The sequence below is a fragment of the Jiella sp. M17.18 genome (assembly GCF_041027365.1).
In the GTDB taxonomy this organism is placed as follows: domain Bacteria; phylum Pseudomonadota; class Alphaproteobacteria; order Rhizobiales; family Rhizobiaceae; genus VKMB-3413.
Genome location: NZ_JBFTEH010000002.1, coordinates 1 through 54,816 on the forward strand (window position 1 = coordinate 1; position 54,816 = coordinate 54,816).

Below are 54,816 nucleotides of genomic sequence, written 5' to 3' on the forward strand. Positions count from 1 at the left end.
CGACGCGGTGACGAGGACCAGCGCCGCCAGCACCAGGCCGGCAGCGGCGACCCTGCCGCCCCGCCCGAGCCGCGGCGGCGCGACGTCGCTCTCCACCCGGCCCTCGAGCGCGCGGCGCTGCGTCGCCCACAGCGCCGCGAAGGTCGCGGCGACCGCGACGAGCGACGGCAGGGCGAAGCGCGCCAGCCAGTCGGCGAGGCCCGGCATCGCGCCGCCGAAGATCACAAGGTTCGCCGGGTTGGAGATCGGCAGGACGAAGGAGGCCGCATTCGCGACGAAGGCGCAGACGAGGAGATAGGGCACGGCGTCCTTCGCCTTGGCGGCCCGCGCCACCGCGGCGACCGCCGGCGTCAGCACGACGGCGGTCGCGTCGTTCGACAGGAACACGGTGACGAGCACGCCGACGCCATAGGTCAGCGCGAAGAGCCGCGTCGGCGAGCCCCGGGCGTGGCGCGCGGCAAAGCTCGCGAGATAGTCGAACAGGCCCTCGCGGCGGGCGATCTCGGCGAGCAGCATCATGCCGGCGAGGAAGAGGTAGACGTCGGCCCCCGACGCGACGCCTTCGGCCGCCAGCTGGAGCGGCAGCAGGCCGAGCGCGACGAGGGCGAGCGCGCCGCCGGCCGCGAAGATCCATTCCGGCACCGCGAAGGGGCGCAGGATCACGCCGGCGACGGACAGGCCGGAAATCACCCAGACCGGCACGAAACCCTGCATCTCACTCAACGCGCTCCGCCCGCCACCCCTGCAGGCTTCTTGCGGAACAGCGCGCCGGTGGCAAGCCAGAGGACGAGCGCCGGAATCGGAAAGGCGCCGAGGACGAGGAAGGCCGCCTCGAAACCGTATCTGGCCGCGACGAAGCCGCCGATCGCCGGCGACAGCGAGGCGCCGATACCTTGCACCGTCATGACCGCGCCAAGGCTGACATTGACGCGGCCGGACCCGCGCATGATCTCCGCAACGAGGCCGGGAACGGCGAAGCCGAGAACGCCCGCGCCGACGCCGTCGAGCATCTGGACGGGGACGAAAGCGTAAGGGTTGGACCAGAGCCCGGCGAGCGCGCCGCGGATCGGCAGCGCGACCAGCGCGGCGAGGAGGACGTAGTAGTAGCCGCGACGGCCGGCGACCCTGGCCGAGAGAAGCGCGACCGGGATCATCGTCAGCTGCGCGATCACGACCGTGGCTGCGGTGTAGGCGGCGGGATCGAACAGATGGTCGGAGGCGTCGCGCTGGCCGAGCAGCGGCAGCATGGCGCCGTTGCCGAAGTTGAAGAGCATGGTCGTCGCCGCAAGGATCAGCAGCCGGCGGTTCTTCAGCAGGGTACGGAAGCCGGACGGCTTTTCCGCCTCACCACTCTTCGCATGCTCCAGGCCGCGCGCCGTCGCATGGTCGATCTCCTCCGGCCGGATGAACAGGAGCGCGGTGAGCGAGCCGGCGGCGAGGACCGTCATCAGCACGAAGACAGCGACGAGGCCGTATTCATAGCCGAAGAAGCCGGACAGGGCCGCCGCGACGCCGTTGCCGCCGTGGTTCCAGGCTTCGTTGCGGCCGAGCTGGTGGGCGAGTCCCGCCTGCCCGACGAGGCCGAGGGTGAGGCCGGCGATCGCCGGACCGATCGCTGCGCCGGCAATGCCGGTGCCGATCTGCGACGCGGCGACGACGGGGAAGTTCGGAAAGAACAGGATCCCGAGCGAGGCGGCGATGACGAGCACGGCGCAGACCGCGACCATCATGCGCTTCGCCCGCGTCGCGTCGGCGAGCGCTCCGAGCGGTGTCGTCGCCAGCATGCCCGCGATGCCGCCGATGGTCATGACATAGCCGATGGTGTCCGTGCCCCAGCCCCTGCCGATCAGGAAGATGCCGAGGAAGGGCCCGAGCCCGTCGCGCACGTCGGCGAGCAGGAAGTTGAGGCCGCAGAGCGCGGCGAGCGAGCGGCTGGACGGACGCGCTTGCGCTGCGCGCGGGGCGGTGGCCGTAAGAGACGTCATCGGGAATCCGCGAACTGCGATCGCCCACCGCGACCCGGCGCATGAGAACGCGGGTGCGGCAAAAACGTTGCGCGGCTACGGAATCCGGACGGCCTCGGCCGATTCGCCGACGCCTGGCCGCGGCGACCAGACTTGCTGGCGGCAATGCGCGAACGCAGGGACGCGGCGACGCGCGCCGCCGGATGGGCGGCCGTGCGACTGCTGCCGCGCGCGCTGGAGCCCCCGCCGCGCGAAAATCCGACGCCACCACCTAGTGACAAATGCCGGCGGACGGTATATGTCGGCCCCGATTTCCTCAGAATAACCTGACCGTCACGGCGGCCATGTCGGGTTTCCTCGAGACGCTCGGCATGAAACGAATTGAGGCTATGCCATGAACATCATCTCGGAACTCGAGGCCGCCGAGGCCGCCCGAATCGAAGCCATCCGCACCGTCCCGCAGTTTTCCGCCGGCGACACCGTCCGCGTAAACGTGCGCGTCACCGAAGGCACGCGTACCCGCGTCCAGGCCTATGAGGGCGTCTGCATCGCCCGCTCCGGCTCGGGCCTGCAGGAGAACTTCACCGTCCGCAAGATCTCCTACGGCGAGGGCGTCGAGCGCGTCTTCCCGGTCTACTCGCCGATGGTGGAATCGGTCGAGGTGGTGCGCCGCGGCAAGGTCCGCCGCGCCAAGCTCTATTACCTGCGCGATCGCCGCGGCAAGTCGGCCCGCATCGTCGAGAACACCAATGTCCGTTCGCGCAAGCTGAACGACGAGGCCCGCGAAGTCGCCGCCCAGGAGCGCGACCGCGCCAAGGCCGAGAAGGAAGCCGCCAAGACCGCCGCCGAGTAAGTCTCGGCGCAGCAGTCCAAGGTTTCAGAAAAGGCGGCTTCGGCCGCCTTTTTTGCGTTTGGCTGCCTTCTTGCGTTCGGCGCCTCGCAGCCGGCGTCGAGGACGCAATAGCTGTCGCTCAAGGCGGAACTGCCGAATCGGCTTCAGGTCCGAGGCCAATTGCCATCGACGGCTCTCGCCCCATCCCGGTATTTTGCCGCTCTTCTGCTTCCGATCACGGATGTTCAGCCGAATGTCTTGACGCCTCATTATACGGAACATAAACGTTTCATATATAACAACAGGAGGCGATATGGGGCTCGTCAAGATCGATGACGACCTGCACGAGCAGGTCAGGCGTGCGAGCACGGTGATGTGCCGCTCGATCAATGCGCAGGCTGAGTTCTGGATGAAGATCGGAATGCTCGCCGAAGCCCATCCCACGATGACGTTCAATGACATCGTCAAGGCGCAGTTGAAGACGGCGGAAGTCGATCTTTCGTCGGCCGCTGCGGCCTGACGGATATGGCACTGCGAATGACGGAAAGGACGGTCGTGACCATTCAGGACGAGATCTCGGCCTTCTTCGCCGAATATGTCGATGCGTTCGCCCGTGGCGATGCCGACGCCATCAGCCAGCTCTGGGAGTCGATCGCGCTCTTCCCGTCTCCGAGCGGCAACTTTGCCATGCCGCGGGACGCGTTTCGCGACCACTGCGCGTCATTGTTGGACTTTTATCGCGAGCAAGGCATCGTGCGTCCCGAGGGCCAGCTGCTGTCGGCGTGCGAGCTGTTTCCGGACGTGGCGGAGGCCCGCATGGCCTACCGGATGAAAGGCGACGGAGACGAACTGATCGCGGGATGGGAACACGTCTACATCCTGCGGCGCAGTGACCGTTGGCGCGTCTCGCTCACGATCGCCGATGGCGAAATGGCGGCTTGGGCTGCGCGGGGCGCGCAACTCTGACCCGCTGACTGCCGGCTCGCTCGCCTTCCAAATGCATTCAGAATACTCGGTACTAGGCGACGCGCCACGCGCTGCTGGAAGCGGTGCGCGGAGGAGAAGCCGAGGGCGCACGGGCTTGACCCTATCGTGCTGCCTGATCCCCGAGACGCTGCTTCAGTTTCACGGCGCGCCATGCCATCCTCCGGTACCATCACCGGAGCGCCCGCCATGCAGACCTTCTTCGACGCCAACCGGCTGAACTGGGACGAGCGCGCCGAGCTGCATTCGACCGACACGACCGGCTCCTACCGGATCGCCAAGGTGCTCGCCGGCGGCTCCAGCCTGCATGCGATCGAGGCCGAGGAGGTCGGCGACGTCGCCGGGCTCGACGTCGTCCACCTGCAGTGCCACATCGGCCTCGACACGCTGTCCTTGAAGCATCTCGGCGCTGCGAGCGTCACCGGGCTCGACTTTTCGCCGCGCTCGATCGCCGCCGCGCGGCGCTTCGCCGAACAGGCCGGCACCGAGGCGCGATTCGTCGAGGCCTCCGTCTACGACGCGCCGGCGGCGCTCGGGCAGACCTATGACCTCGCCTTCGTCACCTGGGGCGCGATCAACTGGCTGCCGGACCTCGGCGCCTGGGCGAAGGTCGTCGCCGAGGTGCTGCGGCCGGGCGGCCGGCTCTACCTGCTCGAGGGACATCCGGTGATGAACCAGATGGAGTGGGAGGACGGCCGCTTCGTCGCCGCCTACGACCGGGCGACACCGGCCGCGGACCCGCTCGTGGTCGACAACCCGGTCACCTATACGGGCGACAGCCGGACGCTCCGGAACAGCCGGAACTACGAATGGCTGCATCCGGTCGGCGAGATCGTCTCCGCCGTCCTCGCCGCGGGGCTGCGGCTCGACTTCCTGCACGAGCACGACAAGCTCGCCTGGCGTGCCTTCCCCGACATGGTGGAGGTCGGCGAAGACCTCTTCTCCGTTCCCGAGGGCGCGGTGACGATCCCCCTCGCCGTCTCGCTCGGCGCAACCAAGGCCTGAGCCGAGCCTGGGCTCAGCGGCGCGGCATCCCGTCTTCGAGCCGCCGGGCCGCGTCGGCCGGCCCCGTCCAGCCCCAGCTGATCCGCGCTCACACCCGTTCGTGCGGCAGAGAGCTGACGAAGCCGAGCGCGGTGGCGGCGAGCCCGCCCCCGGAGGACATCGATCGGCTCAGTCAGTACCGGGACTTCGACGCAAATTCCGCCACTCGTCCGCGTGACTTTGCGCTATCATTCCCACTCCGGTCCGCGATGGGAGGCTGCAAATGGCCCGCATGATCGTTGTCTATAAGGAGCCGCAGGACGTAGAGGCCTTCAACCGCCACTACTTCGAAACGCACGTACCTCTCGCCAAGCGCTTACCCGGCCTGCGGAGATATGAGGTGAGCCGCGGACCGATCATGTCGCCGTTCGGGCCTTCGAATGCGTTCATGATCGCCACGCTGCACTTCGACGACATGGCGGCGATCAAAGAGGCGTTCGCCAGCGACGTGGGAAAAGCCTGTTCCGCCGACCGCCAGACGCTTGCTCCCGACCTATCGCGGTTTGAAACATAACTGTTCGACGACCAGGAAGTCTGAGGCATGCGAGGATCCGGCATCTCGCTCTCGTGAGGGGCCTCTCCGGGGCCGACTGCCTGCACACGCGCGGCCTTGCGACGGCGCGGGATTGGGACGGCCTTGAGCCTGAATAGCCCCTCGCCGTCTCGCTCGGCGCGACCAGGGCCTGAGCGGGGCTTCGGCTCAGCGGCGCGGCATCCCGCCTTCGAGCCGCCGGGCCGCGTCGGCCGAATACGTCCAGCCCCAGCTGATCCGTGCCCACACCCGTTCGTGCAGGAGGTAGCTGACGAAGCCGAGCGCGGTGGCGGTGGCGGCCAGCGCGCCGCCGGAGGACATCGAGCCGGTGAAGAGATAGCCGAGCACCGACATCACGAGGAAGCCGAGGATCTGCCAGGAAACGGCCTTGGCAAGGCTCCGGGTGCGGGTTTCCATCGTGGCTCCTTCTCTCGCTTCGGTGCTTGCTCCGGCGCAGCGGCACGTTGCGGCTTCATCCGCGGCGGCACTCCGCTACCGCTCTACGAGCAGCACCTCTCGATGACGATCGCGGCCATCACTACGCCGGCCCATCCATCACGGCGATTCCGAAAATCATCTTGATTCGCGTCATGAGCGTAGAAGACTGTCCCGTGCCGTGATAATTGTCACCTCATGGACAAGCGTGACCGATCGAGACTCTTCCGCGACCGGCTGACGGCCGCCATGCAGGCCGCCGGCATGTCGAAAAGCGGCCTTGCCCGCGCGACCGGCGCCGACCGCTCCACCGTGTCCCTGACGCTGTCATCCGACGACGGCCGGCTGCCCAACGCCCAGTTCGCCGCAGAATGCGCCAGCGCCCTCGGCGTCTCGGCCGACTGGCTGCTCGGCCTCACCGACCGGCGCGAGCGCAGCGCCGACATGCTGCAGGCGGCGATGCGCATCGAGGAGGCGGCCCGGGCGCCCTCCGACGAGCTGATCTTCCGCTGGCATGAGGAAGCGCGCGGCTACAAGATCCGCCATGTGCCGGCGACGCTGCCCGACATGCTGAAGTCGGAAGCCGTGCTGCGCTTCGAGTATGGCGACTTCGTCGGGCGCACCTCGGACCAGGCGATCGCCGACATGCGCGACCGGCTCGCCTATCTCCGGGCGCCCGACACCGACTACGAGATCGCCATGCCGCTCGACGCGCTGGAGGCCTTCGCCGCGGGCGAAGGCTACTGGCGCGGCCTGCCTGCGGAGGAGCGGCAGGCGCAGCTCGATCGCATGCGCCGGCTTACCGAGGAGCTCTACCCCTCGCTGCGGCTCTATCTCTTCGACCGCAAGAAGGTGTTCTCCGCCCCGGTGACGATCTTCGGGCCGCTGCAGGCCTCCGTCTATGTCGGCCGCTTCTACCTGATCTTCCGCGAGCGCCGGCAGGTGCTCGAACTCACGCGACATTTCGACGGCCTGGTGCGGGAGGCCGACTTCGAGGCCAAGCACACGCCGCGCTTCATCGAAGGGCTGGCGGTCACGGCGACGTAGGCGGACGAAAGCGGCCGGCGGATCGCTCCGCCGGCCGCACGCGTAAGGTCACCTCGTCGTCGGTGTCCGCTGCTACTTCTTCAGCGCTTCGGCCTTCTTGGTCACCGCGTCGGTATAGGCACCCTCCGGCTTGGCCTTGATGATGTTCTGCGCCGTCAGGATGTCGACCGTCTGCTGATAGGCCTTCGGGTCGAGTGTCCCCATGCCGGAGCCCTTGGTCAGCTTGTTGATCTCGTCCATCATGTGGGTCTCGTGCTCTTCCGAGATCGCACCGGTGGTGTCGTTGTCCATGACGATCTGGACCGCCTCGTCCGGATGCTGCTCGGCATAGTGCCAGCCCGCCATCGAGGCCTTCACGAAGCGCGCCATCTTGTCGACGAAGGCGGGGTCCTTCAGCTTCGGCTCCAGCGTGTAGAGCCCGTCCTCCAGCATCGAGGCGCCCTCGTCGGAATACTTGAACACGACGAGGTCGGACGGCTTCATGCCGGCCTCGATGAGCTGCCAGTATTCGTTGTAGCTCATGGTCGAGATGCAGTCGGCCTGCTTCTGGAGGAGCGGATCGACGTTGAAGGCCTGCTTCAGGACGGTGACGTCGCCGCCCTCCTTGGCATTGAGGCCGAGCTTCGACATGTAGGCGAAGAACGGGTACTCGTTGCCGTAGTACCAGACGCCGAGGGTCTTGCCCTTGAGGTCCTGCGGCTTGGAGATCCCGGTGTCCTTGCGGCAGGTGAGTTCCAGCCCGCCCTGCTTGAACGGCTGGGCGATGTTGACCAGCGGCACGCCCTTCTCGCGCGCGACGAGCGCGGCGGCCATCCAGTCGACGATGACGTCGGCGCCGCCGCCGGCGATCACCTGCTCCGGCGCGATGTCCGGGCCGCCCGGCTTGATCGTGACGTCGAGGTTCTCGTCCTTGTAGAAGCCCTTGTCCTTGGCGACGTAGTAGCCGGCGAACTGGGCGTCGGCGACCCATTTGAGCTGCAGCGTCACCGGATCGGCGGCGAAGGCCGGGCTCGCGAGAGCCGACGCGGCCAGCGCGGCCATGGCCAGAGCACGTATGGTCATTCCCAGTTCTCCTCTTGGGTTGGGGGCCGTCTCACCCCTTGCGATAGGACGGATGCCAGAAGGTCGCGACGCGCTCGACCAGGGAGAGAAGGCCATAGGAGATCGAGCCGGCAAGCGCCGCCACGGTGATCTCCGCCCAGACCATGTCGGTGTTCATCCGGCCGATCTCGACCGAGATGCGAAACCCCATGCCGACGATCGGCGTGCCGAAGAATTCCGCGACGATCGCGCCGATCAGCGCCAACGTCGAGTTGATCTTCAGCGCGTTGAAGATGAAGGGCAGCGCCGCCGGCAGCCGCAGCTTCATCAGCGTCTGTCCGTGGCTCGCGGCATAGGTGCGCATCAGGTCGCGCTCCATGCGGCCGGCAGCGTTGAGGCCGGCGACGGTGTTCACCAGCATCGGGAAGAACGTCATCACCACGACGACCGCCGCCTTGGACGGCCAGTCGAAGCCGAACCACATGACCATGACCGGTGCGATGCCGACGACGGGCAGCGCCGAGACGAGGTTGCCGACCGGCATGACGCCGCGCTTCCAGAACGGCGAGCGATCGACGAGGATGGCGACGAGGAAGCCGGCGCCGCAGCCGATGGCGTAGCCGGCGAGGACGGCCTTCAGATAGGTCTGGACGAAGTCGGCCCAGAGCGTCGGCAGCGAGCCGGCGAACTTCGCCGCGATCGCCGAGGGCGGCGGCAGCAGGATCACCGGCACCTGCAGGCCGCGCACGAGGAATTCCCAGAGGAGCAGCAGCGTGCCGCCGAAGAGGACCGGGATCAGGACGCTCAGCGCCAGACGCGCCGGCCGGCCTGCGGGCTCTAGCGCGGAGAGGAGCGCGGTGAGGCGCCAGGCCGAGAGCCAGAACAGAAGGACGAGTGCGACCAGCGCCGCGCCGCGGCTGCCGTCGTCCAGAAGCTGCAGCGCGCCATAGGCCGACGCGGTGCCAAGCACCGCCACCAGCAGGATCGCGCCGGGGCCATGGCCGCGGGCGAGATCGCCGAGGCCGCTGCGATGGGCCGCGGTGCTCGTCGCGCTCATGGCCGCGCCCCCTGCCGCTTCAGCACGATCCGCTCGGCAAGGCCGACCAGGCCGACGAGCAGGCCCGCCATGACCGAGGCCATGACCAGCGCCGCCCAGATGATCACCGTCTGGCCGTAGTAGGAGCCGGCGAGGAGACGGGCGCCGAGCCCGGCGACGGCACCCGTCGGCAGTTCGCCGACGATCGCGCCGACCAGCGAGGCCGCGACCGCCACCTTCATCGAGGTGAAGAGGAAGGGCAGCGAGGCCGGCAGGCGGAGCTTCGCCAGGATCTGCGTCCGACTGGCGGAATAGGTGCGCATCAGGTCGAGATGCATGGCATCCGGCGAGCGCAGACCTTTGACCATGCCCACCGTCACCGGAAAGAAGGACAGATAGGTGGAAATGATCGCCTTGGGGAAGATCCCGGTGATCTGGAGGTTGCCGAGGACGACGATCACCATCGGCGCGATCGCCAGGATGGGGATCGTCTGCGAGGTGATCACCCAGGGCATGAGACTCTTGTCCAGCGTCTTCGAATGGACGATGCCGATCGACAGGAGGATGCCGAGCGCCGTGCCGATGACGAAGCCGAGCAGCGTCGAGGAGAGCGTCACCCAGGCATGGTAGAACAGCGAGCGGCGCGAGAGCGGGCTGACGGTCGCGGTGGTCTTCCAGATCTCCGCAGCGATCTGGTGCGGCGCCGGCAGCACGGGGCGCTGGGCGTTCCAGGTCGCGACGAGGTGCTGACCGAAGGGGATGGGACCATCACTCATCCGCGCCAGCCGGTCGCCCTCCGTCTGCCAGTTGAGGAAGACCGCGCCGACATACCAGAGGAGAAGGATCAGCAGGCAGACGGTGAGGACGGGGACCGTGCGCCCCCCCGCCATCCGCCGCCCGAGGCGCTGGAGCGGCCCGGCATAGCCGACGGCGGCGCCGGGATCCGCGATGGGGGTAGCGGTCGTCGAGGTGCCGATCATGGCTGTGTGCCCGGCGCCGTCGGAAGAGGCACTCCCCCTCTCCCGCCTGCGGGAGAGGGTGCCGAGCGCCGCGAGGCGGGTGAGGGCCTGCCGGGCGCGAATCGCAGCCCATGCGACCATCCGCCGCCATCGCAGCGCTTGCCGATACGGCCGTCCAGAACCGCGAGGATCGTCTCACAGACTGCCGCGCGTTCCCGCAGCACCTCCGCGTTCCAGAAGCGCAAGACTGACCAACCGCGATCGTTGAGGGATGCGGTCCGCCCCGGATCCGATCGGTCGTCCGCATGCTGGAAGCCGTCGACTTCCACGACGAGGCGATGGGAGCGGCAGGCGAAGTCGACGATGTATGGCTTGATCGGAAGCTGCCGGACGAACCTGTAGCCGTTCAAGCGGCTGCCGCGAAGATCCGACCATAGACGCGCCTCGGCATCCGTCGGATCGTAACGCATGCCCCTAGCCCGCGCGGTCAAATATGCAGGCGCCGCGCGAGACGCCCTCATCCGCCCCTTCGGGGCACCTTCTCCCGTTTCGGGAGAAGGGGACGCAGTGTCCGCGTCGGCGCCTGGTTCGGCATACACGTGATCGGTCATGCGCCCTCCCCGCGCCTCACCCCTTCGCCGCCGGCCAGAGCATCAGCACGAAGCCGACGAGCCCCAGGCCCATGCCGATCAGCTGCGTCACCGGCGGGCGTTCCTGGAAGACGGCGAAGGCGATGACGTTGATGAGGATCAGCTGCGCCACCGAGGAGGCGGAGATCGCGACGCCGAGGCCGCTCTCGCGCATCAGCTTCACCATCATCAGATTGCCGACGCAGTAGAGCATCAACGATCCCGCCAGCACCCAGGGGATGCCGTTGGAGACGTAGGAGCGCGTCGCCGAGGCCGCGGCGAGAAACACCGGAACCGCCCCCGCCAGCCACAGAATCGCAGCCGCATTCATCGATGTGCCCTTCCCCCGGAATGATGCGCTGAGCGTACACCGGCATCAGTCCTCATAGCCATGCCCGGCCCGCAACCCCTCGCGGACCCGGTGCGCGATCATCAGGAACTCCGGCGTCTCGCGGATCTCCAGCGGCCGGTCCGGCCCGAGATCGCAGTCGATCACCTCGTGGATGCGGCCCGGCCGCGGGCTCATCACCACGATCCGCGTCGACAGGAACACCGCCTCGGGAATCGAGTGCGTGACGAAGACGATGGTCTTGTCGGTCTTCGCCCAGAGCTTCAGGAGTTCGGCGTTGAGGTGATCGCGGACGATCTCGTCGAGCGCGCCGAAGGGCTCGTCCATCAAAAGGAGGTCCGGATCGAAGGCGAGCGCCCGGGCGATCGAGGCGCGCTGCTGCATGCCGCCGGAGAGCTGCCAGGGAAACTTGCTCCCGAAGCCTGTGAGGCCGACGAGGTCGAGCCCGGCGGCGACGCGGCTCTCCCGCTCGGCCCTGGCGAACCCCATGATCTCCAGCGGCAGGGCGATGTTCTTCTCGATCGTGCGCCAGGGATAGAGCGCCGCCGCCTGGAAGACGTAGCCATAGGCCCGCGCCCGCCGCGCCTCGTCCGGGGTCATGCCGTTGACGGTGATCGTGCCGGAGGTCGGCCGCTCCAGATCGGCGATGACGCGCAGCAGCGTGGTCTTGCCGCAGCCGGAGGGGCCGATGAAGGAGACGAACTCGCCGCGGCGGACGGAGAGGTCGATGTCCTTCAGCGCGTGGACCGGCGCGTCGGCGGTCTGGAAGACGAGGTTGAGGTCTCGCGCCTCGATCACCGGAGCGGCGGCACGGGCCTCGGCCATGTCTTCGGGGGATGCCAACGCCGCCTCAGACATGGGCATCTCCAGCGTTTGCCGAGCCGCGTCCCTTCAGGAATCCGGTATGCGGCGAAGCTCCGCCGGCAGTATGATGAGCGCCGAAAAAGCCGCTCCATTGCGGGGCCGGCGGATGAGGAGGTGAAAAGGTCATGAGCGAGACGAAACCTCGGGAATGTCGGCTGATCCGGCCGGACGAGACATATGACGGCAAGCAGGGCTTCCGGTACCTCGCCGGAATCTCCGCGGAGACGGTCGGCTCAAGCGGCATCTGCATGCATCTTCTGACGATCCCGCCCGGCGGCCGTGCCAAGGCGCATCTGCACGAAAGTCACGAGACCGCGATCTACGTGATCAGCGGCACCTCCGGCACCTGGTACGGCGATCGGCTGGAGCATCACGCGGTCGTTGCGGCCGGCGATCTCTTCTACATTCCGGCCGGCGTGCCCCACCTGCCCTACAATCCGGGAACCGAACCCTGCGTCGCCATCATCGCCCGGACCGATCCGAACGAGCAGGAGAGCGTCGTGCTGCGGCCGGATCTGGAGGCGATGGTGCCGGCGTGAGGACGCATCCGGACAGAAAGGCCAGCGCGGGGTGCGAACGGCGGTCAAGCCTCACACCCCGCTCATCGGGATGCCCGATCGCTCGACCTTGCGCGGTGCGGTGAGTTCCTTCCAGGTCGACAGCGCCTGGCTGACGGGAGCGTTGGCCGGCCGCTCGACGAAGCGGCCGTCGCCCTTCTCGGCCCGCACGTCGCCCTCCTTGAAGACGAGCTTGCCGCGGGAGAACGTCATCACCGGCAGGCCGGCGACCTCGATCCCCTCGAAGACGTTGTAGTCGATCGCCGACTTCTGGGTCTTGGCCGAGATCGTCTTCGTCGCCTTCGGGTCGAAGACGATCAAATCCGCGTCGGCCCCGATGAGGATCGCGCCCTTGCGGGGATAGATGTTGAGGATCTTGGCGATGTTGGTCGAGGTGACGGCGACGAATTCGTTCATCGTCAGGCGGCCGGTGACGACGCCCTTCGTCCAGAGCACCGCGAGCCGATCCTCCAGGCCGCCGGTGCCGTTCGGGATCTTGGTGAAGTCGCCGAGGCCCATGCGCTTCTGCTCGGTGGTGAAGGCGCAGTGGTCGGTGGCGACGACCTGCAGCGAGCCGGCCGCAAGGCCCGCCCAGAGCGAGTCCTGGTGGCTCTTGTTGCGGAAGGGCGGGGACATCACGCGGCGGGCGGAATGGTCCCAGTCGGCATTGAAATATTCGCTCTCGTCGAGGACGAGGTGCTGGATCAGCGGCTCGCCATAGACGCGCATGCCCTTCTGCCGCGCCCGGCGGATCGCCTCGTGCGCCTGTTCGCAGGAGGTGTGGACGACGTAGAGAGGCACGCCGGCCTGGTCGGCGATCATGATCGCCCGGTTCACCGCCTCGCCCTCGACCTCGGGCGGCCGCGAATAGGCGTGGCCCTCCGGCCCGTTGTTGCCTTCGGCCATCAGCTTCTGCTGCAGGAAGGCGACGACGTCGCCGTTCTCGGCGTGGACGAGCGGCATTGCGCCGATCTCGGCGCAGCGGGTGAAGGACGCGAACATCTCGTCGTCGTTCACCATCAAGGCGCCCTTGTAGGCCATGAAGTGCTTGAAGGTGTTGATGCCGGCCTCGACCACCTTCGGCATCTCGTCGAAGAACTTCTGGCCCCACCAGGTGACGCCCATGTGGAAGGAATAGTCGGTGCGCGCCGGACCCGCCTTCTGGAACCACTCCTGCAGCGCGTCCATCGGCCCCTGGTCCGGCGCCGGCAGGCAGAAGTCGACGGTCATGGTCGTGCCGCCGGCGAGCGCCGCCGCCGTGCCGGTGTCGAAGTCGTCGGCCGAGAACGTGCCCATGAAGGGCATTTCCATATGGGTGTGCGGGTCGATGCCGCCCGGCATGACATAGGCGCCGGACGCGTCGATCGTCTCGTCGCCGGCAAGGTCCGGCCCGATCTGCGCGATCTTGCCGCCGTCGATCAGGATGTCAGCCTTGTAGGTGAGATCGGCGGTGACGATCGTGCCGCCCTTGATGACTGTGGTCATGGTGTCTCCTTCTGCCGGCTAGGGGCCGTCATTGACGCGAAGCGGGTCGAGGCCGAGCAACATCAACAATGCACGGTCGACGTCGAGCCATGGTCTTGTCATCGAGATGACCGATCGCGTCGTGCATGCGGTGCCGCGGGAGGGAATACAGCTTGTCGACCATGATGCGAGACGGCTTCGCCAAGCCATTCTCCTGCGTCGGCATCACGGCGATGCGTAAGACTCGGGCGCCTTCGTCGAACGTCGTCAGGAGGGCGATGACGACGCTGTCCAGTACGCCTTCGATACGATCGTCCTGGAGAACCACGGCCGGTCTCGCCTTGCCGTAGTCACCCGGAAGCGCAACGATGACGACGTCACCACGCTTCATACGGTCTTCTCTTCCATTTCATCGATGAGGCGCAACGTCTCCCGCAGGGCGTCCTCTGTCCAAAGATCGACGTCGGCGCGTTCTTCAGACGCAGAGATGAGGCGGCAATCCTGCTCCACCTGCGACCAGATCTCGTCCGACCAGATGTCCGGCAGCCAGACCTCCACGGGTCGATAGCCCTGCGCCAACAGGTCGGCACGCTGCTTCTCAGTCAATTCCTTTGGCCGTCCCATGCGCGCCTCCTCGACGATCCCGCCGGCCGATCCTACTCCACCACCCCCGCCGTCTCCACGACCGCATGCATCAGGACGTTCGCCCCCGCCGTCGCCCACTCCTTGGTAATCTCCTCCGCCTCGTTGTGGCTGAGCCCGTCGACGCAGGGGCACATGACCATGGCCGTGGGGGCGATGCGGTTGATCCAGCAGGCGTCGTGGCCGGCGCCGGAGACGATGTTGGTATGGCTGTAGCCGAGCCGCTCGGCGGCATCGCGCACGGCCTTCACGCACCCCGGGTCGAAGGTCACCGGGTCGAAATGGCCGACCTCGTCGACCGAGGCCTCGATGTCGAGCGCTTCCGCGATGAGGTCGATCCCGTCCTCGATCCGCTCGCGCATTTCGTCCAGCGTCTTCTTCGAGGGCGAGCGGATGTCGATGGTGAAGACCGCGCGGCCGGGGATGATGTTGCGCGAATTGGGATAGACGTCGATGTGGCCGATCGCGCCGACGGCCGACGGCTGGTAGTCCATCGCCACCTCGTGGACGAGTTCGGTGACGCGCGCGAGGCCGAGGCCGGCATTGCGGCGCTTCGGCATCGGCGTGGAGCCGGTGTGGCTCTCCTTGCCGGTCAGCGTCACCTCCAGCCAATAGAGCCCCTGACCGTGGGTGACGACGCCGATGTCGATCCCCTCGTCCTCGAGGATCGGCCCCTGTTCGATGTGCAGCTCGAAGAAGGCCTTCATCTTGCGGGCGCCGACCGGCTCGTCGCCCTCCCAGCCGATGCGCTTCAACTCGTCGCCGAACCGCTTGCCCTTGGCGTCCACCTTGTCCTTCGCCCAGGCCTCCTCGTGGACGCCGGCGAAGACGCCGGAAGCGAGCATGGCCGGTGCGAAGCGGGTGCCCTCCTCGTTCGTCCAGTTGACGACGACGATCGGGTGCTTGGTCCTGATGTTCAGGTCGTTCAGCGTGCGCACCAGCTCCAGCGCGCCGAGGACGCCGAGCACGCCGTCATACTTGCCGCCGGTCGGCTGGGTGTCGAGATGGCTGCCGACATAGACCGGCAGCGCCTCGGGGTCCGCGCCCTCGCGCGTGAAGAACATGTTGCCCATGGTGTCGACGCCCATGGTCATGCCGGCGGCCTCCGCCCAGGACTGGAACAGCTTCCGGCCCTCGCCGTCCTCGTCGGTCAGGGTCTGGCGATTGTTGCCGCCGGCAACGCCCGGGCCGATCTTCGCCATCTCCATGAGCGAGTCCCAGAGCCGGTCGCCGTCGATCTGGAGATTGGAGAGAAGGCTCATCGGACACCTCGGACTTGCTGGGAATGAACGGCTGGGCGGCGGTCAGTCGAGGCTTCGGAGAATCTTGCGCAGCGTCTCGACGATCTCGGAGATCTGATCCTCGCTCACGATCAGCGGCGGCGACAGGGCGATGATGTCACCCGTCGTGCGGATCAGAAGGCCCGCCTCGAAGGCGCGCACGAAGGCGGTGAAGGCGCGCTTGGTCGGCTCGCCCTTCATCGGCTCCAGCTCGATCGCGCCGATCAGGCCGATGGTGCGGATGTCGATGACGTGCGGCTCGCCCTTCAGCGAGTGGATCGCCTCCGCCCAGACGGGCTCCAGCGCCCTGGCGCGCTCGAACAGACCCTCTTCCTTGTAGGTCTCGAGCGTCGCAAGGCCCGCAGCGGCCGCGATCGGATTGCCGGAATAGGTGTAGCCGTGGGCGAATTCGATGAGATGCTCCGGGCCGTTCATGAAGGCGTCGTAGATCTCGTCGCGGACATAGACCGCGCCCATCGGAATGACGCCGTTGGTCAGCCCCTTGGCAGTGACCATGATATCCGGCGTCACGCCGAAATAGTCGGCGGCGAACGCCGTGCCCATGCGCCCGTAGCCGGTGATCACCTCGTCGAAGATGAGCAGGATTCCGTGCTGGTCGCAGATCTCGCGCAGCCGCTTCAGATATCCCTTCGGCGGCGGCAGAACGCCGGTCGAGCCGGCCACCGGCTCGACGATGACCGCGGCGATCGTCGAGGGATCGTGCAGCGTCGCGATGCGCACCAGATCCTCGGCGAGTTCCACGCCATGCTCGGTCGCGCCCTTCGAATAGCCGTTGCGGGCGGGGTCGTGGGTGTGGCGCATGTGGTCGACGCCGGTCAGCAGCGTGCCGAACATCTTGCGATTGCCGACGATGCCGCCGACCGAGATGCCGCCGAAGTTGACGCCGTGATAGCCGCGCTCGCGCCCGATCAGGCGGAAGCGCGAGCCCTCGCCCCGAACGCGCTGATAGGCCAGCGCGATCTTCAGCGCGGTCTCGACCGATTCCGAGCCGGAGTTCGTGAAGAAGACGTGGTCGAGCCCTTCCGGCGCGATCGTCGCCAGCCGCGAGGCCAGTTCGAAGGCCTTGGGATGCCCCATCTGGAAGGCCGGCGCATAGTCGAGCTCACCGGCCTGCTGACGGATCGCCTCGGTGATCTTCGGCCGGCAGTGGCCGGCATTGACGCACCAGAGCCCGGCAGTGCCGTCCAGCACCTGCCGCCCGTCGGAGGTGACGTAATGCATGTCCTTCGCGCCGACGAACATGCGGGGCGCCTGCTTGAACTGCCGGTTCGCGGAGAACGGCATCCAGAAGGCTTCGAGATTGTTGGGAACGTTCCGCGGCTGTTCGGTCATGGGCGCCTTCGGCTCCGGTCCGCCCGCGCCAGACGAGGGAGAGCGTCCGAGAATTCTTGACTAAATGGTCAAATTGGAGGCTAGAAGGTCGCCGGGCACCGGTCAAGCGGCTTTGCCGCAAGCTTGCGCAGCCCGCCGCCCTGCGGACGAGACGAGCAGAAAAGGTGCCTCCTCCTTGGATGCGAAGGTCGACACGGCAGGGGACGGCGAGGATCGGCGGGAGACCCGCATCCAGGCGATCAACCGCGAGATCATCCTCGAAGCGGCGCTGGAGGTCTTCTCCGTGAACGGCTTCCGCGGCTCGACGGTCGACCAGATCGCGGCGCGCGCGGCGATGTCGAAGCCGAACCTGCTCTACTATTTCCGCCGCAAGCAGGACATCTACCGTGCCGTGCTTGAGCGCACGCTTGCCGACTGGCTGGCGCCGCTGGAAGCGATGGATGCGAGCGGCGACCCCGTCGAGGAGCTTCGGCGCTACATCACCGAGAAGCTGCGCATGTCGGCGGAAAAGCCCGCGGCCTCGCGCCTCTTCGCCAACGAGATCCTCGCCGGCGCACCGGTCGTCCGGCCGTTTCTCGAGACGCGGTTGAAGGCGCTCGTCACCGAGAAGGCGGCGATCATCCGCGACTGGGTGAGCGAGGGCCGACTGGCGCCGGTCGATCCCTATCACCTGATCTTCGCGATCTGGGCGACGACACAGCATTACGCCGACTTCGACGTCCAGATCCGCGCGATCCTCGGCTCCCAGGTGGACAGGCCGGGATTTCGCGATCAGACGGCCCAGGCGGTGCTCTCGATCGTCCTCGGCGGCGTCAGGCCCAGAGGCTGAGCGGGTCGCGGGGCGGCCCGGCCATCTCTGCCGGACAGACGCTGGTCCGAGCCGACGTGCTCAGGTCGATCAGGCGGCGTTCGCGCCGCGCCGACGCTCGCGCTTGAAGGCGGAGAACTCGCCGTCCCAGCGGTTCGCGATCTCGGACAACATCAGCGGCAGGTCGCCGGCGGGGCGCGGGCGCGAGAAGAAATAGCCCTGCATCTCGCGGCATCCCTCGTCGTAGAGCACCTGCATCTGCTCGGCGGTCTCGATACCCTCGGCGATCACCTTCATCCCCAGCGCCCGCGACAGACCGATGACCGAGCGCACGATCGCGATGTTCTCCGGCCGCGCCATGTCGCGCACGAAGGACTGGTCGATCTTGATCTTGTCGAAGGGGAAGCGGCTGAGATAGCCGAGCGAGGAATAGCCGGTGCCGAAATCGTCCATCGAAATCGTCAGGCCGCGGCGGCGGAACTCGGACAGGATCGACAGCACGCGGTCGCTCTCGTCGAGGAACAGCGATTCGGTGACCTCGATCTGCAGCCGGGAGGGAGCGAGCCCGGATGTCGAGAGCACCCGCGCGACGTCGGTGAGAAGCGTCGGGCTCTTGAACTGGACGGCCGACAGATTGACGGACACCGCCATGTCGGTCGGCCAGCCGGCCGCCTGCCGGCAGGCGGTCTCCAGGCCCCAGACACCGAGCTTCTCGATCAGCCCGGTCTCTTCCGCCAGCGGGATGAACAGCGAGGGCGAGATCATGCCCTTTTCCGGATGCCGCCAGCGCAGGAGCGCCTCGAATCCGCTCACGCGGCCTTCCTCGGCATCGACGAAGGGCTGGTAAAACAGCTCGAACTGGCCCTTGTCGAGGGCGACCTGCAGATCGAGTTCCATTTCGCGCCGCTGCTTCAGCTTCTGGCGCATCGACGGCTGGAAGATCCTATAGGCGCCGCGCCGATCCTCCTTCGCCTTGTAGAGTGCCAGATCGCAGTTCTGCAGGATGATGTCGGCGCTGATTTCCCCGGCGACCCCCTTGGCCGGCGACGTGTGGACAAGGCCGATGCTGGCGCTCGCGAAGATCCGGCGCTCCTCGACCTCGAAGGGCGCTTCGAAGTCGGCGAGGATCTTCTCGCCCAGCGCGAGCGAATCCTCCGGCGAGCGCGCCGCGGGCGCGATGATGGCGAACTCGTCGCCGCCGAGGCGCGCGACGGTCGCCCGCGGCCCCGCCAGTTCGACGAGGCGCCGGCCGCACTCCTTCAGCAGCGCGTCGCCGATCGGATGGCCATAGGTGTCGTTGATCGACTTGAAGTTCCGGATATCCAGGACAGCCACGGTGAACGGTCCGCGGGACTTCAGCAGCAGTTCGTCGAGGTCCTCGCCGAAGCAGCGCCGGTTCGGCAGGTCCGTCAGGCCGTCGTGGCCGGCGAGGTGCTCCAGCCGCTTGGCGATCTGCTGCTTCTCGGTGATATCCTCGAAGGTGATCAGCAGCCCCTTCTCGGGCATGCCGCGGCGCTTCACCTCCATCACCGCGCCGCTTTCCATCTCGTGCAGGTGCACCGCCGTCTCGTGCTCCTGCAACGGCGCGGTCAAACGCGGATCGTCGAAGATCTTGCGACCTGGCGTGCCGGCGGCGTGATTGCCGAAATACTCGCCGAAGACCTCATTGCAGACGACGAGCCGCTTCTGCCCGTCCAGCATGCAGAGCGCCTGCGTCATGTTGTTCAGCGCCGCGGCGAGCTGATCCTGCTGGACGGCGAGCTGTCCCGACAGGAGATCGGTCTTCTCCGCCAGCGTCGTCTCGAGAAACTCGCAGCGGTCCTGCATCTCGACCAGTGCGGCGAGCACGTTTCGCACCTCCCGAGGTCCGGTCGGAACGATCGGCATGTCGAGCTGTCCGGCGGCGAGCGCCCGGGCGGTGTCGACGAGCCGGCGCAGCGCGCCGCCGACGGATCGCGACAGGAAAACGAAGAAGGCGGACAGCGCGAGGATCACCGAGGCGATGGCGATCCCGTTCAGGATCATCGCGCCGTGGATCGAGTCGTCGGCATCGCTCTTCATGCCGACCATGTCGTTGTGCACGATCTGCACCGCCTCGCCGATCCCCAGCGACACCTGCTTGAGCTCCCTCAGCACCGTCTGGTCGGACAGATGGCCCTGTGCCGTGGAGATCAGGCTCAAGGGGTAGAGCACCGAGCGCAGCATCTTGCGTGCCGGCTCGGACAGGTCCGCCGACAGGACGCCTCCGATCTCGGCGTTCAGCGCAGAAACGTTCACCAGCAGGTCCTCCAGCTGGGGCCCTTCGGCCACGAAACGCTGGCTGCTGTCCTTCTTCTCGATGCCGGACTCGAACCGGGCCCGCAACGTGTCGACGTTGCTCTTGGCCTGCTGCAGCCGGCTCAAGGGATCCATCCCGTTGGAATACAGCTGACGGATCAGCTCGAGCGAGGAGACCTGCGAGTTGTAGGAGAAGAACCCGAACGTGGCCGTCAGAAGCGCGAACACGATGCTGCCGACAAAAAGTCTGAGCCTGATCGACATCACGCGTCTTTCATGTCCCGCACACGTCTCGCGGCGATCCCAAAGGACACCGCATGGAGTGCCCATGATGCAGACGACGGGTTACTTCACCGTTACGTTGATTGACGAATATGGTTCGCGGGGTCTGCCGCAGGAGAGCGCAGCGAACCGGCCGATCCCTCCGGGCAGCCGGAAACGGCGAGGGCCGCAATCCGCCTTCACCGCCCGCAAATGAAAAGGGCCGCCCAGAAGGACGGCCCCAACCTGTTTCGCAGACGGGCCGCCCGCGTCCTACCGGTCTGCGCCAGCGCGCGCCGATGCCCCCGCGGGAAAGCGCCGCGCCGCCGGGAGACCGGAAGAGACGAGCGATGCCGCGGCACTCCGACGCCGCCAGCCGGCCACAGCCGGGCGGGTTGCTGCCGTCTCGCGGCCGAACAGTTCTGCGGAAAACGGTTCCGGCGTCCATAAGGCCCGGCGCAGAGCCTCGATCTCCTGCCGCTCGGCTTCGCGCCTGTCCCAGAGAGGCCCCTCCTCCACCGAGGCTGCGACCTGCTTCGGCTGACGGCTGGCGTGGACCCGGTTCGCCTCGGCCCAATGTTCGTGTTCGCGCCCGCTGGGGCAGCCCTCCCGCTCCCAGATCTCGTAGGCCAGCTTGCGGATGGCCTCCGCATCATCGATTTTGACCATGATCCCGTCCCGCATTTCGGACCGCGCAACGCGCGCCGATCCGTCCCGATCACACAGAACGACGAAGTGGCCGTTCGGTTGCACGACGGAGGCAGCAAATTGTTGAGAAAATTGCACAATCGGCGGCGCCGAGTCTGCGCGCCATGACACTGCCGGTGTCAACTTGCCGGCGCTGTCGTTTCACGGCGCGCGGGGCGGCAGGAGGGGAAGACGGTTCACGGCACCGCCAAGCCGCCCGAGCCGCCGGCATCGGGGGTTGGCGGGCGCGATCGCCCGGAACGCCGTCAGGTCTGAAAGAACAGAGCGGTGGCCAGGATGCCCAGCCAGATCGCGATCGTCAGGATCAGTATCTTGGTCTCGGCGTGCCGGTAGATCATCGCGAGCCCTTTCGTCCGCGCTCGCCGGAGCGCGAATTCGGAGCCGCATCCACACCGTCAACTAGACGGCGTGCCGGGAATGTCGAAGACAGATGGTCGCGGCCGACCGCGAACCGAACGGCGTGGGCGTCGACCGCAGCGTCATCGTCGGCCTCCCCGAGCCCGTCGAGGACGAGGCGCTTGCGACATCCGGTGCGGTGCCGTCAGCGCGGCGGCATCTCGCGGCGCATCGCGCGAAGGATCGCCGGCACGGCGTCGAGCCGGTCCGCCAGAGCGCTCGCGCCGAGGGCGTCCGGCGCAATCCGCGTATAGCCGCCCCGCACGGCGATCACCGCCATGTCGGCGGCCTTCGCCGCCTCGACATCGTTCTCGCTGTCGCCGATGAAGACGATGTCGTCAACGGCGAGGCCGAGCGTCTCGCAGGCGAACAGCAGAAGGCCGGGTTCCGGCTTCTTCGGCGGGCCGGCGTCGCCGCCGACCACGATGTCGAGAAGGTCGAGAAGGCCAAAATGCTCCAGGATCGCGCGCGTGGCAGCCGCCGGCTTGTTGGTGACGACACCGAGCCGCACCCCCGCTTCGCGCAGATCCCGCGTCACCTCGCTGGCACCCGCGCAAAGCGTCGTCAGCTCGGTCGCGCGCGGCTCGTAGATCGACAGGAAGCGCGCGACGATCTTGTCGCGGCTCGCCGGATCGAGTTCCTTGTCGAGTGCGGCATAGGCGCGTTCGATCAGCTTCGGCACCCCGCCGCCAACCATGCGCGTCACCGCATCCAGCGTGAACGGCGGCTCGCCGTAGCTCGCCAGCGTCTCGTTCAGCGCCGCATGGATGTCCGGCGCGGAGTCGATCAGCGTGCCGTCGAGATCGAACAGGACCGCCTTCGGCCAGAGAGCCGCGGCGCTCACGCGGCGTCCTTCCACTTGATCGAGCAGCCGATCGAGGCGACCTGCTCGCGCGGCCCCTCGCCCGTTTCCGCGACCAGCTTCATCGCCTCGTAGAGGTCCCGGCGCGTCCCCTCCGGCGCCGCCTCCTTGCGCGAGGCGTCGATACGGCCGCGATATTGCAGGCCGAGATCGCGGTTGAAGCCGAAGAAGTCCGGCGTGCAGACCGCGCCATAGGCGCGCGCAACGCTCTGGTCCGCGTCATAGAGATAGGGGAACGGAAAGCCGTGCTCCCGGGCAAAGACCGCCATGTTTTCGAAGGAATCCTGCGGATAGGCGTCGACATCGTTCGACGAGATCGCCACCGTGCCGATCCCGAGCGCTGCGAGATCCCTGGCGTCGCGCACCAGCCGGTCGATCACCGCCTTCACATAGGGACAATGGTTGCAGATGAAGACGACGAGCAGGCCGTTCTTGCCCTTTTCGTCGAAGATCCGATGCGTCCTCCCGTCGACGCCGGGAAGCGCGGCATCCACCGCCTTCCAGCCGAAATCGCAGATCGGGGCCTGAGCTGCCATGCGACGTCCCTTTCCCGTTCCGGTACCCGGCTCGAGGATATGCGCAACAGCCGGCCGAAGGCGAGAGGCGTCTCGCGCCGGTCCGGCGGCCTCGGGAGGCGGGCGCCCTCTATTCCGCCGCGTCCGGCAGCGTCACCGGCTCGGCCGCGAACTGCTGCCTCTGCGACGCCATCGGATTGTTGGGGTGCTGCGTCCAGTTGCCGTAGCCGTCCGGGATCGGCTTCTTCGTGCGCGGATCGAAGCCGGTGATCCGCTCCATCGTGATGCAGTCCTCGACTGGGCAGACATTGACGCAGAGATTGCAGCCGACGCACTCCTCGTCGATCACCTCGAACCTGCGGACGCCGTCGACCATGCTGGTGATCGCCTGGTGCGAGGTGTCCTCGCAGGCGATGTGGCAGCGGCCGCAGGAGATGCACTTGTCCTGGTCGATCCGCGCCTTGGTGACGTAGTTGAGGTTCAGATACTGCCAGTCGGTGACGTTCGGCGCCGCGCGGCCGCGGAAGTCTTCGATGGTCCGGTAGCCCTGCTCGTCCATCCAGTCGGAGAGGCCCGAGATCATCTCCTTCACCACCTTGAAGCCGTAGGTCATCGCCGCGGTGCAGACCTGGACGGTGCCGCAGCCGAGCGCGATGAACTCGGCCGCGTCGCGCCAGGTGGTGATGCCGCCGATGCCGGAGATCGGGATGCCCGCCGTCTCGGCATCCCGCGCGATCTCGGCGACCATGTTCAGCGCGATCGGCTTCACCGCCGGACCGCACATGCCGCCATGCGAGCCCTTGCCGTCGATCGTCGGCGTCGGGGCGAAACTGTCGAGGTCGATCGACATGATCGCCGACACCGTGTTGATGAGCGACACGGCATCGGCGCCGCCCCGCTTCGCCGCCCGGGCGGGATAGCGGATGTCGGTGATGTTCGGCGTCAGCTTGACGATCACCGGCAGCTTGGAATGCTGCTTGCACCAGCGCGCGACCATCTCGATGTATTCCGGCACCTGGCCGACCGCCGAGCCCATGCCGCGCTCGCTCATGCCGTGCGGACAGCCGAAGTTGAGCTCGACGCCGTCCGCGCCGGTCTCCTCGACCAGGCCCAGGATCTTCTGCCAGGGCGCCTCCTCGCAGGGCACCATCAGCGAGACGATCATCGCCCGGTCCGGCCAGTTGCGCTTGACGCGGGCGATCTCTTCCAGATTCGTGTCGAGCGCCCGGTCGGTGATCAGCTCGATGTTGTTCAGCGCCAAGAGCCGCCGATCCGGCCCATGAACGGCGCCGTAGCGCGGGCCGTTGACGTTGACCACCGGTGGATCCTCGCCGAGCGTCTTCCAGACGACCCCGCCCCAACCGGCCTCGAAGGCGCGCTGCACGTTGTATTCCTTGTCCGTCGGCGGCGCGGAAGCGAGCCAGAACGGGTTCGGCGAGCTGATGCCGAGGAAGCTGGTCGAGAGATCAGCCATGCGTCTGGCTCCTTTTGTGGAAGGCCGGGGCGAAGGTTGCTATCTTGAAACGTACTCGCGCAAAATCCCGAGGCACCAAGTGACCGACAGCATCACGTATACCGTTCAGCTTCGCCCGGAACCGGAGGGCGGGTTCACCGTCCTTGTGCCGGCGCTGCCGGAGATCGTCAGCTTTGGCGGGACGGAAGAAGAGGCTCTGCGGATGGCCGAAGATGCCATTCGTCTCTCTCTTGAAGTCAGACGCGACGAAGGCGAGCCCATTCCCGAGGATGTCGTCCCTCTGGTGCGGCAAGTGTCCATCCGCCAAGCTGCCTGACGTGGCCCCTCTGCCTGCACTGAGCGGGAAGGCGGTCGTGCGAGCGCTCCAACGCGGGGGATTTGTCGTTCTTCGTGTGAGCGGCAGCCACCACGTTCTGAGGCATCCCGAGCGACCAGCCTCGAAAGTGAACATTCCCGTCCACGGTAACCGCGACCTGCCGATCGGGACGATGCATTCGATCATCGAGAAGTCGGGTTTAACGACAGAAGAATTCATCGATCTGCTCTGAGCCGGGAGGGGGGCCACAGCTGACTCGGCTGGTATATCGCCGCCACCTCGCATCCCGAATGGTCACTCCGCCGCCACACGCTCCGCCGCCGCCAGCGCCGCATGAATGCTTTCGGCCGCGATCTTGCCGTCCTCCACCGCCACCACCGTCAGGTCCTCGCCTCCGGCGACGCAGTCGCCGCCGGCCCAGACGCCGGCGAGCGTCGTGCGCCGATCGGCATCGACCGCGATCCGTCCGCGCTCCAGCGCGATGCCCTCGCCTTCCCCGTCGGTTCCGTGCGGCAGGAAGCTCTGGCCGATCGCCTTGAACACCTGGTCGGCCTCGATCGTGACGGTCTCGCCGGTGCCGGAGAGGCGCCCGCCCGGCCCCGTCACCGTCCGCTCCAGCTCGATCCCGACGACGTGGCCGGCTTCGGCGAGGATCCGCTTCGGCTGGAGATTGCAGCGGATGTGCACCCCGCGGGTCGCGGCCACCTCCTGCTCGTAGGCCGAGGCATTCATCGCCTCGCGGCCGCGGCGGTAGGCGATCGTCACCTCCTCGGCGCCGAGCGCCTGCGCCTGCACGGCCGCGTCGATCGCCGTCATGCCGCCGCCGATCACCACCACGCGGCGCCCGACCGGCAGTTCGGAGAGGTCCCGCGTCTGGCGCAGGTCGGCGATCCAGGCAACCGCGTCGTGCAGGCCCTGGTGATCCTCGCCTTCGGACAGGCCGAGCGCGTTCACCCCGGCAAGGCCGAGGCCGAGGAACACCGCGTCGAAGTCGCGCCGCAGGTCCGCGAGGTGAATGTCGCGGCCGAGCGCCTGGCCGAGCCGCACGTCGATACCACCGATCTTCAGGATGAAATTCGCCTCGGCCTGCGCGAAGTCCTCGGTCGCCTTGTAGGCGGCGATGCCGTACTCGTTGAGGCCGCCGAGCTTCTCGCGCGCATCGAACAGCGTCACGTCGTGGCCGAGCATCGCCAGGCGGTGTGCGCAGGAGAGGCCCGCGGGGCCCGCGCCCACGACCGCGATCCGCCGGCCGGTCGACGGCGCCCGCGTGAAGGGATGGACGCCCGTCTCCATCAACCGGTCGGTGGCGTAGCGCTGCAGCATGCCGATCTTCACCGGCTGGCCCTCGGCGACCTCGCGCACGCAGACCTCCTCGCACAGCGTTTCGGTGGGGCAGACGCGGGCGCACATGCCGCCGAGGATGTTCGAGGCGAGGATCGTCTTTGCAGCGCCGACCGGATTGCCGCCCTGGATCTCGCGGATGAACAGTGGGATGTCGATCGACGTCGGACAGGCCTGCATGCAGGGCGCGTCATAGCAGAAGTAGCAGCGATCCGCTTCGACCAGCGCCTCATGCGCTTCCAGCGGCGGGTGGAGGTCGGAGAAATTCCGCGCCAGCATGTCGGCGCCGATCCGGCCGGCGCTGATGTCGGGACGGATCGGCCGGGCGTCGCTCATCTCGCAGGCTCCACTCTCAATCTCCCCACGTCCGCCGAGGTCGCCAAGCGCTGGGGCTGCTCCTCAGGGAAGGTCAGATGAGAATGATCCTAATTTTTCGGATGGTCAAATTTTTTATCGAATGGTCAAAAACGGCACCGCGCGGAGGCGCCTTCCTCTGTCGCAGCAGCGGTTCCGAAGAAGCGTCTTCGGGCGGATAGCCGGGCGAAAAGGTCCGGTACGGGTCCCTGCGGGATCGGGTCGAGATGCGGAACGACGAGGGACGGCGGATGGCGCGGAGGAGGAAGAGCGGGCAGCGCGGCGGCGCGCCTCACCGCTCGGGCTCGACCGGCCCGATGTGTCGCTCGTCTCCCGAAGCGTCCTCGCCGAACCGGTCGCCGGAGCCGTCGATGACGGCAACGGCGTGGCCATAGGCGTGACCCGCGCGAACCATCGCGGCGACGTCCTTGTCGCGCCGCTCCGCCCGCTGGCGCAGGCGGAAGGGTCCGAGGCGGCGGCGGCGGGCATAAGCGAAGGCGGCGGTCGCCTCGTCGGTCTCGTCCTCGGCCAGCACCTCGTTGATCATCTCACCGTCGACGCCCTTCTGACGCAGCTTCGCTGCGGTCATCGAGCGTGAGGTTCCGCGGCGGCGCAGGCTGGCGGCGCGACCCTCGGCAAAGCTCCGGTCGTCGACGAGGCCGAGGTCGACGAGCCGGGCGAGCGTCGTCTCGATCAGCGCCTCGTGCCGGCCGGGATCGTCGCCCGCGGCGAGTGCGCGCCGCATCACCTTGCGCCGCAGGACGCGGCGCAGGTTCTCGACCGATGTGGCGTAGCGCTCGACATAATGTGCCGCCGCGCGCATCAGCCACTCCGCGCTGACCGGCCGGCTCGCAGGCTTGTCCGTGTCCATCGCCGCTTCTTAAGGTGCGCACGGCACGGCGGGCAACCGGCCGCCCCCCAGGAAGGCTACGCCGGGGGCACAGCCTCATCCGCACCGCCCGGCCAATTCCTGCAAGTGTCGCAGGAGACCCGGCCGGCCGGCTGCGGCCGGCGTCGACCAGATGCGAGCGATGCGGGCGGAAGAGAGCGCCCTTCGCGCGCGGCGGGTCACGCCGCGTCGACGAAGTCGGACAGGCTGTCGCACCAGCCGCGCATCAGCTGCGACAGGCGCGCATGCGCAAAATCGATGAAGGCGCGCACCGCCGGCAGCATCTCGCGGCGGGAGGTGAAGGCGATGTGCAGGATCGAGTGGTCGCCGCTCCAGTCCGGCAGCACGCGGACGAGTTCGCCGGAGCGGATCATGCTTGCCGTGAACATCTCGGGAAGCAGCGCGATGCCGCCGCCGTTCCTGGCGGCCTGGCTGTGGACGGAGAGCGAGGGGGAGATGATCTGCGGGAGGATGCGCACGCTCTGCGTCCCGCCGGCGCGATGGCTGAGACGCCAGGTCTCGCCGTCGATCCCGTCCTGCGCGATCGTCGCGAAGCGCGGCAGGTCGCGGGGAAAGGCAGGCGTTCCGGCCCGCTCCAGATAGGCCGGGCTTGCCACCAGCGCCTTCGACACGTCCGCGATCCGCTTGACGATCAGGTCGCCGTCGCCCGGCTGGTCGAGCGTACCGCCGCGGATCGCTACGTCGACATGTTCCTCGACGAGGTCGAAGCGGCGCATGCCGACCAGAAGCCGCACCCGCACCAGCGGATGGGCCGCCAGGAACTCCGGCAGGCCGGCGCCGAGCGTCGCGGCGCAGGCGCCGGGAAGACAGGCGACGGTGACGAGGCCCCGCGGCTCCGCGCTCATCGCCGTCGCCATCTGCTCCGCGGCCTCCATTTCGGCCACCGCGGCCCGGCACTTCTCGTAGAATTCCAGACCGATCGCCGTGACCGCGAAGCTGTGCGTGGTGCGGTCGATCAGGCGCACGCCCAGATCCTGCTCCAGTGCCAGCATCCGCCGCGACAGCGTCGACTTGCCGATGCCGATGTCGCGCGCGGCGGCATTGAAGCCGCCATTGCGCACGACGGCTTCGAAATAACGAAAATCGTTGAAATCACGCATCTGCCCTGTCCCAAATTCGGGACGCAATGTCCCTCTCCCGGTTCTACCGCGTGTCCTGTTGCAGGAATAGATCAGCCGCGAGCGCCGATGACGCAAAATTGGCATGGGCGAGCTCTGCTGACACGTCAAGAAAGGGATCACGATGAGCAAGAAATGGATTGCGGCCGCAGCTGCCGGCGGTCTTCTCGTCGCCTCGAACGCTTCCTTCGCCGCGGGGCTGGTTCCGGGGTCGAGCTACACGTTCTACGATACGACTCCGGCTTCGAAGGTGCAGACGATCGCACCCACGGAGCAGCCGCTGTCGATCGACGGTCGCGGCACCTACAACATGCCGGCGGTATCGGCCGGCAATGCCGCGCGCCAGGATCAGCGGGCGACCACGCCTGCGTCCTCGGGTCGGGCTGCGTTGATCGTTCCGGGCTCCGGCTACACCTTCTGAACACACTACTTTCCGGCCGGACTTGAACCGGACAGAGCCTCCGTCCCGCTTCCCGCGGGACGGAGGCTTTTTCATGTGCCGCCTCCGGTGCGCAGCCTTCGGCGGACGCGCCCGCGCCGGTGCCGGCCGGCCGGACGATGCGGCCGCGGCACCCGCCTGCCTGCGGCGAGTGCATCGGCGACCCGTCCCGCCCAAGCGCTTGCGCGACCGGTCAATTCCCCTTAACGGACGGAGGCTTTTTCGTGGACCTGCGCCCTCGTGCATGGCATGCACCGCGCGGGCGCGGCCGGTCTCCGGCATGTCCCGATCAGCAAGATGACGAAACAGACGGCGCCGGAAGCCTCATCCTTCCCGGATGCCGCACAATCCTCGGGCAAAACGAGGGGGGATCCTGGCCGTATGTCGGCTCTCATGTCCTTTGCACGCGGTATCGACCGGGTGACGACCTTCATCGGCCGGGCGGTCGCCTGGCTGATCCTGGTGGTCGTCTTGGTGAGTGCCGGCAACGCGGTCATCCGCAAGATCTTCGACATGTCGTCGAATGCCTGGCTCGAACTGCAGTGGTATCTGTTCGGCGCGATCTTCATGCTCGCCGCCGCCTGGACCCTGCAGCGCAACGAGCACATCCGCGTCGACATCATCTCGAACATGCTGTCGAAGAAGACGCGCGACTGGATCGACTTCCTCGGCCACATCTTCTTCCTTCTGCCGTTCTGTGTGCTGATGACCTGGCTGCTGGTGCCGTATGTCATCCAGTCCTTCGAGCGGCAGGAATACTCGCCGAATGCCGGCGGCCTGATCATCTGGCCGGCCAAGGCCCTGCTTCTGGCGGGCTTCGTCCTCCTGCTGCTGCAGGCGGTCTCCGAGCTCATCAAGCGGACGGCCGTCTTGTTCTTCGGCTTCGAGGACACGACGCCGATGGCGGCCTCGCATGCCGAGGCGGGCGAACTGGCGGCGCTGGAGCCGGACGCACCGGAAGGCGGTGCCGAGGCGCCGGAGGCCGGCCGTGTCCGTGAGCGCGATTCGGGAGCGGCACGATGAGCGAATTCGTCGCCCACAATCTCGCGCCGATCATGTTCGGCTCGCTGGTGATCGTGCTCCTGCTCGGCTACCCCGTCGCCTTCTCGCTCGCCGCGATCGGCCTCGGCTACTTCGTCGTCGGCGTCGAGCTCGCCCCGCATTCGACCGACATCAACCTGTTCTGGCCGCTTCTGAAGGCGCTGCCGGACCGGTTCTTCGGCGGCGTCATGTCGAACGACACGCTGCTGGCGATCCCCTTCTTCACCTTCATGGGGCTGATTCTCGAACGGTCCGGCATGGCCGAGGACCTGCTCGAGACGATCGGCCAGCTGTTCGGCCCCTTGCGCGGCGGCCTCGCCTATGCGGTGATCTTCGTCGGCGCGCTGCTCGCCGCAACGACCGGCGTCGTCGCGGCGTCGGTCATCGCGATGGGCCTGATCTCGCTGCCGATCATGCTGCGCTACGGCTACGACCGGCGTCTCGCCTCCGGCGTCATCGTGGCCTCGGGGACGCTGGCGCAGATCGTGCCGCCCTCGCTGGTGCTGATCGTCCTTGCCGATCAGCTCGGCCGCTCGGTCGGCGACATGTATTCCGGCGCGCTCGTCCCCTCGCTGGTGCTGACCGGCCTCTACGTCGCCTACATCGTCGGCATGACGATCTTCCGGGCGAAGTCGGCCCCGGCCCTCCCGATGGAGGCGCGCACGCTCGGGCGCGGCGTCACCTCGCTGATCGTTTCCGTCGTCCTCGCGGTCGCGCTGAGCTATGCCGCGAGCGTCTATCTCGAGGACAAGGTGCAGCAGGGCGCGGTGATCTGGGGCGCCTGCGTCGGCGTCCTCGCGATCTACCTCGTCGCCGTCGTCAACAAGGCGCTCAAGCTCAAGCTCCTGTCGTACCTCAGCCAGCAGGTGATCATCGTGATGATCCCGCCGCTGGCGCTGATCTTCCTGGTGCTCGGCACGATCTTCCTCGGCGTCGCGACGCCGACGGAGGGCGGCGCGATGGGCGCGGTCGGCGCGCTGGCGCTGGCCTTCGGCAAGCGCAAGCTGAACCTCTCCCTGATGACGCAGGCGATGGAATCGACGACGAAGCTTTCCGCCTTCGTTCTTTTCGTCCTCGTCGGCAGCCGGGTCTTCTCGCTGACCTTCTACGGCGTCAACGGCCATATCTGGGTCGAGGAGCTGCTGACGTCCGTGCCGGGCGGCGAGACCGGCTTCCTGATCGTCGTCAACCTCCTGGTCTTCTTCCTCGCCTTCTTCCTCGACTTCTTCGAGCTCGCCTTCATCATCGTGCCGCTGCTCGCGCCGGCGGCGGACAAGCTCGGCATCGACCTGATCTGGTTCGGTGTGCTCCTCGGCATCAACATGCAGACGAGCTTCATGCATCCGCCGTTCGGCTTCGCGCTCTTCTACCTGCGTTCGGTGGCGGCCAAGGTGCCGTATCTCGACCGCGTGACCGGCAAGCGCATGCAACCGGTGACGACCGGCCAGATCTATTGGGGCGCCCTGCCCTTCGTCTGCATCCAGGTCATCATGGTGGCGCTGACGATCATCTTCCCGCAGATGGTGATGCGCTACAAGGCGACGGGGCCGGCGGTCGATACGAGCAACATCCAGCTGCAGCTGCCGAACATGGGCGGCGGCAATGGCGGCGACTTCGGCCTGCCGCCGCTCGGCGGCGCATCCGGCACCGCCGGCCCGGGCGCGGCCGGGGGCGCTTCGTCGGGCCAGAACAATCCGCTGGGCCTGCCGCCGCTGGCCTTTCCGGGTGCTCCTTCGGGTGGTGCTTCTGGGCCAGCGGCTCCGGCAGCGCCTGCTCGAGGTGCGGGCAGCGCCTCGCGGCCGCAGCCTGCACTCGGCCTGCCGCCGCTCGACCTCGACCAGCCGGCCGGGAGCTCCAGCGGCAGCACCGGCGCTGCTGCACCCGCGCCGGCCACAGCACCGCCGCCCGGTGTCGCGGCACCGACGGCGCCGGCCCAGCCGTCGCAGGGCAAGCCCGCGGTCGACCTGTCGCAGCCGCCCTCGTTCAACTGAGATCGCCGCTTCCGCGCCGAAGCGACGCAAGGTAAACATCGCGGGCATTCCACATCTAGGGATTCCCGCGATGATCCGCCCGCTCCTCGTCGTCACGCTGCTCTGCGGCAGCGCGCTCGCTGCCCGCGCCAACGACACGACGGCCAATCTCGCCGTCGGCGGCCTCGTCTTCACCAGGACCAACGCCGTCGCGATGCGATCGGAGGCCCTGTCGATCTCGCAGCAGCGCGTCGACGTCGCCTATGTCTTCGTGAACGAAAGCGAGCAGCCGGTCACGACGACGGTCGCCTTCCCGCTGCCGACGATCCAGCTCGACCCGTTCGACTTCAACGTCGACATCCCGAGCGACGACCCGGGCAATCCGTTCGCCTTCCGCACGAGCGTCGACGGCCAGCCGGTGACCATGGCGGTCGACCGCGCGGCCTTCGTCGGCGACAGGAACGTCACCGCGATCCTGCAGAAGCTGGGCGTTGCCTTCGCGCCGCCGACCGAGGCGACGACCGCCGCGCTCGACGCCCTGCCCCAGCCGGAGAAGAAGCGGCTGGAAGCGGCCGGCATCGCCAAGACGGACAGCTTCGACGCCGGCAAGGGCTGGGAGACGCATCTGGCGCCGGCCTGGGCCTATCGGATCACCTATCACTGGGACCAGACCTTTCCGCCCGGCCGGCCGGTCTCCGTCACCCACAGCTACAAGCCCTCCGTCGGCGCGACCGTCGCGACGCCGCTCGGCTCGAAATACGCAACGCCGCAGGAGATCGCAGAGAAGCGCAAGCGCTACTGCATCGAGGATGACCTGATGCGAACGGTCGCGAAGCGGACGAGAGCAGCCGAGGCGTCCGGCGGCATCGGCTTTTCCGAACGCTGGATCGACTATGTCCTGACGACCGGCGCCAACTGGGCGAAGCCGATCGGCTCCTTCAGCCTCTCCGTCGACAAGGGCGCGCCGCAGAACCTCGTCAGCTTCTGCGCGACCGGCGTGACGAAGATCGGCCCGACGCGGTTCCAGGTGAAGAAGCAGAACTTCCTGCCCAAATCGGACCTCGCGATCCTGATCCTGGTGCCGGGGTCCTAGGCGGTGGAGGACCCGACCGGCGGACCAGCGTCAAAGGATCGTCTCGACGCCCTTCTGCTTCGCCAGAGAGAGCAGTTTCAGGGATGAGCCGCTCGGCCGCTTCTCGCCCTGCTCCCATTTGCTGACGACGGACGTGCTGACGTTCAACACCTTGGCGAAGACCGCCTGGCTCATCTGAGCCGCCTCACGGATGTCTCGGATTTCCTCTGCATCGAGCTCTCGAACAGTGGTCAGGCACTCGATGTCGAAATCCCGCATCGTCCGCCGATCGATCGCGCCGACCTTGTGGAGCCCCTCCATGGCGGAGTGAAGGGACCGCAAAGCCTTACTCCGATACGTCTTCCGCCGCTCCATAATCCACCTCGATCCATTCTTCCGCTCGCAGAAGCGCGTCGATCGCTTCGGGGCCGAGATCGGCGATATGCCTGGCTGCGGCGCGATACGCGCGCAGTTCGCCGGAGCTGAGCGTCGCTTTGTCCCGCTTGCCGAAGAGATGCACGAACACGATCCGGTCCGCGACCTTGTAAACGATGATGGCCCGATGACCGCCGCTTCGCCCGCCCGCACCCTGTGAGATCCGCCGCTTGACCAGATAGGCGCCGAGATCGGCATCGATCTTCCCGGCCAGCGTCCGCGCCACAACACGCGTCAGTTCGGGCGCCGTCACCTTCCTCCCGTCGCGCGAGGCGCTCGAACTCCTTGGTCTTGAAGACCCGCATCGTCCCCGCCGGCGGCAGCGTTCAGCAGACCGTCTTCCGGCGCAACTGTACGCGCAGATACCCATTTGCCGCCTAATCTATAGGACCTGGTCTTATGGATCGATCCTGAGGCCGAAGATCCGCAAGGGCGGCATCATCGCCTCGAGGATATGTCGCTTAGGCGGCGCGCGGCAGCCTCGTCGGCAGAACCGGCCGCTCTGCCGCCGCCCTCCGGCCGAGGATGCCGATCTCGTAGGCGAGCGTCGCGGCTTCGGCGCGGGCGCGGTCGAGGCCCGGCGCGACGTCGTCGGCGAGCGTGAAGATCGTTCCGCCATGCAGGAACGGCGCCTCGTAGGCGGCACGCTGGACGAGGCCGATCGGCAGCCGGCGCGTCGCGCTGGCGGCGATGATGGCTTCGACGCTGCGGGCGATGCGGCTCGGGATCGTAGTGACGGCGCTGGCGACGAAGCACCAGTCGCGATCGCGCCGGCCCTTGCCGGCTTCCTCCGCCAGCATTGCGGCCGTCGCCACGGCGTAACGCGCCGAAAGCGGCGAGAAGCGGACCGGGATCAGCGCCCGGTCGGCGAGGCACGCGGCGGCGCGGATGGTGCTCGCCTCGTCGCCTGCATCGACGATGGCGAAATCGCCGCGGCGGCGGGCGCCGCGCACCAGCCGTTCGATCGTCTCCTCGTCCCGCGTGCGCTCGACGGTGATCGTCCGGGGGACGCCGCCCATTGCGGCCCAGGCGGCGATGTCGCCGTCGCGCGCGGCGTCGATCAGCATGACGGGGATCTCGGCCGCGGCTGCGACGCTTGCCAGGGTCAGGGCGACGGTCGAGGTGCCGGAGGTCTTGAGCGAACCGACGGAGACGACAGGAAGCATGGGAGAGGCCTTTGATGCGGAACGAGTGCTGCCCGCAAAGCGGTTTCGGAAACGATCGGCGGGACATCCCGCAGCCGCGACGACGGATCTGCGACCGGCGTTCGCAACGGTTCCCGATTCTTCCTCCTCATGGTTGACCGAGGCTGGATTGTCGCTCGGCGGCGACCGACCACGCTGCCAACCGTGCGTCGGGCCGCAATCGCCGAAGCACTTGCCGCCTCTGCATTGAAGTGACTCTCCGAGGGCGAATCCGGACCCAAAAAACGACAGAGGACCCGAAGCGCCTGGCGCTTCGGGCCCTCGATCAAGGATCGTCAAAGGCGGATGGCGGAGCCGCTCAGCCCTGGACCTTCAGCGCACCCTCGCGCTGCTTGATCATCATGAAGGTGTCGAAGGTGTATTCGGCGACCTGGTCCCAGAGATATTCGTCGTTCCGGAACGCCACCATGGAGTCGTAGATCTTCTTGAAGGAGGCGTTCTTGGCGTTGATCTCCTTGTAGACCTCCTGGGTGGCGTTGAAGCTCGCCTCCATGATCTCCTGGCTGAACGGGCGCAGCTTGGCGCCCTGGCCCACGAGCCGCTTCACCGCCGCCGGGTTCTTGTAGTCGTACTCGGCGAGCATCATGACGTTGGTCGCCTTGGCGGCCGTCGAAAGCAGGCTCTGATAGGCCTTCGGCAGCTTGTCGAACTCGCCCTTGTTGGAGAAGAAGCAGAGCGCCAGGCTCCCCTCCCACCAGCCGGGATAGTAGTAGTAGGGGGCGACCTTGTAGAAGCCGAGCTTCTCGTCGTCATAGGGACCGATCCACTCGGCCGCGTCGATGACGCCCTTCTCCAGCGACGGGTAGATGTCGCCGCCGGCGATCTGCTGCGGCACGACGCCGAGCTTCTGCATCGCCTGGCCGGCAAGGCCCGCGATGCGCATCTTCAGGCCCTTCAGATCCTCGACGGTCTTGATCTCCTTGCGGAACCAGCCTCCCATCTGGGTGCCGGTGTTGCCGCCCGGCATGTACTGCATGCCGAGACCGTTGAAGTACTCGTTCAGGAGGTCGATGCCCTGGCCGTAATAGAGCCAGGCGTTGAGGCCGCGCGCGTTCAGCGTGAACGGGATCGTGGCGCCGAGCGCATAGGTCGGGTCCTTGCCGACATAGTAGTACGAGGCGGTGTGGCACATCTGGACGGTGCCATCGATCACCGCGTCGGCGGCCTGCAGGCCGGGAACGATTTCGCCGGCGGCGAAGACCTGGATGTCGAAATTGCCGTCGGTCGCCTCGCGGATGTAGTCGGCGAGGTCGGTCGCGCCGCCATAGATCGTGTCGAGCGACTTCGGGAAGGACGAGGTGCAGCGCCACTGCACCTTCGGCTGCGTCTGGGCGATCGCCGGCGCTGCGAGCGATGACGCACCCGCGGCCCCGAAGGCGCCGATTGCGGAATTCCTGATAAACTTACGGCGGTCCATACTGGATCACTCTCCCTCAGCGTCGCCATCGCTTTGCATCCAGGCGACTGTTCATCCCCGCGCAAGACCTCCTTCGCGGGCACTTCCTCGGCGGCGGGCCGGCGGCGAGCCGCCGGACCCTGTGCAGCGCGATGGCCGACCGCCGCGGCTGCGGCGATCGACGATGGCCGGGCAGCGCGTGCGCCCCCAACGATCTCGGGGCCTCAGCCCTTCATCAGCTCGCCGTTGCGCTGCTTGATCATCATGAAGGTGTCGTAGGAATACTCGGCGATCTGCTCCCACAGGAAGGCGTCGTTCTTGTAGGCGTTCTGGCTCTCCAGCAGCGCCTTGTAGTCGGCGTTCTCGGCCGAGATCTCGCGGTGCAGCTCCTGCGCCGCCTTGAAGCTCGCCTGCATGATGTCCTGGCTGAACGGACGCAGCTTCGCCCCCTGCGCGACGAGCCGCTTCAGCGCCGCAGGGTTCTTGTAGTCGTAGTCGGCGAGCATGCCGCAGTTCGTCGCCTGGCTCGCCGTCTGGAGCAGCGACTGGTACTTCTTCGGCAGCGCGTTCCACTTGTCGAGACCGACGAGGTGATGGAGGTTGGCGCCGCCCTCCCACCAGGCCGGATAGTAGTAGTAGGGGGCGACCTTCACGAAGCCGAGCTTCTCGTCGTCATAGGGGCCGACGAACTCGACCGCGTCCAGCGTACCGCGCTCCAGCGCGGCGTAGATGTCGCCGGCGGCGATCTGCTGCGGCACGACGCCGAGCTTCTGCACGACGCGGCCGGCCAGGCCCGCAATGCGGAGCTTCAGGCCCTTCAGGTCGTCGACCGTCTTGATCTCCTTGCGATACCAGCCACCCATCTGCGCGCCGGTGTCGCCCGCCGGCATGCCGTAGACGCCGCTCTTGGCGAGGAACTTGTTGAACAGGTCGTTGCCGCCGCCTTCGTAGAACCAGGCGTTGGTCTGCCGCGCATTCAGCCCGAACGGAACGGCAGTGCCGAAGGCGAAGGCGGGATTCTTGCCGACATAGTAGTACATGGCCGTCTGGCCAAGTTCGACCGTTCCGTTCTGGACTGCGTCGAGAACCTGGGCACCCGGCACGATCTCGCCGGCGGCGAAGACCTCGATCTCGAAGTTGCCGTCGGTCGCCTCGCGCACCCGGTCGGCGAAGCGCTTGGCGGCGCCGTAAAGCGTATCCAGCGATTTCGGGAAGGACGAGGTCAGCCGCCACTGGATCTTCGGGTTCGACTGCGCGATCGCCGGCGCCGCGAGCGTCGAGGCCGCACCGATGCCGATGGCGCCCGTCGCGGCGCCCGAGATGAATTTCCGCCTGTCCATGACTGTCTCCCGAGATGCACGGCGCCGCCTCATGCTGCGGCGCGGTCGATGGGCCGCGCAGATCCTCCCGCCGGCTTTCGCGCGCGACCTTAAGCATGGGGCATGAAAAGGCAAGCGCGCGGCATGGCGGATCCACGCTCGGGCACCGCGGAAGCAAGATGTCTCCAGCAACGGCCTCACCGGCCGCATCGCGGTGAAGTTCTGATCCTGCGGGCGGCGGGCAACGCCCGCGCCTCCCCTCTGCGGGCGGGGCCGGCGGCGCAACCCGCCCGCCGGTTCGCGGCCGGGAACGCCAGCCGGCCCGGCACGTTCGGCAGGCATGTCCGCTCGCTCCTTCCTGCTGATCCTGACCCTTCTCGGCGCTCTGGCCTCGACATCGCCTGCGAACGCCCAGACCGATCTCGTTCCCGGCACGGCCCCCGCCCGCGTGCCGGACCTGAAGGTCGGCATCGTCGAGCGTCCGCCCTTCGCGATGCAGTCGAGCAGCGGCGGCTGGAGCGGGATCGGCGTCGACCTGTGGCGGATGATCGCCGAGGCGAAGGGTTACGCCTTTCATTGGGTGCCGCTGAAGAGCGATCCGGCGCAGGCGGTCGAGACCGGCGCCGTCGACCTCGCACTGCCGGTGACGGCCTCGCCGAAGGGGGAGGCAAAGCTCGACTACACGCTGCCCTTCTTCACCGCGCGGCTCGGCGCGGCCGGCTTGAGCAGCATCGATCCGCTCAGCGTCGCCGAGGCGTTCCTGTCGTGGCAGTTCCTGCGCATCATGCTGCTCATCGCGACGCTGCTCCTCATCGTCGGGGTGATCATGTGGGCGATCGAACACCGGGCGAACAAGGAGGAGTTCGGCCCCGCGTCGGACGGGGTCGGCCGCTTCCGCGGCTGGCTGCACGGGATCGGCAACGGCTTCTGGTGGTCGGGCGTCACCATGACGACGATCGGCTATGGCGACAAGGCGCCGAAGACGATGCTCGGCCGCGCCGTCGCCATGCTGTGGATGCTGGTCGCCATGGCGCTCACATCGGGGCTGACGGCCTCGATCGTCGCCGCCACGAACCTCCAGCAGATCGGCCGGCTGCAACTGCCCCAGGACCTGAAGGGCGAGCAGATCGGCGCCGTCGAGGACAGCGCGACGGCCGCCTATCTCAAATCCGAGAACCTGCCGTTCAAGGCGTATGACGACGTCAAGGGCGCGCTGCAGGACGTCGAGGCCGGGCGGATCGATGTCGCCGTCGCGCCGGTCTCGCTGCTGCGCCAGGCGGAGAAGTCGCTCGGCAGCCATCTGACGATTTCCCCCTCGCAGGCCAACCCCAGCCTCGTCACCTTCGCGCTTCCGCAGGATTCGCGCCTCGCCGAGCCGATGAACACCGAGATCCTGAAGCTGACGACCACAAGCGACTGGACGCATCTGGTCAAACGCTACGCCCCCGACCGCTGAGCCATCGTCGCACCCGCTGAAGTCCGCCGTCTGCGCAGCCGGCGCAACCAGTGCCACCGGGATCAAGGCGGCGGCGCCCGCCTCGGTCGCCGCGAGGGGCTCAAGCGCGAGGCCCATGCGTCGACAAGCGTGCGCAAAGCGCTTATCTCGCGGCCAATCCCGCGAGCACCCGGATTCCCATGACCGCTTCTCCCATCCTCGTCGCCGTGCCGGCGGACGTCCGCGACTTCGAGAACTACCGCTGGCATGCGACGCCCGACACCTATCTGAAGGCGCTGACGAGCGTCGCGGGAGCCGTGCCGGTGATCGTTCCGGCCATGGTCCAGGCCTTCTCGGTGGAGGCATTGCTTGGGCGCGTCGACGGGCTGCTGATGACCGGGTCGGCCTCCAACGTCCATCCGGAGCGCTACGGCGTGCCGCCGAGCGCTGCGCATGAGCCCTTCGACCCCGACCGCGACCGCCTGACCGCGGCGCTGATCAAAGGCGCTGTGGAGCAGGGCGTGCCGCTGCTCTGCGTCTGCCGCGGCCATCAGGAACTGAACGTCGCGCTGGGAGGCACGCTCGCCACCGAGATTCAGGAGATCGCCGGCCGCATGGACCACCGGGCGATCACCCATGACGACCAGCGGGAGCGTTACACCGTGCGCCACGACGTGGCGCTCACCGAGGGCGGTGTCCTTGCCGGCATCGTCGGCCGCGACGCCATCCGCGTCAACTCGCTGCACCGCCAAGCGATCGACCGCCTGGCGGAGGGTCTCGCGGTCGAGGCGACGGCGCCGGACGGCACGGTCGAAGCCGTGTCGGTGAAGGGTGCCAAGGCCTTTGCCCTCGGTGTCCAGTGGCATCCGGAATACTGGGCGGAGATCGATGCGCCGTCGCGGGCGATCTTCACCGCCTTCGGCGACGCCTGCCGGGCGTTCGCCGCCGGCCGCGGGCAGCGGGCCTGACGCGTCCGCCGCCTCGACGCAGGAGAGCCCTCGCCTATTCCGCCTCGTCCTCATAGCCGACGAGGTGGAGCGGGCGGGCGCGGATCTGGCTCAGCTCGCACCAGCGCACCAGCGCCTCCTCGCGGCCATGCGTCACCCAGACCTCTTCCGGCCGGATCTCGTCGATCGTGTCGACGAGTTCGTCCCAGTCGCAATGGTCCGAGATGATCAGCGGCAACTCGACCCCGCGCTGGCGGGCCCGCTGGCGCACCCGCATCCAGCCGGAGGCAAAGCACGCGACCGGATCGGGAAAGCGCCGGGCCCAGCGGTCGGCAAAGGCCGAAGGCGGCCCGACGACGATCGCGCCGGCAAAATCTCCCTTGCCGCCCTTCTCGATCGTTGCCGGCCGCAGGTCTCCGAGGTCGATGCCTTCGCTCTGGTAGAAGTCGCAGAGCTTCTTCAGCGCGCCGTGGATGTAGATCGGATCGTCGTAGCCGGCGTCCCTCAGTTCCTTGATCACCCGCTGCGCCTTGCCGAGCGCATAGGCGCCGACGAGGTGCGTGCGCTCGGGAAACTGCCGCACCGAGGCGAGGAGCTTCTCCACCTCCTCCCCCGTCTGCGGATGCCGGAAGACCGGCAGCGCGAACGTCGCCTCGGTGATGAAGACGTGGCAGGGCACCGGCTCGAAGCCCCGGCAGGTCGGGTCGGCGCGGCGCTTGTAGTCGCCGGAGGCGACGATCCGCAGCCCCTGCCATTCCACCGCGATCTGCGCCGAGCCGAGCACGTGGCCGGCGGGATGGAAGGAGACGGTGACGTCGCCGATGCGAACGGTCTCGCCGAGCGCCGCTTCCTGGCGCTCGGCGCAGAAATCCTCGCCGTAGCGCAGCGCCATGATGGCGAGCGTCTCGCGCGTCGCCATGACCCTGGCATTGCCTCTGCGGGCATGGTCGGCGTGGCCGTGGGTGACGAGCGCCCGCTCCACCGGCCTGACGGGGTCGATGTAGAAGTCGCCGGGCGGACAGTAGAGGCCTTCCGGCGCCGGGCAGAGCAGGTCCTGCGGCTTGATCATGCCGGTGGAGATAGGGCTGCGGCGGGTGCGGCGAAAGCGCCCACCCGGCTTTTGCGACGATTTGTCCGCCGCCACCTTTGATACCGCAAGCTCAAGCCCGCATTTCCAAACAGACTGCACCACCAGGCTCGGCTGATCGTCTTGCGCACAGCGTCTTCGGGTCGGCGCCGATCAGTAGTTTAACCAGAAGACGGACGATCATTACCAGCGGTTGGATTGCGGCCGGAATAAACCAGTGCTAGCTTCCGTAGAGTTAACTGGTCGAGGAGCCCTCCCATGTCGCAGTCGTTCCATGGCCTGACCCGGGTCGATCATCTCGTGAAGGAAAGTCTGGACGGCCGCGCCGCGAGCCTGCCGTTCCCCAACGTGTTCGGCCGGCTGCTGCCGGAGAACCCGCTGACCGGCGCGCTTTCGCCCCAGACGGTCGCCGACGCCTATATCGCGCTCGCCGACAGCATGAAGACCTCCTCGCCGAGCGACGGCCACGCTGACGCCGGCATGACCTTCTTCGGCCAGTTCGTCGATCACGACATCACGCTCGACGCGCAGAGCGCGATCGGGACCACGCTCGATCCGCGGTCGATCCGCAACGTCCGCACGCCGGCGCTCGACCTCGACAACATCTATGGCGACGGCCCGGACGGCTCGCCGCACATCTATTCGGAGAAGTACGACGGCTACCTCCTGTTCGGCCGCAAGGACAACCCGTCCGACCTCGCCCGCAACGACCGCGGCCGTGCCCTGATCGGCGATCCGCGCAACGACGAGAACATCATCGTCAGCCAGATCCAGGGCGCCTTCATCTGCCTGCACAACATCCTGATGAGCCAGGTCGAGAACCAGCAGACGACCAGGTCCGACGTGCACGACTGCGCCACGATGAACATCCGCAGCGACGTGTGGCAGGACGTCGTCCCGCCGCATCTGATGACGTTCGAGCAGGTGCGGCGATTCATCCGGCTGCACTACCAGTACCTGGTCCTGCACGACCTCCTGCCGGCTTTCGTCGCGCAGTCGGTCATCGATTCCGCGCTCGCGCACGATCCGTTCCACGATCTGGGGCCGATCATGCCGGTCGAGTTCTCCGGCGCCGCCTATCGCTTCGGCCATGCCACGGTCCGCCCGCAATACACGCTGAAGAACGGCCACGCGGTGGATCTCTTCGCCATGCGCGGCTTCGAACGGCGCACCGGCGAGGCGGACATCGCCTTCGACCAGTTCTTCGCCATCAACGGCAGCACGCCGCAGAAGGCGACTCCGATCGGACCGCATATGGCGCCGTCGCTCTACGAACTGCCCTTCGTCACCAAGACGATCAAGTTTCTCGGTCTCGACCTTGGGGTCGCGCAGGCGAAGAAACTCGCGCTCCGCAACATCCTGCGGGACCGGGGCACCTACCTCCTGCCCTCGGGCCAACAGGTCGCGCGCCATCTGCGCATCGCCGAACTGCCGCCGCCGAAGGCGCTCACCGACCATCATGTCAGCAAGACGCCGCTCTGGTACTACTGCCTGCAGGAGGCGGGCGAGCAAGGCGGCGGACGCCTGACCGGCGTCGGCGGCGCCATCGTCGCCTCGGTTCTGATCCGGATCCTGAAGCTCGACCCGGAGAGCGTGCTGCACGTTCCGGACTTCAAGCCCTGGAGCGGCTTCGGCGGGAACGGCATGACGCTCGGCAAGATCATGGCCTTCGTGGATCGGCACCGGGCCGAGGTCGCGCATGCGGACGAACTGACGAGCGGCTGACGAGGTCTTCTGCGGCGGGCCGGCAGCCGAACGCCCGTCCGCGCCGCGACGCGGTTCCGGCCGCGTCGCGGTTATCGCGCCTCCTGCTCAGGCGTGGTGGTCTCACCGTTCGCCGTCGCCCAGCGCCTTGAACAGCCGGTCGCTCCAGGCATCGCTCTCGATGATCTGCAGCAGGCTCACATTGACCCGGTCCCGCAGCGGGCTGTCCTCCGGCAGGGCGATGCCATAGTCCTGCCGGCCGAAGGTGCCGGGGAGTACCGTCAGCGCGTCCTGATGCGCGTTGTTGATGCGGTACTGGAGCAGCGGCTTGTCATAGACGAAGGCGTCGATGTCGCCTCGTGCGAGCGCGGCGAGACCAGCCTCGACGGACGCATAGCCCTGGAACCCGACATGCTGGGCGGTCAGCCATCCCTCGCTCGACGAGCCGGGAACCGAGCCGACCGAGACGTTCGGCAGGTCGTTCGGCCCGCTGACCGCTCCCGTCAGGCGATCCGTGGTCAGCGCCGAGGCGATCATTCCGGTGAAGGTCGAGATGATCAGGATCGCGCCGAACATCCAGACCAGCGCGATGACGCGCCCGGCCTTGGTGCGTGGGGCCTTGTCGCCGTAGCCGACCGTCGTCATCGTCACCGCCGAGAACCAGAACCCCGAGCCGATGCCGCGCAGCGCCGTTCCGCCAAACTCCTTGGGATTGTCGTGCCGTTCGACGAGCCAGAACAGCAAGCCGACAAAGCCGAGAAGCGCGGCCAGCGCCAGCACCGCCTGGACGAAGCCCCAGGTGAAGACGCCGGAGAGGACGGCGAGCCAGGCGGAACCCGTCTTCCTCACGGCAATGCCGAAGCCGGTCGAGATGAAGGGATGGGTGAAGTCGACCACCTTCTCGCGCTCCGGCGTGATCGTCATCGCCGCGACGCTCGCGCCGAAGCGGCCGTCGGCGACCCCGTCGATCATGTCCTTCAGGCTGGCTTCCTCGAAGCGGTACTTGATCCCGAGCTCGCGGGCGACCCGGTCCCACAGCCAGATCGAGAGGCCGGACCACTCTCCGTCCTTGCCCTTCATCGCGAAGGGCGGCGCCTCGCGCGTCGCGACCACCATCGTTCCGGAAGCGGGGGCGGCGGCGGGTCGACCGGGCTGACCGCCAGCCGCTCCTTGCGAGTTGCCGGTCTGAGCCTGCGCCAGCGAGACGAAGGACAGCATGAGAAGGACGAGGCCGGCAGCCAGGGCGGTCGCCGGTCGACGAGGAGACATGGGCTGGATCATCGCGGGAAGAGTAGGATTTGCGGCCGAGGGATCAAACGGCGGCGTTGCCGCGCCTCGACGCCCTCCCCCGGCGGTTGAGCGCGCCGGACCCGCCGCTCACCGTCTGCCTCACCAGCGCCGCGTCCGGGCGAAGAAGCGTTCCGCCTCGGCGCCGAACGTCTCGCGCAGCATCGACTCCTCGCCGCGCACAAAGCGGAGATGGATGATGATGGGAAACAACGCGGCGAAGAAGAAGGACGACAGCGCCCCCAGCCACAGGGCCATGCCGAAGAGGACCAGCGTCATGCCCGAATAGATCGGGTTGCGGTTGACCCGGTACGGTCCCTCGACGATCAGCCGGGTCGGCCGATGCCCCGGCTCGATCGTGGTCTTCAGCCGCCGGAACCACAGCACGGCCCAGAGCCCCAGGGCGACGCCGCCAAGGAGCAGAACGAGGCCGAAGACGGCCGCCGGCGGGCTCCAGATGCTTCCGAGCGGCGCATAGCGCGCCGCCAGCCATTCGAGAATGGCGGTCAGGAGTGCCCAGACGGGCGGCAAGTCGGGAAAACGGTGACGCGCGGTCATGCTCACACCAAACACTGCAGCGATAGGCAGACCTGATGGACGAGGCGGCGTCGCCGCGCCTTGATCGGCCGCAAAGCGAGGACAGCTTGGAAGGGGGGTGAGGTCGAGCCCAACTCCTCCACCCATCTCCGCCTTGCCCGCTCAATCCGCGGCGCCGACCTTCACCACCATCTTGCCGAAGTTCTCGCCCCTGAGGAGCCCGGCCAGCGCCTCCGGCGCGCTCTCCAGCCCGTCGACCACCTGTTCGCGATAGGCGATCTTCCCGGCCTCGACCCAGCCGCCCATCTCCCTGGCGAAGTCCGGATAGAGGTGGCCGAAGTCCTGGAAGATGATGAAGCCGCGCATGGTCAGCCGCTTCCGCAGGATCAGCCCCATCAGCCAGCTCAGCCGGTCCGGCCCCTCCGGCAGGCCGGTCGCGTTGTATTGCGAGACGAGGCCGCAGACCGGCACGCGCGCCGCCGTGTTGAGGAGCGGCAGGACCGCGTCGAGCACCTTGCCGCCGACATTCTCGAAATAGACGTCGATCCCGTCCTTCGCCGCCGTCTTCAGCTCGGCTTCGAAGCCTTCCGCCTTGTGATCGACGCAGGCGTCGAAGCCGAGCGTCTCGACCGCGTGGCGGCATTTCTCGGGTCCGCCGGCGATGCCGACGACGCGGCAGCCGAGAAGCCTGGCGATCTGCCCGACGGTGCCGCCGACCGGCCCGGTGGCTGCGGCGACTGCGACGGTCTCGCCTTCCTTCGGCGCGCCGATCTCCTTCAGTCCGGCCCAGGCGGTGAAGCCCGGCATGCCGAGGACGCCGAGGAACCAGGAGGGGTGCTTCGGATCGCGGCCGAGGTTCTGCACGCCCTTGCCGTCCGAGACCGCATAGTCCTGCCAGCCATTGCCGCAGAGGACGAAGTCGCCCTCGGCGAAGCCGTCCAAGTTCGAGCGCACGACCCGGGCGACGGTGCCGCCGACCATCACCTCGCCGATCTCCACCGGCCTGGCATAGGAGGGCGCGTCACTGAGACGCCCACGCATATAGGGGTCGAGCGACAGGAAGGCCGTGCGCAGCAGCATCTCGCCCGCGCCCGGCTCCGGCACGGCGGCCTCCTCAAGGCGGAAGGTGGAGCGGGTCGGCTCGCCCTTCGGGCGCTCGGCGAGAAGCAGGCGGCGATTGACGGTGTCGGTCTGTGGCATGGCGTTGATCCCTGGAAGTTCGGTGCCGCGCATCGGCGGCTTTGACCCCTGATCTAGTGCCCCGGCGATCGGATCAATCCGCCATCGTCTCCAGGCTCGCATAGCCCTCCGCCGCCCCGCCCTCGTCGAAGGGCGTCGTCACCTCGACGAAGGTGTCGGGATAGAAGCCGTTGAAGCGGGTCCTCAGCGACAGCGAATAGGCGCCGATATGGCCGATCTCGATCCAGTCGCCGGTGTCGACCGTCTCCGGCAGCCAGAACGGCCGCGACAGGATGTCGACCGAATCGCAGGTCGCGCCGCACACCTTGAAGGCGCCGATCTTCTTCGGATCGCCGGTGCGGGTCGTGCGCGCCGGGTCGGGGATGAAGCGGGCGGGCAGCGTGATCTTGCCGGTCCAGCTATCCGACAGCGACGACCAGATGCCGTCGTTGATGTAGAGCCGCCGGCCCTTCCGAAGGAGCACGCGGACGATCAGCGAAAAGGCGCGCGCGACGACCACCCGGCCCGGCTCGGCGACGAGCGGCATTTCGTCGAAGCCCCATTCCACGATATCCGAGCGCAGCCGCGACATGATCTGGCCGAAGCCCGGCATCTCGCGGACCTTGCGGCGCGGATCGTGGCCGTACTCCGCCGGGAAGCCGCCGCCGACATCGAGCCCGGCGAGCGGCACGGCGGCCCGGGAGCGCACCCAGTCGGCCGAGGCGAGCGCCCGTTCGTAGGTGTCCGGGTCCTCGATCTGCGAGCCGACATGGAAGCAGATGCCGGTCTTGAAGCCGATCCTGTTGCAGCGCTGCAGGAGTTCCACGGCATGGGCGGGCGCCGCGCCGAACTTCTTCGAGAGCTCGTAGGCCGCATGGCCCTTGGTCTGGATGCGCACGAACAGCGTGATCGTGCCGGGGTCGAGGTCGAGGGCCCGCACGATCCTGAGGATCTTGGCAATCTCGTCCTCGTGGTCGAGCGCCAGAACGCGGATGCCGTAGGTCTCGAGCGCCAGGCGGATGTCCGACTGCGCCTTGACCGGATGCATATAGAGCATCTCGGCATCCGGCTTGGCGGCCCGGACGGCGGCGAATTCGCCGGGAGAGGCGACGTCGAAGATCGTGACGCCGGCCCTGGCGACCGTTTCGAGCACCATCGGCTCGCCGTTGGTCTTCACGGCATAGGCGGTATCGCCCGGAAAGGCCTCCATGAAGGCCTTCGTGTCGGCGGCGAGCACGGCCGGACGGAAGCAGTAGACCGGCGCGTCGGGGCGCAGCGTCAGAGCGGCGTCCTTCGCCGTCGAAAATGTCTGCACGGATACCTCTCTCACCGCTCGGAATGGCCGACGCGAAGGCCACCTAGGGCAATCCGGCCGAAAGGCGCAACCGCTCCGCCGCTTCACCGGCGCCCGGCCGCAGTCCCCGAGGACGTCCATCGGCCGGCCGCAACGCCGCGCTTGCCCGCCGACCATCCTCCGCCCTATGCCGTTGGCATCGCATCCGTTGGAGACGTTCCATGCACGCAGCACCGATCTCGCTTGCCGCCCTTCTCGCCGATCTCGACGCCGGCCGGCTGACGGTTGCGGCGAGCCTTGCGCGGGCGCAGGAGCGGATCGATGCCGTCGACGCCGCGGTCGGTGCCTTCGTCGCCCGGGCCCCGGAGGCGAGCCTTGCGGCCGCCAACGCCGCGTCCGGTCCGCTGGCGGGTGTGCCGATCGGGGTCAAGGACATCTTCGAGACCGCCGACATGCCCACCGAACACGGCTCACGGATCTATCGCGGCCACCAGCCTCTCGCGGACGCGCCGCTCGTCGCCATGGCGCGAGCCCGAGGCGCGGCGGTGCTCGGCAAGACAGCGACCACCGAGTTCGCTTCGATGGATCCCTGCAAGACCTGCAATCCGCACAACCCGGACCACACGCCCGGCGGCTCCTCCTCGGGATCGGCGGCGGCGGTGGCTGCCGGCATGGTCGCCGGCGCCTTCGGCTCGCAGACCGGCGGCTCGGTGATCCGTCCCGCGTCGTTCTGCGGCATTGCCGGCTACAAGCCGAGCTTCCGGCTCTTGCCCACCGTCGGCATGAAGACCTTCGCCTGGTCGCTCGACACCGCCGGGCTGTTCGCGGCGGGCGTTGCGGACGTCGCGCTGCTGGCCGAGCGTATCACCGGCCGGGCGCTCGCGGCGCCCGCCTCCGCGGATGCGAGCGGGCTGACGGTCGGCCTTTACCGCAGCACGCATGACCACGATCTCGATCCGTCGATGCGCGAAGCCTGGGAGATCGCGGCGAGGCGCATCGAAGCCGCCGGCGCACGACTCGTCGACGTCGCCGAGCCCGAGGTGATGGCCGCCGCGCGCGATGCGCACGGCACCGTCCAGGGCTTCGAGGCGGCGCAGGCGCTGTTCCACGAGCGCACGCAGCACCGCGGGCGGATGGGGCCGAAGATCCTCGCGGCGCTCGACGCCGGCGCGGCGATCGAACCCGCCGACTACGACGCCGCTCGGCGGGCCGCTCGGCTCGGGCGCAAGGCTGCGACGGCGCTGTTTGCGAGCCTCGACGCGCTGCTCGTTCCCTCGGCCCTCGGCCCGGCGCCGAAGGGGCTCGGCTCGACCGGCGATCCGATCATGAACAAGCTCTGGACGCTGACCGGCAACCCCGTCGTCAACGTGCCGGGACTGCGCACGCCCGACGGCCTGCCGCTCGGCGTCAGTATCGTCACCCGGTTCGGGCGCGACCGCGAAGCCCTGGCGATCGGCGCGCTGATCGAGCCGTTGCTCGCGGCGCGCTGACACCTGTTCCTGCGGCGATACTGTGACAGAATGAACCGCGGCTCGGAGTTCTGCTGTCCGGCTCAGGACATTCCGCACGGATGTCTCGCACCTGCATCACCTTATGCGTCAGGTGCTTCGGACGCGGCAGTGGATTCATGCGCGCACTGCAGCAACGAATTCGCTTTACGAATGCAGGGATTTCATTAGCCTTCGGATTTGGTTCGAACAGGGAGCCGATACTATGGAACTGACGCGTTCGTTGAACCTGTTGATGATCTGCGCCGCTTTCGCCTTCGTCGTGGCGATGCTCGCGGGCTATCTTCCGTAAGATCGGATCCGACCGGGCGGCACCGCCCGGCGGGGCACAGACAACAGAAGAGCCGGAGCATCATGCCCCGGCTCTTTCCGTATCCTGACACCGTTATCGGGCGTGGAGAAGCTAGGGGCGGCGATCAGGCTGCCGCGGCTTCCGCGCCGGCTGACGCAGGCTGCCGCGCCCGAAGGCCGAGGATGTGGCAGATCGAATAGACGAGATCCGCCCGGTTCATCGTGTAGAAGTGGAAGTCGGAAATGCCGCGACGGGTGAGATCCAGCACCTGTTCGGCGCAGAAGGCGGCCGCGACGTGGCTGCGGGTCTGCTCGTCCTCTTCCAGCCCCTCGAAGCGCTCGGCAAGCCAGGCCGGGATCGCCGCGCCGCAGGCCTTGGAAAAGCGCGAGACCTTGGTGAAGTCGTGGATCGGCACGATGCCCGGGACGATCGGGATGTAGATGCCGGCCCGGCGCACCCGCTCGACGTAGCGCTCGAACACTTCGTTGTCGAAGAAGAACTGGGTGATCGCCCGCGTCGCGCCGTTGTCGACCTTGCGCTTCAACAGATCGATGTCGGTGGCGAAGTCCGGGCTCTCCGGGTGCTTTTCCGGATAGGCCGAGACGGAGATCTCGAAGTCGTCGATGGCGCGCATGCCGGCGATCAGTTCGGCGGCGTTGCGATAGCCGTCGGCGCGCGGCACGTAGGCCTGCCCGACGCCGTCCTGGCTGTCGCCGCGCAGGGCGACGAAATGCTTCACGCCGGTGTCGCGATACTGGCGCACGACCTCGTCCACCTCCTCGCGCGAGGCGTCGACGCAGGTCAGATGCGCCGCCGGCGTCAGGCTCGTCTCCTTCAGGATGCGCTCGATGGTGTGGTGGGTGCGCTCCCGCGTCGAGCCGCCGGCGCCGTAGGTGACGGAGACGAAGTGGGGCCCGAGCGGCGCCAGGCGCTCGATCGAGCGCCAGAGCGTCTCCTCCATCCTGTCGGTCTTCGGCGGGAAGAACTCGAAGGAGACGTTGATGCCGGAGGCCGGCAGCGCGTTGATCTGGCTCATGAAAGAGGCCCTTCTCAGCTGGAAACGGTTTCGCGGTCGGCGGCCGATCCGGCGACGAGGCGCTGCGGATCTTCGGCGATCAGGATGGTGACGGTCAGATCGCCGGTCTCGCCGCCGGTCGACACGAGATGGTCGGTGGAGAGCGGTTCCAGGCCGGCCGCCTCGACATAGGCGCGCAGCGTCTCGTCGGAGAAGCCGAGCCGTTGATGCGCGTGCTCGGAACGCAGGAACTCCAGCTGGTGCGGCGCGAAGTCGATGATCGCCAGCCGGCCGCCGACGGACAGCGCGCCCGCCGCCTCGCGGATCGCCGCGGCCGGATCGTCGAGGAAGTGCAGCACCTGATGGATCACGACGAGATCGAAGCCGTGCCGCTCCACCGGCAGGTGATAGACGTCGCCGAGGCGGACCTGCGCATTGGCGATGCCGGCGGCATCGAGCTTGGCCCTTGCGACGCCGAGCATCTCCCGCGAGGCATCGATGCCGACCGCGCGCTCGCAGCGCGGCGCGAGGAGTTCCAGCATCCGGCCCGTGCCGGTGCCGATGTCGAGCAGCGTGCCGATCCGCTTGCGGCCGAGAGCTGCGAGCAGCGCCGCCTCCACCTCCGTGTCGGAGGCATGCAATGCGCGGATGCGGTCCCAGCTTTCGGCATTGCGGGCGAAATAGTCCGCCGCGCGCCGGGCCCGCTGGCTGCGCACCGCCTCCAGCCGCTCGGCGTCGCGCTGGATCACCGGGTCCGCCTCGTCGGTCCAGCCGATGAGCGAGCGCACGAGGCCGGCACTAGCGGCATCATCGGACACGCGGAAGTACGCCCAGGCGCCTTCCTGGTAGCGCACCACCAGGCCGGACTCGACCAGGAGCTTCAGATGCCGCGAAATCCGCGGCTGCGACTGGCCGAGAATCGCCGTAAGCTCGCTGACGGTCAGGTCGAACTGCGACAGGAGGATCACCAGCCGCAGGCGCGTCGGCTCGGCGACCGCCTTCAGGGCGTCGACCAGCGGTTCGAAAGGGAATGTGCGGATGTCCAACATCACCAGGCTCGATCACGACATAAACATATCTTTATGTGATACTGCGCACGGCTGCAAGCCGGTTTTCGGCGTGCCGGCCGGACTCGGCGCGGCATCGGTGCCAACGGGACGAGTCGCGGAGGCGATGTGACCGTGTCCGATCCATCGTTCCGCGCGCCGAGGCCAGGCGAGAAGCGCTTCGATCGCGAGGCGGTCGCCTATGACGATGCCGGCCTTGTCTTCATCGGCCGGATCCGCTCGTCCTGGGTAAGCCGCGCGGGCTGTCCGAAGAACCGCCGGGCGGCGCTCGAGGCCGGCCAGCCGGCGGCAGTGGAGGTGGATGCGCCGTGGCGGGAGGCGCTCCCCGGCCTTGAGGCGGGAGCCTGGATCTTCTGCCTCACCTGGCTCGACCGGGCGCAGCGCGACCTCGCGCTGCAGGTGCCGCGCCATGCCGATGGGCCGCGGGGCACCTTCACGCTGCGCTCGCCGGTGCGGCCGAACCCGATCGGGCTCCATCTCGCGAGGATCGTCGGCATCGACCAGACATCCGGACGTCTGGAGATCGACGCCATCGACGTTCTCGACGGAACCCCGCTCCTCGACATCAAGCCGTATTTCGCAACCGTCGACTCCCCCTCGCCCGAGCCGGCCGGCTGATCCGGTGGCGACGGAGCGGCAGAAGCGGATCGCCCGCGCGCTGACGGCGACGATCCCCCGCGCGCCATTTCTCGACGCAGAGGCGATCCGCGAGGCGGCGCGCGCCAAACACATGCGGACCCTGTCACCGGAGGCCGCCGTCTGGCTCGCCGCCGTCGCCCATGTCCGGCACATGCACACCGACTACGACGCGCTGATGGACGAGGGCTACGACCGGGACGCCGCGCGCTTCTTCGTCCTCGACGACATCAACGCCGTGCTGAGCCAATGGGGCTCCGCGCGGCAGGTGACCGGCGAAGAAACGGAGGACGCGGCGCCGGGCGATGGAGAGCCGGGTGAAGACGCAGGCGCCCCGGACGAAGAGGCGGAGTGACGTTCAGTTGCCCTGCAGGGCGCGGAAGGCCTCCGGCTTCCAGAGATACAGGACGAGCCCACCGACGGCCGCCAGCGCGCCCGTCAGCGCCGCCGCGGCAGCCATCGCGGCGACGCGCTGGAAGGCCAGCGTGTCGAGGCTGGAGACGAGGTTCAGGAAGGCGAGGATCGCGACCGTCAACAGCGTGATGAAGGCCGTGTAGCTCATCGGGATGAGGCGGAAGGCGAGCGGCAGCGAGACGACTCCCAGCCCCGCGAGCCACCAGCTGCCCGGCGCGAGGCTTCCGGCGGCGAAGATGACCAGCGTGCCGATGACGGTCCCCACCACGCGCTGGACGGTGCGAGAGAACAGCGCGCCATGCGGCGGCAGGCACAGCGCGACGAAGGACAGCGGCATCCAGAAGCCGTGCCGGCCGAAATGATGCTGCCCGATATAGACCGACACCGTCAGGCCGATGGCGAAGATCACGCCGAACACCGCGGCATAGTCGGTGCTCTCCGCCTCTTCCGGCGGCAGCGTCTCGGCGAGCCCGCAGAGCCGGGTGACGAAAAGGCTCCAGATCATCGCGCCGATATAGACGACGAACAGCGTCTCCGGCTCGTGCATCGGCAGGAGCGGGCTCGTGAAGATCGCCCAGGGAATCAGCGCCCGGACCACCGGCCGCGCACGGCCGAAGCCACCGGCGATCGCCGTCGCGGCCGCCAGGCACGGCGTCACCAGGAGCGCCATGTCCGGCTGGCCGAGACTGACGAAGCCCGCGAGCCCCGTCGCCAGGACGATCAGCCCCGCAATGGCGGTGCCGGCGTCCTTGGAGGCGAGATGGGCCGGCAGCGACGCGATCAGCGCCACGACGCCGGTGCGGCCGAGGAGGAGCAGGCAGACGAGCGGCGGGGCACCGACCGCGGCGAGCGTCGCCGCCACGTTCTTCCAGGGCATCGGATTGCCGGAGACGGTGAACGTGTCCTTCAGGACCGTCTTGATGGAGGCGATCGGTTGCATGGCGGCTCCCCGCCAGGCAGTGGCGTGACCGGCGAAGATGGAGCGGCGCGTCGATGCGGCGAGAGGCGTGCGCCGCGCCGCGCTCGCTCATCCGGCGGAATAGATCCATTGTTCGGGGATACGCGCCTCGAACCTGTCGTCTCCGCCGATCGCGCCCGGCCGCTCGACATAGGCGACGAGGCCGCGGCGGCGGCGGGCGCGCTTGACGAAGTCGAACTCGATCTCGGCCCGGCCGGTCTTCTCTGCGACGGCGCGGCCCGCAACGCGGCAGGGCGCGTTGTCGCCGTCGACCTTCAGCACCGCCCCCGAAGCGAAGAACAGGAGCGTGCGGGGCGGCAGCAGCGAGAGCTGCGGGATGCCCTCGACGAGGAGATTGCCGCCGAGCCATTCCGGCGCAAGCCGCTCCACCCCGAGGTCGCACGCCAGCGCCTGAAGCTCCTCCGCAGAGAGAATCGACAGCTGACGGTCGTTGCGGATCTCGGTCCCGCGGGGATACCAGGGTTCGCGCCCGCCCGAGCGCCGCGTGGCGCCACTGTGGCGATCGCCGGGGATGCCGTCGAAGCCGAGCTCCAGACTCGCGGCCGGTCTCGTCTCGAAGCCGCGGCCATGCGCGGCGTAGAGGCCGAGGACACGGCCGGCGATCCGCCGCCCCGGGCGGATCTCCGGTGGCTGCGGTGCGGCAGCGTCGTCCAGTCGGTCGAAGAGCGTGCTCAACGGGGTTTGGGCCTCGGCTGCCGTGCCGCGCGAGCGAGAGGAAGTCCCCTCTCCCCCTCGCCGGCCACTGGCATGGTCACTCGGAGAACGAAGGATGGGACGGCCGACGATGCAAGGCAAGCCGCCGGATCGCTGCCGGTCGCGCCTATTCGTCCGGACGCGGCTGCGGCTCGTTCGGCTGCAGCGCGTATCCCGCCTCCGCCCAACCGTTCGTGCCATCGGGATACCAGTCGACGCTGGTGTACCCGGCAGCGATGGCGCGCCTGGCGGCATTGTAGCTCATCCAGCAGTGCCGCTTGCAGTAGAAGACGATCGGCCGGCTCTTGTCGCCTTTCGTCGCCCTCTTCAGCCCGTCGAGGAAATAGGCCTGCATCGTCGGCGCGAGCGCGCCGTAGCCGGTGTCGACCAGCCAGATGGAGCCGGGAATGTCCTTGCGGGGCTCGGGACGCCAGATCGTCCCCTTCGGCAGGCCCTTCGGCTTCGGCGCGCGCGGCAGCACGTCGATGAAGGGGACGCCCGCATCGTGCAGCCGTTTCGCCTGCGCCGTGTCGAGCACCCGCCCGCCGGTCAGCGTCGACGGCGTCGGACCCTTGTAGTCCTGCATGCGATAGCCGCTCGGCTCGGGAACGGACCGTGGTACCGGGGATGGCGTCGCGGCATGCGTCGCCTCTTTCGCCGCGCCGGCGGACGGGGCGGCAGCAGCGGCAACGGCCAGAAACACGGCTCCGGTGATCGACACCGCCTGGCCGGGCCGGCGAAGCCTCACGATCCTGGTCCTCGCCACCCGCTCGACCTCATCCGTTCCCCGGGGCCGGCTTGGCCTCGGTCGAAGCCGGCGAAGCGGCGGCGGGCGTGGCGGGTTTCATCGTCTCGGGACCGGGCGCCGCCTGCGGTGTCTTGCCGTTCTTCGACAGGATCGGCTTGTCCTGCTCGGTCAGGAGCGGAACGCCATAGGACAGCAGAATCTCGTTGATCGCGTCCTGGTTCTCGGCGATCACCCGGTTCAGCGTCCGCTTCCACTGCTGGTCGGTCGGTCGGACGCCCATGGTGATGCGGAAGACGGTCGCCGGGCCCTTCACCGTCTCGTGCGTCAGCGGGACGACGGCGTAGTTCTTGCCCGACTGCTTGGCATAATAGCCCGCCATCGGCCCCCACAGCACGGCCGCATCGATGACGCCCTTGCCGAGGTCGTCGATCATCGCCTTGGCGGAATTGTCGATGCGCGTGTCGATCACGAGGGGATAGGACTTGGCGTCCGCGATCAGCCCCGCCTTCGCTAGATAGGTGGCGGGCGGCGTCCCGGCGACGATACCGATCTTCTTGCCCTTCAGCTTCGGATCCTCGAGCGTCGTCACTCCCGCGAGGTCACCGCCCTTCGGATAGACCAGCGTATAGGCCGTCCGGTAGTAGGCGTTGGTGTTCTGGACGAGTTCGTCGCCCTGCGGATAGCTCATGATGACGTCGCAGAGATTGGCTCCGAGCGTCATCCGCACGAAGCCGGTGGCCTGCGGGAAGTAGGTATAGGCGACCG

General features: G+C 67.9%; 58 protein-coding genes (1 of these 58 only partly in view). 20 read left to right on the top strand and 38 right to left on the bottom strand.

All coding sequences use genetic code 11. From position 1 onward, the window contains the following. Together AB5S17_RS03345 and AB5S17_RS03350 are read right to left on the bottom strand one after the other, a co-directional pair. Nucleotides 1-714, bottom strand: a 714-nt coding sequence (locus AB5S17_RS03345; protein ID WP_369237367.1) for an SLC13 family permease, incomplete at its 3' end; no start/stop codon positions are given. Nucleotides 715-719: 5 nt separating this feature from the next. Then, the gene (locus AB5S17_RS03350; protein WP_369236156.1) at nt 720-1,985 is read right to left on the bottom strand and encodes an MFS transporter; all 1,266 of its coding nucleotides are present in this window, start codon (nt 1,983-1,985) and stop codon (nt 720-722) included. A 373-nt stretch (nt 1,986-2,358) separates the two neighbouring features. Between AB5S17_RS03350 and rplS the strand changes: the two genes are divergently transcribed. The 5 genes from rplS to AB5S17_RS03375 all read left to right on the top strand — a co-directional run bounded on the left by rplS (nt 2,359) and on the right by AB5S17_RS03375 (nt 5,338). Then, complete coding sequence (rplS, locus tag AB5S17_RS03355) at nt 2,359-2,817, top strand: 50S ribosomal protein L19 (RefSeq protein WP_369236158.1); 459 nt, start codon at nt 2,359-2,361, stop codon at nt 2,815-2,817. A gap of 292 nt (nt 2,818-3,109) precedes the next feature. After that, nucleotides 3,110-3,316, top strand: coding sequence for a ParD-like family protein (locus AB5S17_RS03360; protein ID WP_369236160.1), 207 nt, complete (start codon nt 3,110-3,112; stop codon nt 3,314-3,316). A 35-nt stretch (nt 3,317-3,351) separates the two neighbouring features. Next, on the top strand, nt 3,352-3,762 hold the full coding sequence (locus tag AB5S17_RS03365) for a hypothetical protein (protein ID WP_369236162.1): 411 nt from the start codon (nt 3,352-3,354) through the stop codon (nt 3,760-3,762). A gap of 207 nt (nt 3,763-3,969) precedes the next feature. Further along, a complete protein-coding gene (locus AB5S17_RS03370; protein ID WP_369236164.1) occupies nt 3,970-4,785 on the top strand; it encodes a methyltransferase in 816 nt (271 codons plus the stop codon). 262 nt (nt 4,786-5,047) lie between these two features. Further along, a complete protein-coding gene (locus tag AB5S17_RS03375; protein ID WP_369236166.1) occupies nt 5,048-5,338 on the top strand; it encodes an EthD family reductase in 291 nt (96 codons plus the stop codon). 186 nt (nt 5,339-5,524) lie between these two features. Here AB5S17_RS03375 and AB5S17_RS03380 read toward each other — a convergent pair whose 3' ends face one another. Continuing rightward, a complete protein-coding gene (locus AB5S17_RS03380) occupies nt 5,525-5,773 on the bottom strand; it encodes a DUF2061 domain-containing protein (RefSeq protein WP_369236168.1) in 249 nt (82 codons plus the stop codon). Nucleotides 5,774-5,989: 216 nt separating this feature from the next. Here AB5S17_RS03380 and AB5S17_RS03385 point away from each other — a divergent pair, with 216 nt between their 5' ends. Beyond that, nucleotides 5,990-6,838: a helix-turn-helix domain-containing protein gene (locus tag AB5S17_RS03385; protein WP_369236170.1), complete on the top strand. Its 849-nt coding sequence runs from the start codon at nt 5,990-5,992 to the stop codon at nt 6,836-6,838. 72 nt (nt 6,839-6,910) lie between these two features. Here AB5S17_RS03385 and AB5S17_RS03390 read toward each other — a convergent pair whose 3' ends face one another. The 6 genes from AB5S17_RS03390 to AB5S17_RS03415 all read right to left on the bottom strand — a co-directional run bounded on the left by AB5S17_RS03390 (nt 6,911) and on the right by AB5S17_RS03415 (nt 11,710). Beyond that, nucleotides 6,911-7,900 (bottom strand): ABC transporter substrate-binding protein, encoded by a 990-nt coding sequence (locus AB5S17_RS03390; protein ID WP_369236172.1) that lies wholly within the window; start codon nt 7,898-7,900, stop codon nt 6,911-6,913. A 31-nt stretch (nt 7,901-7,931) separates the two neighbouring features. Further along, nucleotides 7,932-8,936, bottom strand: a complete 1,005-nt coding sequence (locus AB5S17_RS03395; protein WP_369236174.1) for an ABC transporter permease — start codon at nt 8,934-8,936, stop codon at nt 7,932-7,934. After that, nucleotides 8,933-9,805, bottom strand: a complete 873-nt coding sequence (locus tag AB5S17_RS03400) for an ABC transporter permease (RefSeq protein WP_369237369.1) — start codon at nt 9,803-9,805, stop codon at nt 8,933-8,935. The genes AB5S17_RS03395 and AB5S17_RS03400 overlap by 4 nt, the downstream gene beginning before the upstream one ends. Nucleotides 9,806-9,891: 86 nt before the next feature. Further along, on the bottom strand, nt 9,892-10,485 hold the full coding sequence (locus AB5S17_RS03405) for an endonuclease domain-containing protein (protein WP_369236176.1): 594 nt from the start codon (nt 10,483-10,485) through the stop codon (nt 9,892-9,894). A 16-nt stretch (nt 10,486-10,501) separates the two neighbouring features. Further along, on the bottom strand, nt 10,502-10,834 hold the full coding sequence (locus AB5S17_RS03410) for a hypothetical protein (RefSeq protein WP_369236178.1): 333 nt from the start codon (nt 10,832-10,834) through the stop codon (nt 10,502-10,504). A 45-nt stretch (nt 10,835-10,879) separates the two neighbouring features. Continuing rightward, nucleotides 10,880-11,710 carry an ABC transporter ATP-binding protein gene (locus AB5S17_RS03415; RefSeq protein WP_369236180.1) on the bottom strand — a complete coding sequence of 277 codons (831 nt, stop codon included), beginning with the start codon at nt 11,708-11,710 and terminating at the stop codon, nt 10,880-10,882. A gap of 131 nt (nt 11,711-11,841) precedes the next feature. Here AB5S17_RS03415 and AB5S17_RS03420 point away from each other — a divergent pair, with 131 nt between their 5' ends. Then, entirely contained in the window at nt 11,842-12,255 is a 414-nt protein-coding gene (locus AB5S17_RS03420) for a cupin domain-containing protein (protein WP_369236182.1), read from the top strand. Between the two features lie 51 nt (nt 12,256-12,306). Here AB5S17_RS03420 and hydA read toward each other — a convergent pair whose 3' ends face one another. The 5 genes from hydA to AB5S17_RS03445 are packed head-to-tail and all read right to left on the bottom strand — an operon-like array spanning nt 12,307 to nt 17,012. Further along, entirely contained in the window at nt 12,307-13,758 is a 1,452-nt protein-coding gene (hydA, locus tag AB5S17_RS03425) for a dihydropyrimidinase (RefSeq protein ID WP_369236184.1), read from the bottom strand. 28 nt (nt 13,759-13,786) lie between these two features. After that, on the bottom strand, nt 13,787-14,128 hold the full coding sequence (locus AB5S17_RS03430) for a type II toxin-antitoxin system PemK/MazF family toxin (protein ID WP_369236186.1): 342 nt from the start codon (nt 14,126-14,128) through the stop codon (nt 13,787-13,789). Then, nucleotides 14,125-14,361 (bottom strand): antitoxin MazE-like protein, encoded by a 237-nt coding sequence (locus AB5S17_RS03435; protein WP_369236188.1) that lies wholly within the window; start codon nt 14,359-14,361, stop codon nt 14,125-14,127. The genes AB5S17_RS03430 and AB5S17_RS03435 overlap by 4 nt, the downstream gene beginning before the upstream one ends. 32 nt (nt 14,362-14,393) lie before the next feature. Next, entirely contained in the window at nt 14,394-15,641 is a 1,248-nt protein-coding gene (locus tag AB5S17_RS03440) for a Zn-dependent hydrolase (RefSeq protein ID WP_369236190.1), read from the bottom strand. 42 nt (nt 15,642-15,683) lie between these two features. Beyond that, complete coding sequence (locus tag AB5S17_RS03445; protein WP_369236192.1) at nt 15,684-17,012, bottom strand: aspartate aminotransferase family protein; 1,329 nt, start codon at nt 17,010-17,012, stop codon at nt 15,684-15,686. Nucleotides 17,013-17,187: 175 nt separating this feature from the next. On the opposite strand from AB5S17_RS03445, the gene AB5S17_RS03450 reads away from it, so the two are divergent. Beyond that, nucleotides 17,188-17,841 carry a TetR family transcriptional regulator C-terminal domain-containing protein gene (locus AB5S17_RS03450; protein WP_369236194.1) on the top strand — a complete coding sequence of 218 codons (654 nt, stop codon included), beginning with the start codon at nt 17,188-17,190 and terminating at the stop codon, nt 17,839-17,841. 69 nt (nt 17,842-17,910) lie between these two features. Here the strand turns inward: AB5S17_RS03450 and AB5S17_RS03455 are convergent, their stop codons facing one another. From AB5S17_RS03455 to preA, 5 genes are all read right to left on the bottom strand, one after another. Then, complete coding sequence (locus tag AB5S17_RS03455) at nt 17,911-20,361, bottom strand: EAL domain-containing protein (RefSeq protein ID WP_369236196.1); 2,451 nt, start codon at nt 20,359-20,361, stop codon at nt 17,911-17,913. A gap of 270 nt (nt 20,362-20,631) precedes the next feature. Further along, entirely contained in the window at nt 20,632-21,027 is a 396-nt protein-coding gene (locus AB5S17_RS03460) for a DUF2934 domain-containing protein (RefSeq protein WP_369236198.1), read from the bottom strand. Nucleotides 21,028-21,607: 580 nt separating this feature from the next. Continuing rightward, entirely contained in the window at nt 21,608-22,306 is a 699-nt protein-coding gene (gene gph / locus AB5S17_RS03465; protein ID WP_369236200.1) for a phosphoglycolate phosphatase, read from the bottom strand. Then, on the bottom strand, nt 22,303-22,860 hold the full coding sequence (locus tag AB5S17_RS03470) for a thioredoxin family protein (RefSeq protein ID WP_369236202.1): 558 nt from the start codon (nt 22,858-22,860) through the stop codon (nt 22,303-22,305). The genes gph and AB5S17_RS03470 overlap by 4 nt, the downstream gene beginning before the upstream one ends. A gap of 109 nt (nt 22,861-22,969) precedes the next feature. Further along, nucleotides 22,970-24,313: an NAD-dependent dihydropyrimidine dehydrogenase subunit PreA gene (gene preA, locus AB5S17_RS03475; protein WP_369236204.1), complete on the bottom strand. Its 1,344-nt coding sequence runs from the start codon at nt 24,311-24,313 to the stop codon at nt 22,970-22,972. A gap of 79 nt (nt 24,314-24,392) precedes the next feature. Here preA and AB5S17_RS03480 point away from each other — a divergent pair, with 79 nt between their 5' ends. Further along, the gene (locus AB5S17_RS03480; protein WP_369236206.1) at nt 24,393-24,629 is read left to right on the top strand and encodes a type II toxin-antitoxin system HicB family antitoxin; all 237 of its coding nucleotides are present in this window, start codon (nt 24,393-24,395) and stop codon (nt 24,627-24,629) included. After that, nucleotides 24,583-24,861, top strand: a complete 279-nt coding sequence (locus tag AB5S17_RS03485; protein WP_369236208.1) for a type II toxin-antitoxin system HicA family toxin — start codon at nt 24,583-24,585, stop codon at nt 24,859-24,861. Before AB5S17_RS03480 ends, AB5S17_RS03485 begins: the two co-directional genes overlap by 47 nt. Before the next feature lie 62 nt (nt 24,862-24,923). On the opposite strand, the gene AB5S17_RS03490 is transcribed toward AB5S17_RS03485, so the two are convergent. The 3 genes from AB5S17_RS03490 to AB5S17_RS03500 all read right to left on the bottom strand — a co-directional run bounded on the left by AB5S17_RS03490 (nt 24,924) and on the right by AB5S17_RS03500 (nt 28,334). Continuing rightward, complete coding sequence (locus AB5S17_RS03490) at nt 24,924-26,306, bottom strand: NAD(P)-dependent oxidoreductase (protein WP_369236210.1); 1,383 nt, start codon at nt 26,304-26,306, stop codon at nt 24,924-24,926. 310 nt (nt 26,307-26,616) lie between these two features. Beyond that, entirely contained in the window at nt 26,617-27,195 is a 579-nt protein-coding gene (locus AB5S17_RS03495; protein WP_369236212.1) for a regulatory protein RecX, read from the bottom strand. A 197-nt stretch (nt 27,196-27,392) separates the two neighbouring features. Further along, nucleotides 27,393-28,334 (bottom strand): LysR substrate-binding domain-containing protein, encoded by a 942-nt coding sequence (locus AB5S17_RS03500; protein WP_369236214.1) that lies wholly within the window; start codon nt 28,332-28,334, stop codon nt 27,393-27,395. 142 nt (nt 28,335-28,476) lie between these two features. Here AB5S17_RS03500 and AB5S17_RS03505 point away from each other — a divergent pair, with 142 nt between their 5' ends. The 4 genes from AB5S17_RS03505 to AB5S17_RS03520 all read left to right on the top strand — a co-directional run bounded on the left by AB5S17_RS03505 (nt 28,477) and on the right by AB5S17_RS03520 (nt 32,895). Further along, complete coding sequence (locus tag AB5S17_RS03505; protein WP_369236216.1) at nt 28,477-28,773, top strand: hypothetical protein; 297 nt, start codon at nt 28,477-28,479, stop codon at nt 28,771-28,773. A gap of 399 nt (nt 28,774-29,172) precedes the next feature. Beyond that, entirely contained in the window at nt 29,173-29,814 is a 642-nt protein-coding gene (locus tag AB5S17_RS03510; RefSeq protein WP_369236218.1) for a TRAP transporter small permease subunit, read from the top strand. Continuing rightward, nucleotides 29,811-31,823: a TRAP transporter large permease subunit gene (locus AB5S17_RS03515; protein ID WP_369236220.1), complete on the top strand. Its 2,013-nt coding sequence runs from the start codon at nt 29,811-29,813 to the stop codon at nt 31,821-31,823. The genes AB5S17_RS03510 and AB5S17_RS03515 overlap by 4 nt, the downstream gene beginning before the upstream one ends. Nucleotides 31,824-31,893: 70 nt before the next feature. After that, nucleotides 31,894-32,895, top strand: coding sequence for a DUF4424 domain-containing protein (locus AB5S17_RS03520; protein WP_369236222.1), 1,002 nt, complete (start codon nt 31,894-31,896; stop codon nt 32,893-32,895). Between the two features lie 30 nt (nt 32,896-32,925). Here the strand turns inward: AB5S17_RS03520 and AB5S17_RS03525 are convergent, their stop codons facing one another. The 5 genes from AB5S17_RS03525 to AB5S17_RS03545 form a co-directional block, all read right to left on the bottom strand. Then, a complete protein-coding gene (locus AB5S17_RS03525; protein WP_369236224.1) occupies nt 32,926-33,216 on the bottom strand; it encodes a helix-turn-helix domain-containing protein in 291 nt (96 codons plus the stop codon). 4 nt (nt 33,217-33,220) lie between these two features. Continuing rightward, complete coding sequence (locus AB5S17_RS03530; protein WP_369236226.1) at nt 33,221-33,562, bottom strand: type II toxin-antitoxin system RelE/ParE family toxin; 342 nt, start codon at nt 33,560-33,562, stop codon at nt 33,221-33,223. 208 nt (nt 33,563-33,770) lie between these two features. Next, a complete protein-coding gene (locus AB5S17_RS03535) occupies nt 33,771-34,475 on the bottom strand; it encodes a chromosome partitioning protein ParA (RefSeq protein WP_369236228.1) in 705 nt (234 codons plus the stop codon). Nucleotides 34,476-34,812: 337 nt separating this feature from the next. Next, nucleotides 34,813-35,931 carry a TRAP transporter substrate-binding protein gene (locus tag AB5S17_RS03540; RefSeq protein WP_369236230.1) on the bottom strand — a complete coding sequence of 373 codons (1,119 nt, stop codon included), beginning with the start codon at nt 35,929-35,931 and terminating at the stop codon, nt 34,813-34,815. Nucleotides 35,932-36,134: 203 nt separating this feature from the next. Then, entirely contained in the window at nt 36,135-37,250 is a 1,116-nt protein-coding gene (locus tag AB5S17_RS03545) for a TRAP transporter substrate-binding protein (RefSeq protein WP_369236232.1), read from the bottom strand. Between the two features lie 319 nt (nt 37,251-37,569). Between AB5S17_RS03545 and AB5S17_RS03550 the strand changes: the two genes are divergently transcribed. After that, nucleotides 37,570-38,685: a transporter substrate-binding domain-containing protein gene (locus AB5S17_RS03550; protein ID WP_369236234.1), complete on the top strand. Its 1,116-nt coding sequence runs from the start codon at nt 37,570-37,572 to the stop codon at nt 38,683-38,685. 179 nt (nt 38,686-38,864) lie between these two features. Next, nucleotides 38,865-39,632, top strand: a complete 768-nt coding sequence (locus AB5S17_RS03555; RefSeq protein WP_369236236.1) for a gamma-glutamyl-gamma-aminobutyrate hydrolase family protein — start codon at nt 38,865-38,867, stop codon at nt 39,630-39,632. 34 nt (nt 39,633-39,666) lie between these two features. Here AB5S17_RS03555 and AB5S17_RS03560 read toward each other — a convergent pair whose 3' ends face one another. Beyond that, the gene (locus AB5S17_RS03560; RefSeq protein WP_369237371.1) at nt 39,667-40,677 is read right to left on the bottom strand and encodes a ligase-associated DNA damage response exonuclease; all 1,011 of its coding nucleotides are present in this window, start codon (nt 40,675-40,677) and stop codon (nt 39,667-39,669) included. A gap of 279 nt (nt 40,678-40,956) precedes the next feature. Between AB5S17_RS03560 and AB5S17_RS03565 the strand changes: the two genes are divergently transcribed. After that, complete coding sequence (locus AB5S17_RS03565; RefSeq protein WP_369236238.1) at nt 40,957-42,423, top strand: peroxidase family protein; 1,467 nt, start codon at nt 40,957-40,959, stop codon at nt 42,421-42,423. A gap of 102 nt (nt 42,424-42,525) precedes the next feature. Here the strand turns inward: AB5S17_RS03565 and AB5S17_RS03570 are convergent, their stop codons facing one another. The 4 genes from AB5S17_RS03570 to AB5S17_RS03585 all read right to left on the bottom strand — a co-directional run bounded on the left by AB5S17_RS03570 (nt 42,526) and on the right by AB5S17_RS03585 (nt 46,720). Continuing rightward, entirely contained in the window at nt 42,526-43,671 is a 1,146-nt protein-coding gene (locus AB5S17_RS03570) for a transporter substrate-binding domain-containing protein (protein WP_369236240.1), read from the bottom strand. A gap of 120 nt (nt 43,672-43,791) precedes the next feature. Then, nucleotides 43,792-44,247 (bottom strand): isoprenylcysteine carboxylmethyltransferase family protein, encoded by a 456-nt coding sequence (locus tag AB5S17_RS03575; RefSeq protein WP_369236242.1) that lies wholly within the window; start codon nt 44,245-44,247, stop codon nt 43,792-43,794. Between the two features lie 141 nt (nt 44,248-44,388). Next, nucleotides 44,389-45,426, bottom strand: a complete 1,038-nt coding sequence (locus AB5S17_RS03580) for an NADP-dependent oxidoreductase (RefSeq protein WP_369236244.1) — start codon at nt 45,424-45,426, stop codon at nt 44,389-44,391. A 73-nt stretch (nt 45,427-45,499) separates the two neighbouring features. After that, complete coding sequence (locus tag AB5S17_RS03585; protein WP_369236246.1) at nt 45,500-46,720, bottom strand: alanine racemase; 1,221 nt, start codon at nt 46,718-46,720, stop codon at nt 45,500-45,502. 200 nt (nt 46,721-46,920) lie between these two features. Between AB5S17_RS03585 and AB5S17_RS03590 the strand changes: the two genes are divergently transcribed. Then, entirely contained in the window at nt 46,921-48,189 is a 1,269-nt protein-coding gene (locus AB5S17_RS03590) for an amidase (protein ID WP_369236248.1), read from the top strand. 434 nt (nt 48,190-48,623) lie between these two features. Here AB5S17_RS03590 and metF read toward each other — a convergent pair whose 3' ends face one another. Then, complete coding sequence (gene metF / locus AB5S17_RS03595; protein WP_369236250.1) at nt 48,624-49,535, bottom strand: methylenetetrahydrofolate reductase [NAD(P)H]; 912 nt, start codon at nt 49,533-49,535, stop codon at nt 48,624-48,626. A gap of 14 nt (nt 49,536-49,549) precedes the next feature. Continuing rightward, nucleotides 49,550-50,563, bottom strand: a complete 1,014-nt coding sequence (locus AB5S17_RS03600) for an ArsR/SmtB family transcription factor (RefSeq protein ID WP_369236252.1) — start codon at nt 50,561-50,563, stop codon at nt 49,550-49,552. 132 nt (nt 50,564-50,695) lie between these two features. On the opposite strand from AB5S17_RS03600, the gene AB5S17_RS03605 reads away from it, so the two are divergent. Then, nucleotides 50,696-51,199, top strand: a complete 504-nt coding sequence (locus tag AB5S17_RS03605) for an SAM-dependent methyltransferase (RefSeq protein WP_369236254.1) — start codon at nt 50,696-50,698, stop codon at nt 51,197-51,199. Between the two features lie 4 nt (nt 51,200-51,203). Then, nucleotides 51,204-51,572 (top strand): DUF2293 domain-containing protein, encoded by a 369-nt coding sequence (locus tag AB5S17_RS03610; protein WP_369236256.1) that lies wholly within the window; start codon nt 51,204-51,206, stop codon nt 51,570-51,572. A 3-nt stretch (nt 51,573-51,575) separates the two neighbouring features. Here the strand turns inward: AB5S17_RS03610 and AB5S17_RS03615 are convergent, their stop codons facing one another. The 4 genes from AB5S17_RS03615 to AB5S17_RS03630 all read right to left on the bottom strand — a co-directional run. Continuing rightward, nucleotides 51,576-52,571 carry an FUSC family protein gene (locus AB5S17_RS03615; RefSeq protein ID WP_369236258.1) on the bottom strand — a complete coding sequence of 332 codons (996 nt, stop codon included), beginning with the start codon at nt 52,569-52,571 and terminating at the stop codon, nt 51,576-51,578. An 87-nt stretch (nt 52,572-52,658) separates the two neighbouring features. Continuing rightward, nucleotides 52,659-53,285, bottom strand: coding sequence for an MOSC domain-containing protein (locus tag AB5S17_RS03620; RefSeq protein ID WP_369236260.1), 627 nt, complete (start codon nt 53,283-53,285; stop codon nt 52,659-52,661). A 145-nt stretch (nt 53,286-53,430) separates the two neighbouring features. After that, nucleotides 53,431-54,051, bottom strand: a complete 621-nt coding sequence (locus AB5S17_RS03625; protein WP_369236262.1) for a PQQ-dependent catabolism-associated CXXCW motif protein — start codon at nt 54,049-54,051, stop codon at nt 53,431-53,433. A 28-nt stretch (nt 54,052-54,079) separates the two neighbouring features. Next, nucleotides 54,080-54,816, bottom strand: partial view of a substrate-binding domain-containing protein gene (locus AB5S17_RS03630; protein ID WP_369237373.1) — the 3' portion only. It continues 172 nt past the right edge of the window; the window shows 737 of its 909 coding nt (coding positions 173-909); its start codon lies beyond the right edge, outside the window — the gene reads right to left on this strand; its stop codon occupies nt 54,080-54,082.

Excerpts from the sequence above, each read along its gene's own strand:
- AB5S17_RS03350 (WP_369236156.1), bottom strand. The coding sequence starts at position 1,985 with ATGACGTCTCTTACGGCCACCGCCCCGCGCGCAGCGCAAGCGCGTCCG.
- rplS (WP_369236158.1), top strand. The coding sequence starts at position 2,359 with ATGAACATCATCTCGGAACTCGAGGCCGCCGAGGCCGCCCGAATCGAA.
- AB5S17_RS03360 (WP_369236160.1), top strand. The coding sequence starts at position 3,110 with ATGGGGCTCGTCAAGATCGATGACGACCTGCACGAGCAGGTCAGGCGT.
- AB5S17_RS03370 (WP_369236164.1), top strand. The coding sequence starts at position 3,970 with ATGCAGACCTTCTTCGACGCCAACCGGCTGAACTGGGACGAGCGCGCC.
- AB5S17_RS03375 (WP_369236166.1), top strand. The coding sequence starts at position 5,048 with ATGGCCCGCATGATCGTTGTCTATAAGGAGCCGCAGGACGTAGAGGCC.
- AB5S17_RS03380 (WP_369236168.1), bottom strand. The coding sequence starts at position 5,773 with ATGGAAACCCGCACCCGGAGCCTTGCCAAGGCCGTTTCCTGGCAGATC.
- AB5S17_RS03385 (WP_369236170.1), top strand. The coding sequence starts at position 5,990 with ATGGACAAGCGTGACCGATCGAGACTCTTCCGCGACCGGCTGACGGCC.
- AB5S17_RS03390 (WP_369236172.1), bottom strand. The coding sequence starts at position 7,900 with ATGACCATACGTGCTCTGGCCATGGCCGCGCTGGCCGCGTCGGCTCTC.
- AB5S17_RS03395 (WP_369236174.1), bottom strand. The coding sequence starts at position 8,936 with ATGAGCGCGACGAGCACCGCGGCCCATCGCAGCGGCCTCGGCGATCTC.
- AB5S17_RS03400 (WP_369237369.1), bottom strand. The coding sequence starts at position 9,805 with ATGGCGGGGGGGCGCACGGTCCCCGTCCTCACCGTCTGCCTGCTGATC.
- AB5S17_RS03405 (WP_369236176.1), bottom strand. The coding sequence starts at position 10,485 with ATGACCGATCACGTGTATGCCGAACCAGGCGCCGACGCGGACACTGCG.
- AB5S17_RS03410 (WP_369236178.1), bottom strand. The coding sequence starts at position 10,834 with ATGAATGCGGCTGCGATTCTGTGGCTGGCGGGGGCGGTTCCGGTGTTT.
- AB5S17_RS03415 (WP_369236180.1), bottom strand. The coding sequence starts at position 11,710 with ATGTCTGAGGCGGCGTTGGCATCCCCCGAAGACATGGCCGAGGCCCGT.
- AB5S17_RS03420 (WP_369236182.1), top strand. The coding sequence starts at position 11,842 with ATGAGCGAGACGAAACCTCGGGAATGTCGGCTGATCCGGCCGGACGAG.
- hydA (WP_369236184.1), bottom strand. The coding sequence starts at position 13,758 with ATGACCACAGTCATCAAGGGCGGCACGATCGTCACCGCCGATCTCACC.
- AB5S17_RS03430 (WP_369236186.1), bottom strand. The coding sequence starts at position 14,128 with ATGAAGCGTGGTGACGTCGTCATCGTTGCGCTTCCGGGTGACTACGGC.
- AB5S17_RS03435 (WP_369236188.1), bottom strand. The coding sequence starts at position 14,361 with ATGGGACGGCCAAAGGAATTGACTGAGAAGCAGCGTGCCGACCTGTTG.
- AB5S17_RS03440 (WP_369236190.1), bottom strand. The coding sequence starts at position 15,641 with ATGAGCCTTCTCTCCAATCTCCAGATCGACGGCGACCGGCTCTGGGAC.
- AB5S17_RS03445 (WP_369236192.1), bottom strand. The coding sequence starts at position 17,012 with ATGACCGAACAGCCGCGGAACGTTCCCAACAATCTCGAAGCCTTCTGG.
- AB5S17_RS03455 (WP_369236196.1), bottom strand. The coding sequence starts at position 20,361 with ATGTCGATCAGGCTCAGACTTTTTGTCGGCAGCATCGTGTTCGCGCTT.
- AB5S17_RS03460 (WP_369236198.1), bottom strand. The coding sequence starts at position 21,027 with ATGGTCAAAATCGATGATGCGGAGGCCATCCGCAAGCTGGCCTACGAG.
- AB5S17_RS03470 (WP_369236202.1), bottom strand. The coding sequence starts at position 22,860 with ATGGCAGCTCAGGCCCCGATCTGCGATTTCGGCTGGAAGGCGGTGGAT.
- preA (WP_369236204.1), bottom strand. The coding sequence starts at position 24,313 with ATGGCTGATCTCTCGACCAGCTTCCTCGGCATCAGCTCGCCGAACCCG.
- AB5S17_RS03485 (WP_369236208.1), top strand. The coding sequence starts at position 24,583 with ATGTCGTCCCTCTGGTGCGGCAAGTGTCCATCCGCCAAGCTGCCTGAC.
- AB5S17_RS03490 (WP_369236210.1), bottom strand. The coding sequence starts at position 26,306 with ATGAGCGACGCCCGGCCGATCCGTCCCGACATCAGCGCCGGCCGGATC.
- AB5S17_RS03495 (WP_369236212.1), bottom strand. The coding sequence starts at position 27,195 with ATGGACACGGACAAGCCTGCGAGCCGGCCGGTCAGCGCGGAGTGGCTG.
- AB5S17_RS03500 (WP_369236214.1), bottom strand. The coding sequence starts at position 28,334 with ATGCGTGATTTCAACGATTTTCGTTATTTCGAAGCCGTCGTGCGCAAT.
- AB5S17_RS03505 (WP_369236216.1), top strand. The coding sequence starts at position 28,477 with ATGAGCAAGAAATGGATTGCGGCCGCAGCTGCCGGCGGTCTTCTCGTC.
- AB5S17_RS03510 (WP_369236218.1), top strand. The coding sequence starts at position 29,173 with ATGTCGGCTCTCATGTCCTTTGCACGCGGTATCGACCGGGTGACGACC.
- AB5S17_RS03515 (WP_369236220.1), top strand. The coding sequence starts at position 29,811 with ATGAGCGAATTCGTCGCCCACAATCTCGCGCCGATCATGTTCGGCTCG.
- AB5S17_RS03520 (WP_369236222.1), top strand. The coding sequence starts at position 31,894 with ATGATCCGCCCGCTCCTCGTCGTCACGCTGCTCTGCGGCAGCGCGCTC.
- AB5S17_RS03535 (WP_369236228.1), bottom strand. The coding sequence starts at position 34,475 with ATGCTTCCTGTCGTCTCCGTCGGTTCGCTCAAGACCTCCGGCACCTCG.
- AB5S17_RS03540 (WP_369236230.1), bottom strand. The coding sequence starts at position 35,931 with ATGGACCGCCGTAAGTTTATCAGGAATTCCGCAATCGGCGCCTTCGGG.
- AB5S17_RS03545 (WP_369236232.1), bottom strand. The coding sequence starts at position 37,250 with ATGGACAGGCGGAAATTCATCTCGGGCGCCGCGACGGGCGCCATCGGC.
- AB5S17_RS03550 (WP_369236234.1), top strand. The coding sequence starts at position 37,570 with ATGTCCGCTCGCTCCTTCCTGCTGATCCTGACCCTTCTCGGCGCTCTG.
- AB5S17_RS03555 (WP_369236236.1), top strand. The coding sequence starts at position 38,865 with ATGACCGCTTCTCCCATCCTCGTCGCCGTGCCGGCGGACGTCCGCGAC.
- AB5S17_RS03565 (WP_369236238.1), top strand. The coding sequence starts at position 40,957 with ATGTCGCAGTCGTTCCATGGCCTGACCCGGGTCGATCATCTCGTGAAG.
- AB5S17_RS03570 (WP_369236240.1), bottom strand. The coding sequence starts at position 43,671 with ATGTCTCCTCGTCGACCGGCGACCGCCCTGGCTGCCGGCCTCGTCCTT.
- AB5S17_RS03575 (WP_369236242.1), bottom strand. The coding sequence starts at position 44,247 with ATGACCGCGCGTCACCGTTTTCCCGACTTGCCGCCCGTCTGGGCACTC.
- AB5S17_RS03580 (WP_369236244.1), bottom strand. The coding sequence starts at position 45,426 with ATGCCACAGACCGACACCGTCAATCGCCGCCTGCTTCTCGCCGAGCGC.
- AB5S17_RS03590 (WP_369236248.1), top strand. The coding sequence starts at position 46,921 with ATGCACGCAGCACCGATCTCGCTTGCCGCCCTTCTCGCCGATCTCGAC.
- metF (WP_369236250.1), bottom strand. The coding sequence starts at position 49,535 with ATGAGCCAGATCAACGCGCTGCCGGCCTCCGGCATCAACGTCTCCTTC.
- AB5S17_RS03600 (WP_369236252.1), bottom strand. The coding sequence starts at position 50,563 with ATGTTGGACATCCGCACATTCCCTTTCGAACCGCTGGTCGACGCCCTG.
- AB5S17_RS03615 (WP_369236258.1), bottom strand. The coding sequence starts at position 52,571 with ATGCAACCGATCGCCTCCATCAAGACGGTCCTGAAGGACACGTTCACC.